This is a genomic window from Aquimarina sp. U1-2 (genome assembly GCF_017897595.1).
Taxonomy (GTDB): domain Bacteria; phylum Bacteroidota; class Bacteroidia; order Flavobacteriales; family Flavobacteriaceae; genus Aquimarina.
This window is the reverse complement of record NZ_JAGKIK010000008.1, coordinates 115343-173013: the sequence shown is the minus strand read 5'-3', so window position 1 is coordinate 173013 and position 57671 is coordinate 115343. Positions and strand designations below refer to the sequence as shown.

The 57671-nt window shown below is 35.1% G+C and carries 45 protein-coding genes (2 of these 45 running past the window's edge); 17 read left to right on the top strand and 28 right to left on the bottom strand.

Going from position 1 to position 57671, the window contains the following annotated elements:
• The 3 genes from J8281_RS12105 to J8281_RS12095 all read left to right on the top strand — a co-directional run.
• On the top strand, positions 1–131 hold the 3' portion of the coding sequence (locus tag J8281_RS12105) for a hypothetical protein (protein WP_210197894.1). Its footprint begins 1213 nt before the window's first position; 131 of the gene's 1344 nt are visible here — the last part of the coding sequence; the start codon falls outside the window, past its left edge; it ends in the stop codon at positions 129–131.
• 207 nt (positions 132–338) lie between these two features.
• Positions 339–2087: an FAD/NAD(P)-binding protein gene (locus J8281_RS12100; protein ID WP_210197893.1), complete on the top strand. Its 1749-nt coding sequence runs from the start codon at positions 339–341 to the stop codon at positions 2085–2087.
• 666 nt (positions 2088–2753) lie between these two features.
• Positions 2754–3776 carry an AraC family transcriptional regulator gene (locus J8281_RS12095; protein ID WP_210197892.1) on the top strand — a complete coding sequence of 341 codons (1023 nt, stop codon included), beginning with the start codon at positions 2754–2756 and terminating at the stop codon, positions 3774–3776.
• Positions 3777–3853: 77 nt separating this feature from the next.
• On the opposite strand, the gene J8281_RS12090 is transcribed toward J8281_RS12095, so the two are convergent.
• Genes J8281_RS12090 through J8281_RS12075 form a run of 4 tightly spaced genes read right to left on the bottom strand, consistent with a single transcriptional unit; the run spans position 3854 to position 8211 of the window.
• Positions 3854–4711 carry a glycosyltransferase family 2 protein gene (locus J8281_RS12090; protein WP_210197891.1) on the bottom strand — a complete coding sequence of 286 codons (858 nt, stop codon included), beginning with the start codon at positions 4709–4711 and terminating at the stop codon, positions 3854–3856.
• Positions 4674–5729: a hypothetical protein gene (locus J8281_RS12085; protein WP_210197890.1), complete on the bottom strand. Its 1056-nt coding sequence runs from the start codon at positions 5727–5729 to the stop codon at positions 4674–4676. The genes J8281_RS12090 and J8281_RS12085 overlap by 38 nt, the downstream gene beginning before the upstream one ends.
• On the bottom strand, positions 5726–6787 hold the full coding sequence (locus tag J8281_RS12080) for a glycosyltransferase (RefSeq protein ID WP_210197889.1): 1062 nt from the start codon (positions 6785–6787) through the stop codon (positions 5726–5728). Before J8281_RS12080 ends, J8281_RS12085 begins: the two co-directional genes overlap by 4 nt.
• The gene (locus J8281_RS12075; RefSeq protein ID WP_210197888.1) at positions 6784–8211 is read right to left on the bottom strand and encodes a glycosyltransferase family 2 protein; all 1428 of its coding nucleotides are present in this window, start codon (positions 8209–8211) and stop codon (positions 6784–6786) included. The genes J8281_RS12080 and J8281_RS12075 overlap by 4 nt, the downstream gene beginning before the upstream one ends.
• Before the next feature lie 338 nt (positions 8212–8549).
• On the opposite strand from J8281_RS12075, the gene J8281_RS12070 reads away from it, so the two are divergent.
• Positions 8550–8786, top strand: coding sequence for a hypothetical protein (locus tag J8281_RS12070; RefSeq protein ID WP_210197887.1), 237 nt, complete (start codon positions 8550–8552; stop codon positions 8784–8786).
• 32 nt (positions 8787–8818) lie between these two features.
• Positions 8819–9217 carry a hypothetical protein gene (locus J8281_RS12065; protein WP_210197886.1) on the top strand — a complete coding sequence of 133 codons (399 nt, stop codon included), beginning with the start codon at positions 8819–8821 and terminating at the stop codon, positions 9215–9217.
• 256 nt (positions 9218–9473) lie between these two features.
• On the opposite strand, the gene J8281_RS12060 is transcribed toward J8281_RS12065, so the two are convergent.
• On the bottom strand, positions 9474–9923 hold the full coding sequence (locus tag J8281_RS12060) for a PA2169 family four-helix-bundle protein (protein ID WP_210197885.1): 450 nt from the start codon (positions 9921–9923) through the stop codon (positions 9474–9476).
• A gap of 828 nt (positions 9924–10751) precedes the next feature.
• Between J8281_RS12060 and J8281_RS19970 the strand changes: the two genes are divergently transcribed.
• Complete coding sequence (locus J8281_RS19970; protein WP_210197884.1) at positions 10752–11777, top strand: AraC family transcriptional regulator; 1026 nt, start codon at positions 10752–10754, stop codon at positions 11775–11777.
• On the opposite strand, the gene J8281_RS12050 is transcribed toward J8281_RS19970, so the two are convergent.
• From J8281_RS12050 to J8281_RS12015, 8 genes are all read right to left on the bottom strand, one after another.
• Positions 11774–12382, bottom strand: coding sequence for a response regulator (locus tag J8281_RS12050; protein WP_210197883.1), 609 nt, complete (start codon positions 12380–12382; stop codon positions 11774–11776). The two genes, J8281_RS19970 and J8281_RS12050, sit on opposite strands and share 4 nt — an antisense overlap.
• An 813-nt stretch (positions 12383–13195) precedes the next feature.
• Positions 13196–13789, bottom strand: coding sequence for an SUMF1/EgtB/PvdO family nonheme iron enzyme (locus J8281_RS12045; protein WP_210197882.1), 594 nt, complete (start codon positions 13787–13789; stop codon positions 13196–13198).
• A 260-nt stretch (positions 13790–14049) separates the two neighbouring features.
• A complete protein-coding gene (locus J8281_RS12040) occupies positions 14050–15129 on the bottom strand; it encodes a hypothetical protein (protein ID WP_210197881.1) in 1080 nt (359 codons plus the stop codon).
• A 7-nt stretch (positions 15130–15136) separates the two neighbouring features.
• Positions 15137–15538 carry a hypothetical protein gene (locus J8281_RS12035; RefSeq protein ID WP_210197880.1) on the bottom strand — a complete coding sequence of 134 codons (402 nt, stop codon included), beginning with the start codon at positions 15536–15538 and terminating at the stop codon, positions 15137–15139.
• Positions 15539–15755: 217 nt separating this feature from the next.
• Positions 15756–16472 carry a hypothetical protein gene (locus tag J8281_RS12030; protein ID WP_210197879.1) on the bottom strand — a complete coding sequence of 239 codons (717 nt, stop codon included), beginning with the start codon at positions 16470–16472 and terminating at the stop codon, positions 15756–15758.
• A gap of 103 nt (positions 16473–16575) precedes the next feature.
• On the bottom strand, positions 16576–17415 hold the full coding sequence (locus tag J8281_RS12025) for an alpha/beta fold hydrolase (RefSeq protein WP_210197878.1): 840 nt from the start codon (positions 17413–17415) through the stop codon (positions 16576–16578).
• A 64-nt stretch (positions 17416–17479) separates the two neighbouring features.
• Positions 17480–18508: a C45 family autoproteolytic acyltransferase/hydolase gene (locus J8281_RS12020; RefSeq protein WP_210197877.1), complete on the bottom strand. Its 1029-nt coding sequence runs from the start codon at positions 18506–18508 to the stop codon at positions 17480–17482.
• Between the two features lie 719 nt (positions 18509–19227).
• Complete coding sequence (locus tag J8281_RS12015; protein WP_210197876.1) at positions 19228–20157, bottom strand: AraC family transcriptional regulator; 930 nt, start codon at positions 20155–20157, stop codon at positions 19228–19230.
• Between the two features lie 260 nt (positions 20158–20417).
• On the opposite strand from J8281_RS12015, the gene J8281_RS12010 reads away from it, so the two are divergent.
• On the top strand, positions 20418–20561 hold the full coding sequence (locus tag J8281_RS12010; protein ID WP_210197875.1) for a hypothetical protein: 144 nt from the start codon (positions 20418–20420) through the stop codon (positions 20559–20561).
• Here J8281_RS12010 and J8281_RS12005 read toward each other — a convergent pair.
• The 11 genes from J8281_RS12005 to J8281_RS11955 all read right to left on the bottom strand — a co-directional run bounded on the left by J8281_RS12005 (position 20556) and on the right by J8281_RS11955 (position 33067).
• Positions 20556–21845: a TRAP transporter large permease gene (locus J8281_RS12005; protein WP_210197874.1), complete on the bottom strand. Its 1290-nt coding sequence runs from the start codon at positions 21843–21845 to the stop codon at positions 20556–20558. The genes J8281_RS12010 and J8281_RS12005 overlap by 6 nt on opposite strands.
• Positions 21842–22315, bottom strand: coding sequence for a TRAP transporter small permease (locus J8281_RS12000; RefSeq protein ID WP_210197873.1), 474 nt, complete (start codon positions 22313–22315; stop codon positions 21842–21844). Before J8281_RS12000 ends, J8281_RS12005 begins: the two co-directional genes overlap by 4 nt.
• A gap of 178 nt (positions 22316–22493) precedes the next feature.
• The gene (uxuA, locus tag J8281_RS11995; protein WP_210197872.1) at positions 22494–23666 is read right to left on the bottom strand and encodes a mannonate dehydratase; all 1173 of its coding nucleotides are present in this window, start codon (positions 23664–23666) and stop codon (positions 22494–22496) included.
• A gap of 53 nt (positions 23667–23719) precedes the next feature.
• On the bottom strand, positions 23720–24553 hold the full coding sequence (locus J8281_RS11990) for an SDR family oxidoreductase (RefSeq protein WP_210197871.1): 834 nt from the start codon (positions 24551–24553) through the stop codon (positions 23720–23722).
• A gap of 194 nt (positions 24554–24747) precedes the next feature.
• Positions 24748–26073 (bottom strand): xylose isomerase, encoded by a 1326-nt coding sequence (gene xylA, locus J8281_RS11985; protein WP_210197870.1) that lies wholly within the window; start codon positions 26071–26073, stop codon positions 24748–24750.
• Positions 26070–27542: a xylulokinase gene (locus J8281_RS11980; protein WP_210197869.1), complete on the bottom strand. Its 1473-nt coding sequence runs from the start codon at positions 27540–27542 to the stop codon at positions 26070–26072. Before J8281_RS11980 ends, xylA begins: the two co-directional genes overlap by 4 nt.
• Positions 27543–27551: 9 nt before the next feature.
• A complete protein-coding gene (locus J8281_RS11975; RefSeq protein ID WP_210197868.1) occupies positions 27552–28574 on the bottom strand; it encodes a carbohydrate kinase family protein in 1023 nt (340 codons plus the stop codon).
• Positions 28571–29143: a D-lyxose/D-mannose family sugar isomerase gene (locus tag J8281_RS11970; protein WP_210197867.1), complete on the bottom strand. Its 573-nt coding sequence runs from the start codon at positions 29141–29143 to the stop codon at positions 28571–28573. The genes J8281_RS11975 and J8281_RS11970 overlap by 4 nt, the downstream gene beginning before the upstream one ends.
• Before the next feature lie 2 nt (positions 29144–29145).
• Positions 29146–30270: a Gfo/Idh/MocA family protein gene (locus J8281_RS11965; protein WP_210197866.1), complete on the bottom strand. Its 1125-nt coding sequence runs from the start codon at positions 30268–30270 to the stop codon at positions 29146–29148.
• 5 nt (positions 30271–30275) lie between these two features.
• Positions 30276–31106: a class I fructose-bisphosphate aldolase gene (locus J8281_RS11960; protein ID WP_210197865.1), complete on the bottom strand. Its 831-nt coding sequence runs from the start codon at positions 31104–31106 to the stop codon at positions 30276–30278.
• A gap of 2 nt (positions 31107–31108) precedes the next feature.
• On the bottom strand, positions 31109–33067 hold the full coding sequence (locus J8281_RS11955; protein WP_210197864.1) for a glycoside hydrolase family 97 protein: 1959 nt from the start codon (positions 33065–33067) through the stop codon (positions 31109–31111).
• Between the two features lie 643 nt (positions 33068–33710).
• Here J8281_RS11955 and J8281_RS11950 point away from each other — a divergent pair.
• The 6 genes from J8281_RS11950 (at position 33711) to J8281_RS11925 (ending at position 43910) form a co-directional block, all read left to right on the top strand.
• Complete coding sequence (locus tag J8281_RS11950) at positions 33711–35345, top strand: ribulokinase (RefSeq protein ID WP_210197863.1); 1635 nt, start codon at positions 33711–33713, stop codon at positions 35343–35345.
• A gap of 32 nt (positions 35346–35377) precedes the next feature.
• Positions 35378–36079 (top strand): L-ribulose-5-phosphate 4-epimerase, encoded by a 702-nt coding sequence (locus tag J8281_RS11945; protein WP_210197862.1) that lies wholly within the window; start codon positions 35378–35380, stop codon positions 36077–36079.
• Positions 36060–37583 carry an L-arabinose isomerase gene (gene araA, locus J8281_RS11940; RefSeq protein ID WP_210197861.1) on the top strand — a complete coding sequence of 508 codons (1524 nt, stop codon included), beginning with the start codon at positions 36060–36062 and terminating at the stop codon, positions 37581–37583. The genes J8281_RS11945 and araA overlap by 20 nt, the downstream gene beginning before the upstream one ends.
• 36 nt (positions 37584–37619) lie before the next feature.
• A complete protein-coding gene (locus tag J8281_RS11935) occupies positions 37620–39239 on the top strand; it encodes a sodium:solute symporter (RefSeq protein ID WP_210197860.1) in 1620 nt (539 codons plus the stop codon).
• A 194-nt stretch (positions 39240–39433) separates the two neighbouring features.
• Positions 39434–43015: a malectin domain-containing carbohydrate-binding protein gene (locus tag J8281_RS11930; protein ID WP_210197859.1), complete on the top strand. Its 3582-nt coding sequence runs from the start codon at positions 39434–39436 to the stop codon at positions 43013–43015.
• A 7-nt stretch (positions 43016–43022) separates the two neighbouring features.
• Positions 43023–43910 (top strand): DUF4380 domain-containing protein, encoded by an 888-nt coding sequence (locus J8281_RS11925; RefSeq protein WP_210197858.1) that lies wholly within the window; start codon positions 43023–43025, stop codon positions 43908–43910.
• Positions 43911–43964: 54 nt separating this feature from the next.
• Here the strand turns inward: J8281_RS11925 and J8281_RS11920 are convergent, their stop codons facing one another.
• Genes J8281_RS11920 through J8281_RS11905 form a run of 4 tightly spaced genes read right to left on the bottom strand, consistent with a single transcriptional unit; the run spans position 43965 to position 49700 of the window.
• Complete coding sequence (locus J8281_RS11920) at positions 43965–45845, bottom strand: glycoside hydrolase family 9 protein (protein ID WP_210197857.1); 1881 nt, start codon at positions 45843–45845, stop codon at positions 43965–43967.
• A 12-nt stretch (positions 45846–45857) separates the two neighbouring features.
• On the bottom strand, positions 45858–48125 hold the full coding sequence (gene bglX, locus J8281_RS11915; RefSeq protein WP_210197856.1) for a beta-glucosidase BglX: 2268 nt from the start codon (positions 48123–48125) through the stop codon (positions 45858–45860).
• Between the two features lies 1 nt (position 48126).
• A complete protein-coding gene (locus J8281_RS11910) occupies positions 48127–48936 on the bottom strand; it encodes a sugar phosphate isomerase/epimerase (protein WP_210197855.1) in 810 nt (269 codons plus the stop codon).
• A gap of 11 nt (positions 48937–48947) precedes the next feature.
• A complete protein-coding gene (locus J8281_RS11905; RefSeq protein ID WP_210197854.1) occupies positions 48948–49700 on the bottom strand; it encodes a phytanoyl-CoA dioxygenase family protein in 753 nt (250 codons plus the stop codon).
• Positions 49701–50017: 317 nt separating this feature from the next.
• On the opposite strand from J8281_RS11905, the gene J8281_RS11900 reads away from it, so the two are divergent.
• The 4 genes from J8281_RS11900 to J8281_RS11885 all read left to right on the top strand — a co-directional run.
• Positions 50018–50842 (top strand): alpha/beta hydrolase, encoded by an 825-nt coding sequence (locus J8281_RS11900; RefSeq protein WP_210197853.1) that lies wholly within the window; start codon positions 50018–50020, stop codon positions 50840–50842.
• Positions 50843–50856: 14 nt separating this feature from the next.
• On the top strand, positions 50857–53307 hold the full coding sequence (locus J8281_RS11895) for a glycoside hydrolase family 2 TIM barrel-domain containing protein (RefSeq protein ID WP_210197852.1): 2451 nt from the start codon (positions 50857–50859) through the stop codon (positions 53305–53307).
• 71 nt (positions 53308–53378) lie between these two features.
• Positions 53379–56027 (top strand): glycoside hydrolase family 2 TIM barrel-domain containing protein, encoded by a 2649-nt coding sequence (locus J8281_RS11890; RefSeq protein WP_210197851.1) that lies wholly within the window; start codon positions 53379–53381, stop codon positions 56025–56027.
• Positions 56024–57671 carry the 5' portion of a glycoside hydrolase family 2 protein gene (locus tag J8281_RS11885; RefSeq protein WP_210197850.1) on the top strand. It continues 626 nt past the right edge of the window, so 1648 of the gene's 2274 nt are visible here — the first part of the coding sequence; it begins with the start codon at positions 56024–56026; its stop codon lies beyond the right edge, outside the window. Before J8281_RS11890 ends, J8281_RS11885 begins: the two co-directional genes overlap by 4 nt.

The following is a 57671-nucleotide window of genomic DNA, read 5'->3' as shown; positions in this document are numbered from 1 at the left end:
CAGATATTAAAGTACTTTCGATAACCGATTTAAAACACGTACATACTATTAAACTTGAAAGTCCAGTGCAAAGTATTGCTAAAAATGGTTTTTCTACAGTAGGTGAACCTAATCCGGATCATAATCATTAATAATTAGTTCATTTCATACCAATTACTAAACTCATCCTAACCCTATTATCTTAGATGTTTAAGAATAAAAGGTTAGGATGAGTGTTTTTAAGAACATAGCGAAATGTATATAAAATTGCTAAGCGACACTCATTTATTGCTAATGAGGAAGTGTGCATCATAGAATATTTAGATATTTACATTTAAACACGTATAGATTAAAGGCATATGCAAAGAAATAAGACCACTATTTTGGGTATCGTAGGCTGCGGACCTCGTGGTCTTGCTGCGCTCGAATTATTTGTTAAGCATGCTATAGAATATTCTTCTTCAGCATCGTTTAAAATTCTAATATTTGAAAAATCTGAATATCTCGGTGCCGGACAAGTATGGCATCTAGAACAGCCCGATGCAAATTGGCTCAATATCGATCATGAATCACTTAAAACTTTACCGGGTAGAGAAGAGTTACAACATGACGAATTTGTAATACCGGCTTTTCCTGGTTTTAATGAGTGGAAAAAACAAAAAGATTCTGGTACAGATCAAGATGAAGATCGATACAAGTTCTACTATCGTTCTGTCATGGGGAGCTATTTGTATCAAAGGTGTATTTCTATAGTTAAGGTTCTTGAAGCCTACGGTTTCGCTTGTATATTTTATACCGAAGTTATTCAACTGATTCAAAAAGATACTCAAATTATCATCATCGATAAATTAGCGCAAAAATACGAGGTAGACGAATGCCTGTTAACTATAGGTCATCAATCCACACAGCCCTCTGCGCAAATTATAAAATGGAAGCAAAAAGCGGAAGAAAATCAACTTCGGCTAGAACTTAATCCTTATGATCTTGAATTGAAATCCAGGTTAGGCAATTGCACCAAATTAGCCATTCGAGGTTTTGGTTTGGCGGCGATAGATCTTATACGACTTTTTATTACCGAAGAAGATGGTGTTTTTAACAAAAACGAAGACTCTATTTTTCTCACTTTTATTCCCAAAACAAAAAGTAAAAAAAGTATAATTCCTTTTTCATTAGATGGGTTACCACCTGTTCCCAAACCTTTAGGTGCCTTGGTCGATGCCAAGTTTGATCCTGGTACCAAAGTTATCAAGAATTTCGAAAATGAGGTAACTTCCTGTATAAAGGATCCCGAAAGGATTAATTCATCTTTGTTTCTTATAGAATTGGTAGCCAAAATTGTTTCTACTAATTTTTTTAAATCTCCTAAAGGTTTCCAAGCTCATGATCTGGATCAACGACAGCTTCAAAAAGTTGTAATAGCCTGGTTGCAGGATATGACTTTTAAGCATCCGCTTATATTAGATACCACTCAACCCATAAACGAGTACATGAAAATAATATCACAAATGGCTTTTGGGCACCTACCGGCATCTCTGGATTACACGATTGGTCAGGTGTGGCGTCATTTACAACCTTCATTATATAAAATCTTATCGCATTCGGCATTAGACAACGAAGTGATAGAAGAGATTATCCAACTTGATGAGCGTACCAAACGCTATTCATACGGTCCCCCAGTAACGTCCATTTTACAAATAATTGCCTTGGCAGATCAGAATATAATAAATCTGCACTTTACCAAAGACCCTACCATAGCGGCACAAAAATCGGGATGGCAGTTACAAAATAAAAAGGAAGAAAATATAACGGCAGATGTGCTTATTGATAGTGTATTAGACGCACCCAAACTCAAAAATATAAATTCTGAACTTATCAAAAATTTGCTTCATGATGATCTATTGCAACCGGTAACTAATGATTTAGGAGTAGAGACCTATGAAGATGGAGTTATCAAGTATGTTAATAATAGTCATAAAAGTACAATTTGTATGTTGGGGAGAAACTGCAAAGGTAGTGTTATTGGGGTCGACGCGATTTTAGAATGCTTTGGTCAAAGAATTGAACAATGGGCGAGAGCGTGCTCGTCTAGAATGTTTGATCATAAGTAACAAGAGTCAAAGGTTACATGTAAAATGTAAAATGTAAAACGAAAAGTACATCTTATCAAACGGAATGTTTTGTTATTAATTGTCCGTAATTAAAATAATGTCATCTCCTGTCACACTGGACTTGTTTCAGCATCTCATAAAGACATAGGTAGTCAATACCTTATGGATTGAGACCCTGAAACAAGTTCAGGGTGACGCATAGATTATGAGTCTTAACGTATATTCATTTTTGTTATCAAGCATTTTGTAATACTGCCTAAGCGTTTTGTAGTACTACCCAAGCATTTTGTAACGTTACTCAAGCATTTTGTAATATTACCCAAGCGTTTTGTAACACTACGCAAGTGTTTTGTAACATTACCCAATCGTTTTGTAACGCTGCGCAAGCGTTTTGTAGCCCTGCAAAAGTATTTGTAATACTGCTTTAGTATTTTGTTGTAAGAACACTATATTTTTGTCCGGGTTAAGGCAATTATTTAAAATTTAAATCAGTTCATTAATAATGTTATCAAGCTAATGATGTATTCGTAAAGGTTATACATTTCTTATACTGTTTTCTCGATGATAGGGCGTTAACCGCTTTATAAGTATCAAATCAAAATCATGATGTTGAGAACAGCATTCTAACTGAAAAAATTGTTTGTGTTATACGCAAAATAGAATTTTATGAATAGATTTTTGGTAAGTTCTTTGCCTATTCCAAAAGTGATAGCTGATTTGGCAAGAAATATGGAGGTATCCTATTTTTTAGACTGTGATTATATTGTATTAGACATACCTGAAAAGTATGGCGAAGGATTTATCAAAGGGATGGATTTTGGTAATGGTCTGGGTATTATCGCATATGACTGTAAGTTTAAAGAAGATACGCAAATCGACTTTGTGCTAGATAGGGTGCATCCACTAAAATTTCTATGTTGTGCCGGGGGTACCTTCATACATCAATTCTCTAATGAAAATATCGACCACCAATTACAAGTTTTTGATAATGCTATTGTAGCAAGTAGTCATCAAAATGGCCATGTGCTCAAATTTTCGGCTAATGAAAGAATTCAACTCAATAGTCTCGAAATTAATCGAATCAAATACATCAAATATATAGAATGCTACTTAAAGGGGTTTAATAAAGATATTATCAAACTTTTTCAGGATATTCGAGGGGTAAGTACTTTTTTTCATCAAGGCTATTATAGCTATAAATCGTATAAAATTTTTTATGAATTAGTTCATCATCAAAAAGAAGACCTTTTGAGAAGGTTATTTTATGAATCTTGTGCTAATGAAGTGTTATTCGAACAAATCATACAATTTGAAGATGATGTGTTACCCGAAGATAAAATGAAGTTATTTCGTTCTAAAGATTTACAGGCTATTGAAAATGCCGCCAAATACATACGAAAAAATATTAGCTCTAAATTTAATATTAAAGATTTAGCGAAAATCGTAGGGATCAACGAGAATAAACTGCAAAAAGGATTTCAAGAATTATACGACCAGTCGGTAAACGCCTATGTTACTCATGTAAGATTAGAGATTATTACGAATCTATTACTCAATACAGATCTCAATATATCAGAAATCAGCTATAAGGTAGGTATTTCAAGTATTTCATATGTATCTAAGATTTTTCGTAATCAATATGGTATTTCTCCTTCAGAATACAGAGATTTGCATTCAGAGAATAGATAAAATCGTTTTACAACAGTATTGCCAGAGCTTTATACATCAAAATGAGTAGCTGCTAATCCTAAGTTTTGGTGCGAGATCTAAGCAAAAGGTTGATCTTCGACAAAGCAATCTGCTATCAACTCACGAGACGGTGTTTTTTTAATCTTTATAGTATCCGTATTGCTTTCTTTCCATTCAATAAAGTTTCGACGGTTAAACTCTTGTAGGTGATTGGTCATGGGCCAACATTTCCATTTAGAATTAAAATGATTGGAATTGGCTACAATAGCGTATAAATGATTAAAAGGAGGTCTAAAAAAGCTATGTTGTTGGTGATATACTATAAAAGGAGTAAGATAAAACGGAATATTCCATTGTCTAGCGGTAAAGGCAAAATCGGTATCTTCGGCACCATATCCTTGGTATGCTTCATCAAATCCACCTAGCTCAAAAAATAATGATGTAGTTATGAAAAAGCACAAACTCCAAAACATCCCATAATCCTTACATTTTTCTATAGTTGAAACTTTTGGACGTAAAGGATGCGATATACTATGTTCTTGTAATGATTTCTCTATTACTTCGCAGTTTTTTTTCAGGTATTTGGGATAGCCCATATACAGAGCGCGTTGTAGGGGAAGTGTTTCTTTTATATGCTGAATAAAATGTTCGCAAGGAATACAGTCAACATCAAGGAAGACGAGGTTTTCGTACGATGCATTTTGTGCTCCCAGGTTTCTGGCTCTGGCGATTGGTAATTGTTGAGTATCGAATGTATCCAGATGTACATATGTAATGACTAGCGAATTGATTTGTATGTATCGTCTACTTTCTGTAATATCAACAATGACGATTTCTTCGGGTATGCAAGTTCCTTGCGTGATACCTTTTAAAAGATTTTCTAAATGTTTTTCTCTATTATAATGGATGATAATGACCGACAGTTTGTTTTTCATTAATATATGATCTAATAATGTGATGTTTAGAAAGACTTTCTGACTTTCCAAATAAATTTTTGAGATTTTTGTTGCTGTTTAGGTTAAGTAGTGCCGCTATAGTGCCGGGGATATCGTTAGGGTTTAATCGAATTGCGAGTTTTTCTCTAACTAGATTACGACATAAAATTTTCTGCTCATCAAATGGTCTATCTTCAGGAACAGCAATAAACTTGTTTTTAATCGCCAGAATTTCTGATGTCAAGTTCATTCCGCAAGAGGCGATAACCACATCGCAAGAGGTTAGATAATGTTCGATATTGCGTTGTACTCCCAGGTATTGAATCGTTTCGGTAGATGCTATGCCTTGTATCGGTCCGATTACTGTAACTTTAATTCTTGCAGAGCTTTCAGCAATTTTTTGTATCATTTCCTGGTGTATTGACGTTCCGCCGTGACCGGTAATTATAAGTACTTTAAGTCGTTTAGGAAGATCCTTCCATGATCGATGTTTAGCATGCCGATACTTATATCTAGAAGTAAAACCAAGATAGATAGTTTTATCTACGATCCATTTTGGGGTATTGCTACATTCTAATTGTTTGGGATAGTAGGCAAATAAAAATTCTGCCGCTTTGTAGGCAATAGTATGCGGTTGATCTGTTCTATTGCCAATCATTCTGCAATACCCATAAGGTATAGCCGATAACCTAAATAAGGCTGCTACTTCGACACTTACATCAATCAAAGCCAGTTTTGTATTCATGGTGATGATACTATCTAGAATTCTTTTGTTTCTGTATGCAATTTTAGGTAAAGATTTGGGCAAGTAATGTGCGTATGCAGGTAGATTATGTTTTGAGGTATAATACTCGTCTGGTAATGTATCTTCATTTTCGATTTTCAAAACATCAATTTCTTTTGAAAAGCTAAAATGAGATGAAGTAATTACGTAAGAATGCGTTTTCAAGCTTTTTACAAATTGATTCGCGAAATTAGAGTGTCCGTTTCCGTGATAATGTGCGTAGTAAGCTATCATGCGACCAATGTTTTATTGAGTACATACATATATAACTTTTCATAATGATCTACCATGGTATAGTGCGAACAAAAATCAACTGCTCGTATTCTGCAATGCTTACGTTTTAAATTTGCACAGCTATCGACAGCACTTTCAAAAGATTTTTGATCATTAAGCTGAAATAAGCTTCCGCATGTGGTGTCCAAAATTTCGGAAGCTGCACCAACTGCATTGGCAATAACGGGTACCCCACAGGCCAGAGCCTCGGCAATTACCAAACCATAAGGCTCGTTCCATGTACTTGAAAATATAGCGGCCTTTGCATTTTTAACCACAACATTTAATTCTGTTTGACATAGATGACCCAGGTATTCAAAGTTTTCGTTGGTTTCGATAAGTGGTAGTACTTTTTTTGTAAAATATGTGGTGTCACCTACCGGACCGGCAATTTTCAGTTTTAAATTTGCTTCTATACAATGTGTAATGGCTTCGGTTACTCCTTTTTCAGGACAAATTCGACCCGACCAGACATAATAGTCCTCGTGAGATTTTAATTGATATTGCCACTTATCTACATCGATTCCGTTATAAATGGTATCCACCTCTGGAAGTAATTCTTTATAGGTATTGGCCAAACTCTTACTCACAGCGGTAAAGCATTGATTCACACTGGGTAGAATACTTTGTAAACCTAACGATAAGTTTTTAAAGATGGGTGTATGAAAAGTTGTGATAAAAGGTACGCGTGATTGATTACCTAGGATGATAGACAAGTAATGCAAAGAATGATTATGGATAATGTCGAAATCTTTTGAAAGAAATTCAGTTAAGGATCGTGTAACGTTACGAATATTATCAAATATTTGGTCTCCGGGAGTGTTATCATCTGTTTCAACTCCTACACATTGATAATTTATACTTTTGGCATCAATGTTAGATTCTTTAAGACATAGAACGGTGACATGGTGATTTCTTGCTGTAAGTTCTTTAACCAATAAATGTGTTATCATTTCTAATCCTCCTTGAAAAGGCTCTGCGATTGGATGAGCGTCGTGTGCAATAATACCGATATTCATAATAATTGTGGTTTCAAAATATAGTTATAAGACTGTTTTAATTCTGTTATTAGTGTAAGTTTGGAGATCATGATAAGGGTAGCAAAAAATATGTACATACAAGCTAATCCTGTATACTCATAATAATACAGTATTGTAGCAATTAAAGACATATAGGTGGGGAGTAAATATATTGTAACATCGAAGGTGGATCGTTTTAAAAATTTATTGGTTCTTTTAAATGGTTTTTGCCTATTGAACACATAGGATAGCCAATAAAATGAACCGATATCTACCGAGCTAAGATGAATAAGAAACCCTTTTATACAAGACCATACATTGTACTTACAGGATTTCAATAAAATAGCAAGCTGAATTGTGATATGAAGTAGAATATTTGAGATAGCCAATGTAGAAATTAGTGTGATATCTACACCTAATATGGCCAGTAACGGATTAACAATAAGTAATACTATAAATGTATAAGCAAGAAGGTTGAGCCAAACGGTTAATAGCGTACCTAGCTTTAGTTTTTCTTTAAAAGGTAATTTCCCTTTACGAAACAAAAGTATATAGGTCTGGAAATTACCAAAAACCCAGCGTTGATACTGTTTAAAATAATCATCTACGGTCGTTGGCATCAATCCGTTCCCTATTTTTACATTAGAATATGAGATTTTCATGCCCTCATTCAGGATGTTTACACCAAAGTGTGCATCTTCAGTGATCGTATCAGTAGGCCATTTTCCCATCACTTCGAATACAGACGCCTTCATAATTGATAACGTACCTGTTAATAAGCACATTTTGTCTACTTTTTTACTCGATAAATAGTATGAGAAATAGTGATCATAACACGTTTTTAGACCACGCGTTTTATCGCCAGAATTTCGATAGGATTGTGGAAATTGTAAGACATCTACTTTTTTACTCTGTATCCCTTTTACTGCAATGTTTAATGCGTCTGGTATTAATTCATAGTCGGCATCTACAACCATTATATATTCAGCTTTTGAAGAGGTAAGCTGTAAAGCGATATTAAGAGCCCCCGCTTTATAACCATACACTTTGCTATAGTGATAAAATTTAACGTGTCGTCCCTGTGATACGCAAAAGTCTTTTAGGGGTTTCCAAACGTTTTTATTAGTGGTATTGTTGGATAAGACTATCAATTCGAAATTTTCATACCTACCTGCCAAGATGCTTTTGATCGTTTTTATAACAAGCTCTGGCGGTTCATTACACGTTGGGAGATGAATGCTAATAAGAGGTTCATTAGTACAATCGATCTTCGGAAATTTCAAATCAATAGCTTTAATAAAAAATAAGCGACTGATACCCATGATAAGAATGGTCAAGGAATTAAGAATTAAAAAAAAACTTACTAGAATGGGGATAAAATCAATAAAAGCAGGGCTTATTTTTTCGATACTTAAAATGAACATAGTGCGTAATTTTCCCCGAATGTAGAGATCCAATACAAAAAACTTGTACTCTAAAAAGTCTCAAATTACACCGATTAAATTCTAGAATCAATACTGTTATATAAAAACGCAATAGTGTTAGAATATCATGATAAAGTCAAAATAGCACATCATATATGAGAACATTTTTTTATAATATTTTTAATGTTTAACCTGTTTTAAGTTAAAAAAATAGTAAATATTTAATTTTTACTAATTAGAACAACATTTTTATCAATAAAACACGTTTTCCGTTCTCAGGCATTTTATTTTTATGTACTAATTTTATACATATTAAATAGTTCTTAAAAGCCTTACATATGAAAAAGATTATAAGTAAAAAAACACCACCTCTTTATATGTCTAGAATTCCAAAAAAATGGAGTTTGATCAAAAATGACTTTATTAATACATATGAAATTTTACAAAATGACGCGTCTTTACTTCAGCTTTCTGATCCTAACTTGATGACAACGTCGATCGCAAAGAAAACGAATCGAAGTCAGAACGATGTATGTATGGAAATTTTGAATTGGGAACTACGCTCTATAAAATAGTGGCGAAACGAATCAAATGATGTTGAAGGCTAATGAATGCTCAAATTTTTGATAGGTTGTACGATCAATCGTGTAAATTATATACTATAGGTAAGGCAATAGATACCCACGGTTTTTCATCTAAATTTAAGTTGCTTAAGTTGAAGCTCATGTATTATGGGGAAACTATAGTACAGAAATTACGAAATTATGTTTATGCGCCAGACAAAGATATTGAAACTGTGTGCTTACCTGTACTAAATTCTTCAAAAACAATCACGAGGCCAGAACGTAATATTTCTGATGCTATTACTGAAATTATACAAGATCTCAACCGTATCATTACGCAGTATGTCGTTCCGTCGTCAATCTGTAAAATAGTAATCAAATTGACCAAAATATGCTGTATACATTTACATATTGATATACCAAAGTCGTTATTGAACAATTAAACCCGAATTATGTATTAGAATTTCGTAACGAGGGTTGAAATACCTTCAAAAACAAGTGTTTTCTCGATTTTAGCATAGCACCGCTATGGTGAAATTGAAAAATACAGCGCAGCGTTTGTTTTTGAAGGTATTTCAAGCCGTAATAGATTTTATAATGCATAATCCGGGTTAAAATTAATCACAAGACGAATTCATAATAAAAGCCATCAACTTGTAAAAATTGATGGCTTTCTTCTAGGGTAATTTAGAGTAAGGATTAATGTAAGTTCTCTAAGCTATTGTTTTCGTTGATATCGTTTTGAATAGTTTCTCTTTGGCGAGAAAGCAAAGCTCTTAAGTTTTCAGGAATTGTATTTTCTTTAAGAACGTCATCATACTCTTCAACAGCAGCTTTGTCTCCTTTAATTGATTCTTCTAACATAGATTCGGCATCATCTGCACTAAACAAGGCTTTTACATCCATCCATGCTCTATGCATAGATCCTGTAAAGCTTCCATCAACATCAAAATCGTCATACGCATTAGCCATTTCGGTTTTTAATTCTGTGTTAAATCGAGATCTCTCAGTAGCTTTTCTATCAAAATAACGCTTTAGGTTATCGTGATCTGTATTTTCTGAAGCTTTTTTGTATCCTTTTTCCGCATCAATATTCTTTTCAAGAATTTCTTTCAATTCATCTAAAATTTCTTCTTTTACATCATTCATGTCGTATAATTTTTTTGTTAATAATATGAGTTAAAGATACTATTGAGATATGGTACAGTTTAGTTCTTTTGAACACAGGATTTGCTCATTTAATAGGTGATGTACCAGTTTAATAATAGATTAACAGAAATAAGGAAAATTTAAGAAATCGCAGGTATAGAAATCGAGTATCCGCTATACATCATAAAATTAACTTTAATGTCGGGTCGATCGCAGTCGAGACCTGGTTTTAAGCTCGTTGGATTTATTAACCTCTCGACTGCGCTCGAGGAGACATTGCGATATGATTGATTACAGATATTTATAGTATAAAGTATTGTAATTCTGGATAAAGCACAGTTACTATTTTTAATTGACCTCTTACACTATTAGCAAGTAATTTATAAAACTGGTTTCAATGTTTTATAAGGATAGTTACCTAATTTGTGCATGCTTATAGTAGTCAAAAACGCCCGCTGGGGGCGTTGAAGCAAATTATCTATACAATTAGAAATTTGGTATATAACTTATTGGGTATAATTTAACGTGATAAATTTAAGCTAATACAGGGGTGAAGTTAAATTAATCTATTTGTGTTCGATAACACTTTTCGTGAAATTTATAACACTATTGCCTCGTAACAAACACATTATATTAAAAGACCCTATTATATATATCGTTAATTATTTTTAATGAACTCATCTTGACCATTCCTATCGGTCGGTCCTGCTTTAATCACAAAAGTCAAGATGAGTTTAATCTATAATTCGTTAAATAGAGCAAAAAAGCTAAACAATTCTTAAGAAATACATCAAATTGTAGTACATTTAAGCGGGTATATATGAAAACGTGAACAAAGAACTTTCCATAAGAGATTTTGAAGTTCGAGATATCGTAATTGACACCGCTAATGGTCTTGAAACGGATTACAGTGAAACCTTTAATGTGATTTCTACTATTATTCCGGAACATATTGGCAGCGGTTATTTAACCGGTACTTCGTTTGCTAATGGTATTGGGGTCATAGAAGCGTCTTACGAATTGAAAAACGATTTAGTATTTCAATTAAAAAAAGGGGTTATCCATCCTCTTAAATTTGTATTTAATCTTGGTGACCCTATTCAGCATTCATTTAGCGAATCAGGAGAAAAGACTACTATTCTACAATATGAAAACTTGATTGTATCCAGTAACAGTGTTGATAGTCACGTATTTCACATTCCGAAGGATAAAAAAATCAGTTTATTTAGTGTAGAAATTAATAGAAGACAATTTGATTCTCGCGTAGAACAATTTGCAGGTACATTGGATCAAAGCCTGATAGAATTATTCAGAGATGTAAATAGTGTACATTTATTTCATTACAAAGCCGGGTATAGCCTTGCTATTGCCGATATTATTCAAGAATATAAGGATAGTAAACTCAACGGTTTTGTAAAATCCCTTTACAAAGAGGCTAAAGTTAATGAGATTTTGTATCATCAGTTATTACAATATCTTGACGATCGTAACAAAGGAGCCAATAAAATTATTAGAACGGCTGATTTAAAAACTATTAGCGAAGCTTCAGAATATATAAAGGAGAATCTTTCAGAACAAATAACAATTGATGATTTATCGAGACGTTTTGCTATCTCTAAACAAAAATTACAATCAGGATTTCGAAGACAATACAAATTATCTGTTCACGAATATGTTCAAAAACTAAGACTTGAGCGATTGGCATATTTACTTGAAAACTCTGATCTCAATATTACCGAAATTGGGTATGAATTGGGTATTTCTAGCAAAAGTTATTTGTCTAAAATCTTTAAAGATCGTTATGGTGTGACTCCCAGAGTTTATAGAGAGCGAAAAAAATCAAATACCTATTAATTTTTATGTGTTGATCTTATATAGAATGAAGCGGCATTTTTGAGAAATTCAAAATCAAGTGTTTTTAATTGTTGACGTTTTTTATCATCGGCTTCCATCATGATTAGTTTTTCGGTTTGAAGTTCAAGTACGTCTAGCGCTTTAAGTACTTCAAGTTCCATATGATCCTGACTTGATCGTTCCAAAAGATGTGTTCGTAATTCTGTTAACACCTTGCCTAATCTTTGTTTTAAAATAGTATAATTATCCTTAATAATTACGTCTTTTGCTCCTTCGTAAAGTAAGTTTGAGATTAATTGTTGCTGCTTTAATGCTCCCGAAATAATAACGCAAGGTATGGTGGAGCATGAATTCTTCAATTCGACAAGTACATCTGAGGCATTAAACTTTCTTAAATTATAATCTGCCAAAATGATGTCTACAGCTTCTTGCTGAATAACAAACGTAATTTCTTTTAAATCTGTGGATATTTCTACTTGCGCTAACGGAAAGTTTTTCAAAACAATCCTACGAATTAATTCAATATCAGTTTTATTGTCTTCTATTATCAATATTCTGATGGGGAGATTGTCTTTTTCGATATTGAAAGTTTGTATCTCTTTCATACGTTTAACTATTTTTAATTGTTTGAAAACGAAATAATTTAAAATTGAGAACGTATGTAAGCGCTACGCTCTCACATTAAAAATTTTAAATCTTGCGCGCCACCTGGCTTGTTCGCTAAAAAAGTTTACTAAACATTTTTTTAACGCTCCACCCGGTAAAGTAATTTTTAAAATTTATTAACGTAAGTTTCATCACTAGATATTTTGATTGGCATTGCCAAAGGGTTTCATACTCCATAAGCTTGCCTTGACATTAGATTTCACTTTTTCACGAATGCCTCGTTGACTTACCCCGAGGTGGTTCACTCAACAACTGTTTCGAATATACAAAAATTCGTTTCTATTGCCAATGGTGATTATATTATTAGAAAACAAAAGCATCAAGTATTTTTGTTACGTATTGAATATCATAGATTCATCTTGTGTGTTTGAGTCCTTTTTTAATCAGAAAAAGTTAAAATGTGCCATTTTTCCTACATAATTTAGATACCACAATAAACACTAATCACACTTGCAAAAACATGAAACATTTAATTAGACTATTCAGGAAAAGAAACAGCAGGCAATCTTTTGTACATATGGAAAGTTGTATTGGCTTAAAGCGCTATGAAGACCAGTATGGTAATCATTTATTTATTTAGGGATACTTTTGTGGTATCGTCATAGTGCAATTAGTATTGTTTTAAAATACCTCTGAACATTTTTATGTATCGTTCTACGATATATTTAAAATAGTATGTAGTACTGACTGAAATTTTTTATACTGAAAATTTGAAATTGTTCTACTAGGTATTTAAAAAAGTAAAATTTCATCTAGAGATCTACAAGTACCGCAAAGCTAACATGAATATTTCCGGTCATGGAGTCCACTATCAATTCACGTTCTCGATTTGTGCCATCACAAGTATTTTTGTTGCACAGATAAGAGCCACCGGCTAAGCGAATTTGATCATTATGTTCGGGCTTGGTGATTTCCCACACATTACCAATAAAATTAGTACCTTTTGACGGTAAGATGCTGTCATAAAATACGTTAATGCGTCTTTGATCTTTTAGCGCCAAATCCCAATATTGCTGATACGTAGGTAGTTTTACTTTGGCCCAATGGCAATAAGCAACAGCATCATTGTAGCTTACCTGGGTTACAGGGTTTTCGGGTCTTGCCTTATGAATACCATCTGGTTTTCTCCATGTAGCATTTGGTACCGTTTTAAAATCAAAAACAGTGGTTTGTACAATAGACCATCCAAATTTTTCGGCATCGGTTACATAGTTTGTTTCATTAATAAATTTTTCAAAATGAGCTACTGTTACCGATCTAAGTTCCTTTTCACGGGTACATGACAAAAAAACAAATACAAAACCGAATAGTACTACTGTTTTGAGTAAATAGCGTATTCTAATCATTAGGGATAACTAAGTTTACAATGTGATCCTGTTCACCAAATTTTATTGAACTACTTTGTCTGGTTTTATTGGCACCGCCAAAGGGTATCATACTCCTGAGGCTTGCCTCGATGTGGTTTACTATAACCGTATGGCAAAATAAGAATAGTTTTTATGAATCCCACAACTTCTTAAAAGATCAGCATTATTTTTTTATTCGATAATTGAGATATATACTGCTTGGCTTGCTTCATCATAAAATTAATTTTTTAAATAGCATCTTAAAAATTAATACCAAAAGACACCTCTAACCCTATGTCACTAGTATAGATTTCAGAGTTCTGAAATTGCTGAAAAAACTCCACTCCCAGTACCAGACCATATGCTTTCCAAGGAATGATCTTTATACCTTGACTAGAGCTCACACCAACTAGAAATTTATAAATATCCCTATCAGTTTCAAGTCTTCTTTTAACTTCCAAGCCTATTGGAATATTTACACCTACAGCACCGTACACACCAGGAAATATTTTTTTATACCCAAAAATACCTGGTCGTATGACTGTTGCATCTACAAATTCGAAACCTTCTTTTCTGGCAAAGTCCTCTTTAACATCATACAACTCAATATTGATTTCAAAAGGGATGATAAATCCTTTATCACGATCCAAAAATCCAGTATACCCTACAGCCCATCCTTCATGATAAGTACTGGTTACTATCTGCCTGTATTCTACAATATTGTACCACTTATTTAGTTCGTTGTCTTTTCCTTCGTCAAAATTAGATGTATCAAAATGTAAAGCATCGTCTTTCTGTTCTGCATTCTGATATTCGACGAATGCTAAAATGGCATACTCAAGGGCTGCTCTCAATCTTTTTTCATGGGTGAGATAGACATCTTTTATGGTTTTTGCGAATCCAAAGATGTTTGCAGCAAATATTTGATCCTCATTTCGCTGTATACGGTACAGTTCCTTCAATCTTCCGTTTTTCATTTCGCAAAAAGAGAGGTCTACTGCAGCTCTAGAGATAACCTCTTCGGTATTTCGACGGGTTTCCTGGACATTTAAATCATGAATCCTGATGTAAATGGACGTAGTGCCTAATTCTTTTTTGAATGATAGATTCATAAATTTTTCAACCGCAGCGACACCATTAGGTTTTAATTGAAGTATAACCTTTTCACCATTTAAATTATTATGAAGGCCTAGATTTTTTTCTTTACGATCATCTATGACCCTTTCTATATGAAATGAACTTGTATGTGTGTTAAATGTTTTTGTCTGCAATTCAATAAAATCTTGTGCACCGAGATACCATGAAAAAAGCAAAGAAAATAATAGAAATACCTGTCTCATCTTTTGGTTACTTTTGGCTAGCATAATAGTGTACTTCAGTATAACGATAAAAATCTGCATCAAAAATGACTACCAGTGTTCTTTTTCCTAACCATTTAATTCTAAGCTTGTCGATCTCGTCGGTAGTATACTTTAATTCTACGTATGCTCCGTTGGTATTCACCATCCAGCTACCAGAGTACAATTCGCCTTCTAGCATGGCATTAAAAGTCATATCCCCCTTCAGTTCAATAAAATCGTTTACCTCATTAGCTTCTGGTTCGTAGTATTCTCCTTCCTCATAATACTTCTCTAATCTCCAAGTTTTTAATAATGCCGTTTTGGAAACATTTTGGGCGACCATTAGGTGAGAGAATGGTACAAGTCCTAGAAAGAATAAGAGTCTAAAAATGATGCTTGATGTTTTCATACGTTTAAATCTTTTTAATTGTTTGGAAACGAAATAATTAAAAAATTGAGAACGTATGTAAGCGCTACGCTCTCACATTAAAAATTTTAAACATTCCCTTTTGTGAAGTAATTTTTAAAATTTATTAATGCTCGTTTCATCAGTTTATAATTTTGTTTTAGTTCGCTTTCCCCAAAGGGAAGTTCATACTGATCAACGTTAAAGTACGAAGGCATAATTATTGTGAAAGTGATTGTTCTAAGTGTATTGATTTGCCTAAAGAATCGAGTACTGTAATCCTTGGAGTATCTAAGCTATCTACGTAAACTTTAATTCGTTGACGTCCTTTTGAGTCGTATAGAAACAAACCGACATTTTTAGACGCTTCGCGACCTAGAAACATACGATATACATTAATGGTAGCATCAACCTTAGCTTTCCAACGGGTATACACTTCTTGTTTTTCTTTACCATCAAGGCCCTTTGAATCTTCCTTGTAATCTTTCCAGGCATCTTCCATTTTAATGCTGTCGTGTCTTTCTCTTAAAAACATACCATACCAGCGTTTCCAGTCATCACCATCTTTATATTCGTCTTTCATTATCGCAAGAATTTGGTCGTTCTTTTGTTGATCAAAAGTGATACCGGCAAAACTTTCATCGTCGGTGCCATCGTAATATATACCGCCTACCTCATCACCAACTCTATTAAAAAAAATAAGACCAGGTAAATCTCGTTTTGAGTTTGGAAAGTGAGGAACGCCGTGAGTGGTAGCTAGAGCTTGTTGTTCAGGATTACTTATAGCAATGTATAGATTTCCATCTGGTCCTACGATACTCAACCGTTCTGCTTTTAATTCCTCGTGAATTTTCTGAGGCTTTACGTGTTGATAACCTAAATAGGCTATTACAGCCAATAAAAGCATAGTATTGATACTTAAAAGTGATTTTTTCATTTCGTTTTTTTACTCATATTGCTATTAATTAAAAAAAATTACGGTCTCGAGCATCCCATTGAGCTTACTACTAAGAGTGGTACATATATGATTTTAAATTTCCTCATCTAGCACTTTCTAATAAGTGGGTATTTAAAGTATCTCGAAAGGAATTGGTATCGCGTCCTATCCATAATAGATGGCCCCATTTATTTTCAAAAAGAAAGAGTTGGCAATCTTTAATATGATATTTAGCATGCATAGCCATTTCTACATCAACAGATGCATCATGAACACTATGAAAAATTAATGTGGGTATTTTTACTTGCGTTAAAATTTTGGCCCGAAGATGCTGATCTATATCGTTTATAAAACCTTGTTTAGATCGTTGTAGGCACAACATATCTCTCAACGCTTTGATCTCAAACTTTGTTAGTTTTTGATGTTTGAGTAAAGAAAACTCCTTAAAAAAGGAGTGTGCTAGTGTTTTGGGAAATAATTTAGCTGTTAGTCGTACAATCCACCAGGTAACTACCTCAATTTTAGGATAGAAAAAAACTCGAGCTATCCTGTATTTGGGGTTATCCTTTTGCATCCAGCGTTTGGTAATTGCAGAGATTAGTAGTAGTCGTTTTACGCTTTCAAATTTAATGGCAGCAAAGGCTATAGCTGTTAAACCACCAGCTGATATTCCTATTACAATAACACTTTTTATCATTAAAAACTCTAGTAAAGAGCTGAGAAGTTCAGCGGCTTGCTCAGGCTTTTTATAAGTAGACAAAGGAGTGTTACCATACCCTGGTCGCGATGGGATAATCAAATTATATTTATTTAAATCAATACCAAAACCCGCTATGGGCATATTGCAGTCTGCATGTCCCCCATGAAGAAAAAGAATTGGTTGTCCTTTTCCCACTTTTTTATACTCAATTTTACCTAAGTTGGTTTCAACTACCTGTATCATTTTTTCTGAAATCCCAATGTTATTACTACAGTGATTATTACTATTATATTTTTGGTTTTGTTGTTTATATTTTACCGCTAGCACTAGGTATTATTTTTTGTTTTTTTAACCACCAATTCAATCGGGTTTCAGGCTTATAATTAGTAATTTTTGGTTTAGTCTCTGCACGTTCAATTTCAAGAGTATTCAGGTTAGCAACTATAGACCAAATAGTTCCAAACTTTTCTTTTTTAAGGTTCAAACACACACAAGGATCAGAAAGAATCCTCTTCGCCTTAAACAAGTCCAAACTAGATGTATTCCTTAGCATTGATGCCACACTCTTGTACCTCTCTGTGCTTTTAGACCAACTTATACCACCGTTGTCATGATTGCACATCTCATTGCTGACGAATTGGTTTGTTATGTGTAGAAAACGATCTTTACCGTTAAGTTCAATAACCTTCGATTTATCTGGTGTCGACTCAACAATGTTAATGTTACCTCTGTTATCGGCAATTAAAAAGTTATTTGAAGAGGAAACTTTGGCTTGCTTTAAAATATAAACAGCCTCACTCGTGGTAGCAGCTTCTTCGAGTAACCTTCTTACAATGAAATGAAAACTAATTCCGGGCTGTATTTTCTTACCATTAACAAAAGACATAGCTACAAACAAACCCTTTTCATTTATGCCATCTGATCTGCCTATAAACACATCTGATTGTGAAACATAGCTGTATTTTTTATCGGGCGCAATCAAACTACTTTCAGTAAATTTTTTAAAAGCAAAAGACATATCGTAGTTTCGACCTACAATTGTTGAATCGTTATTTCTAAATGCAAAAACACTACACTGTGCCGTAGAAGCAAATGGCACAAGGCTTAATAAGAAAGTAGCAACGTTTTCAGGCTTATCTTTAATACCCTCGGCGAATCCAGTAATTTCGTCATAAATTTCTGGATAAAAAGCTCTTAATTCAGGAATACAAGACAAACCAAACGCTTTCATATGCTGGCTTACGCGAGGTAATTTAAAATTTACTTTATCTTTAAGTAGACTGCCGTATTTCAAACCCATTTCGTAAAAACTACCGTAAAGTCTTGGATGGTACATATACTATTTCTTTTTCATTTGGTATATAGCTGGATCTATATAAAACAACACAAATCTTCATAGAAAAACTCTGATTTTTTTCGTTAAAAAGCCTTGGTATAGCTAAGGCTATACCTACGTTTTTTGCCTCAAACTCTAAGTTTTTTCTTTGTAAATCTTAAATGTCATTTTATATCAATTTAGCTATAGTTTTTAGTCAAACATATAGTGTATCTTGATTAGATTTTGACTACCTCCCTAAGCATTATTCGTTAAAGAATATGCTAAAAATTGATAATAGTCTAACTAACAATTAATCGTATACACTTGTAAATTTATCAAATGGGCTATCATTCCATTTGTCAAAAAATCACTTTTTTAAACAGTTATATTATTTAACCCGGATTATGCATTATAAAATCTATTACGGCTTGAAATACCTTTAAAAACAAACGCTGCGCTGTATTTTTCAATGTTACCGTAGCGGTGCCTATGCTAAAATTGAGAAAACACTTGTTTTTATTGGTATTTCAACCCTCATCACGAAATTCTAATACATAATCCGGGTTTAAGTTCTACTGCATTTGTTAGACAGGATAGTTCAAAATGTATCGCTTTAAAAAACTAGTTTTTTAATAAGAGTATGTATTGCGTTAATTGCTGTACTTAGAAAATGTAATTACGCTATTTTCTCGATAGCGTTAAGCTAATATTACCTTAAGGTTTAATAGAATAAGAGGTTATCTAGTAGAAGAAGTCTTTAAAAAATTTGATGGTGCCTTACCATATGCCTTTTTAAAAATTTTACTAAATGAAGAAGAATCACTAAATCCTAGAGTAGTAGAAACTTCAGTAATTGATATTTCTCGGGTTTGTAGTAGTTGCTTTGCTTTCTTTAGTTTCAGTCTGTTTATGTATTGATGCGGGGTCTTGCCAAAAGCATTTTTAAACGAATCGTATAAATGAAACTTGGACAATGAAGAAACGTTCGATAACTGATCCATCTTTATATCGCTGTAGATATTGTCGTGAATGTACTCATAAGCAACAAGAAGTCTTTTTAGCGTTTCTTGTTTAGTACTAAGCTTTTTTGCATCAATAGTCTTAATAATTTTATTACCCAGCGCTTGTTCTTTGCTAATACTCTTTAACACTTCAAAGGTTAGTTCTTCGGGACATAATAAAGGATAGTTGTTGGTATTACTAGTGTTGTAAATCGCTTTTAAAAGTTTTCCGGTGTTGTAATAATCGTTTTTTAATGTTTTTTCTAAAAAAATAACAGACTGTTTACTAGAATTGAAGGGGTTATCCAGCATGGTTTTGTCATGGGATTTTAGGTAATAGAAACAATCATTACTGAGTTGATTTGATATACCAAAGCTTAACACGTCGATATATTTTAATTGTTCATTGATAAATTCCCAACCTTCGTTTGGGTTTAGGATTAGGAAACTATTATCTTTTGCTTTAAGCACTTTTTCTTTATTGTAAAATGCACCGTTTCCATTATTAAAAAAGATAACGGTTAAACAATTTTCTAAAAAGTCATAATTGGTAAAACTTGCTTTATATCGCATCAAAAAATTCTCCCGATGTGAATAATGCGGAGGGATATCAAAAGTTTTCTTCTCGAAATGATTATAAAATGTATCCTTATAAGTTAATGACATAGAATAAATTTTCAGCTTTTAATCACTTTAATTATGTTATTTGATAAGTTATCAGAACAAAACGAAAGCTTTTCATTTTAAAATGAATTAGGATATGAATAGCAATAAATAAATAACTTTACAAAGCGATTATTGAATAGCGTCTGCGATCTACCATATTTTGGGTTAATTTATGAATATTCCCTAATAATACCTACAATACCACTTCCACTTTAAAATAACTCATTAAAAATTGCCTTTTTCCGTTTATACTTCAAAATATGAATAACAGCATTCTCCAAATAGAAAACTATCTAAACGACAGTTCTTCAGGATCTAATCATTTTCAATTAGGCGCGGTAATCAAAGTCGCATATGATGAGGTTGTATGGTTTACTATTTACGCTGATTTAGCTACACTATAATAATTCAAACATTCTTGGAAGCCATAAGGTTATTTCTGGAAACATAGTAAGAATCCATAAAGCTAAAATCATGGTAAAAAATAAGGGGATTAATGGTCTAGACACTTGCTGAATACTTAAATTAGACACACTACACCCGATAAATAAAATAGAACCTACCGGTGGCGTGCACAGGCCTATACAAAGATTTACAATCATAATAATTCCGAAATGAATAGGGTCAATGCCTAAATCTGTAGTAATAGGCAGAAAAATTGGAGTAAAAATTAAAACAGCTGGTGTCATATCCATAAACACTCCTACAAACAATAAAATTAAATTGATTAGAAGTAAAATTATAATAGGGTTGTCAGAAAGATTCAATAGCGTAGTACTAATTTCTTGTGGTATATTCTCAAAAGACATTACCCAAGACATCGCCATAGATGTCATAATAAGAAATAAAACTATAGCCGTAACCTTTACAGTAGATAATAAAACTTCAAAAAGAATAGTAAACGATATTTCTTTGTAAAAGATCGCAAGTACCAAAGCATATAAAACGGCTACAGCTGATGCTTCAGTCGCTGTAAAAATTCCTGTTATAATACCGCCCATAACCACTACTAGTAAAAACAAACTTGGGAGCGCATCTATTAAGCTTTTAAATAACTTTCTAAATCCTATAAAAGGAATGGTCGGATATTTTTTCAAATAACAATACGTTCCTGCTACGATCATAAGCGATAGTCCTACTAAGATCCCTGGAATGTAACCGGCTAGAAAAAGAGCTGATATAGAGATTCCTCCGCTCGCCAAAGAATATAATATTAAAATATTACTAGGGGGGATAATCAAACCCGTAGTAGAACTGGTAATATTAACAGCTGTACTAAACGATTTATCATATCCTTCTTTAACCATCACAGGGGTCATAAACCCTCCAATAGCCGAAGCAGCTGCAGCAGCCGATCCCGAAATTGCGCCAAATAACATGCATGAAACAATATTTACAAATGCAAGCCCCCCTGGAAGAGGTCCTACAATACCTTTGGCTAACTCAACCAACCTCTTAGCTATGCCCCCCTGGTTCATAATTTGACCGGCTAATATAAAGAGTGGTATGGCCAAAAGAGCAAAACTATCCATCGAGGTTGCCATTCTTTGCGCTATTGTTATGACAGATGGTAGGGGAGGTAAAGAAAATAGTAATGTAAAAAAGGTAGATAAACCAATACTGTACCCAACTGGAACTCGTATAAATAAAAGTATAAGAAAACTCAATAATAAAGTAAGTGTTGTCATGATGATTTTGCGGATTTTTTCAAGCTTACTATTGAATCTATAGTATAGTATACAATAATACAACCGCTTAACGGGATGCTGCTATAAATGCTGTATATCGGTATTCTTAATACAGCTGATTCTTGATTTAGCTGATACGTGATCCAACACAGTCTTAGTCCACCCATGGTCATTATCAATAAGGCAAATAGTAAAATAAAGCCATATACAACGAATTGATAGCGTCTTGGATTTTTTAAAATCAACTTTTTAGGAAATACATCTACAGCTAGATGCTGTTTTTTTCCTGTTGCGTAAGCACAACCTAATAAACCTAGCCAGATTAGTAAAAAACTTGCAGCTTCATCGGTAAACGTGCTTGGTGCTTTTAGAAAATACCTAGAAAACACTTGCCATGTAATGATAAGAAGCATACTTACCAAAATGGTTGTGAGTACATATTCTAGAAGGATATCTATAATTTTTCTCATTTTTGTAACATTTAATTTTTTTATTAAGATTTTATGCTGTGAAGTATAATTTTCTCTACTTAATCCATCTCATTTTTGCTATAAGTGTTTGGATGTGATTTTAAACTAGTACAGCTTTACGAACTAGAAAAAATCTTTACAGCGTATAAAACTCAAGGATTTTTGGAGATCTTAGTCACTATGTGTTTTGTAGTCCTAATGCCAACCCCCTTAACTCTGCCAATCCTTTTAATCTTCCTATAGCTGTATAACCTGGATATGTTTGTTTATCAAGGTCGTCTAAGATCTGATGACCGTGATCAGGTCTTATCGGAATAGTTATGTTTTTTCTTTTCTGAAGTATGAGCAACTCTTGCATCATATCCTTCATTGAAACACTGCCACTTAAATGTCCTGATTCGTAGAAATTACCTTCTTTATCCCGTTTTATATTTCTTAAGTGCAGAAAATGAATAAATTGAGCATATTTCTTAATGATTTGAATTAAGTCGTTATCTTTTCTAGCGGCTAATGAACCTGTACAAAAAGTTATACCATTACGTATGCTTTTAGTATTCGAAAGAATTCGTTCGAAATCATTAGATGTACTTACAACTCTAGGCAAACCAAACACAGGAAAAGGAGGGTCATCGGGATGTATGGCAAGAGAAACGTTACTCTTTTCAGCGGCCGGTATAACTTCTCTAAGAAATGTATTAAGGTTATCGGCTAGTACTTTTTTATCAATACATCTGTAATTTTCTATTTTATCTCTTAATTCCTTAAGTGTTTGTTGCTCTTCTGATCCAGGGAAACCTAAAAGAATAGTATTCATTAAGCGCTCTATTTCTTTTGGGTTATTTTGCTTCAGTTGGTGATATCGGCTTGTTGCTTCGTTAGCTACTTTGGGGGAGTAATCGCTTACGGCCCCTTCTCGTTTAAGAATAAAAATATCAAAAATAGCTATATCTACAATTTCAAATTTAAGTGCTTTACTGCCATCCTCTAATTCAAAACTCAAATCTGTCCGCACCCAATCCAATACTGGCATAAAGTTATAGCAAACTATATGTATACCACACTTACCTAGATTTTCTATACTCCTTTTATAGTTTTCGATAAGCTTCTTATAATTCTTCGTTTTAGTCTTTATATTTTCATGAACGGGTAGACTCTCGACTACCGTCCAGGTCAGGCCGGCCGATTCTATCATTTTTTTTCGTTGTAGAATATCTTCAATACTCCATATTTGCCCTGTTTCTATCTGATGAAGCGAGGTGACTACTCCTTGAGCTCCAGCTTGCAGGATATTTGAGAGTGACACAGGATCTTTTGGCCCATACCATCTCATGGTTTGATATAATGAATGCATAATTTATATTGTATTGGCAACACCAAAGGGTATCATACTCCCGAGGTAGTTTATTACACTCCGGCATATGCATCAAAACCTCCATCGACAGGTATGATAGTGCCAGTTACGAATTGTGATGCTGTACTACTGAGCCAATGTATAACTCCACATAATTCATCTGGATTTCCAAAACGTTTCATAGGTGTATGATTAACAATTTGATTTCCCCTTTCTGTTAATTTTTTATCAGAAGTTGTTAATAGTTCACGATTTTGTTCGGTTAAGAAAAAACCGGGAGCTACTGCATTGACCCTGATTTTATCCCCATATTTGCTGCAACACTCTATGGCGAGCCATTTTGTGATATTATCAATGGCTGCTTTTGCCGAAGCGTAGCCCATCACTCTGGTCATTGGTCTTGATGCTGCCATAGATGAGATATTAATAATACTTGCATGATCTGATTTTAATAATAATGGGAAAAGTTTTTTGATACTTACTACAGTTCCAAAATAATTCAGATCGAATATATCTTTTAGTGACTGCGTATTGAAGTTAAAAAAATCTTCATTTGGCTGTATGGTTGCACCTGCCATATTGCCACCAGCCATATTAATGAGAATATCAACGTGACCAAATGTTTTTTCTATAGTTTGAACAGACGCATCTAACGATTCTTCATTGGTGATATCATTAACAACGACTGTAGAACTTCCTCCAGAATTTTGTATAGCAGTTGATAGTTTTTCGGTTTTTTCGGCATTTCTACCCATAAGAATGAGATGAGCCCCTTGAGAGGCTAAATAATAACTTAAAGTCGTACCCAATATACCGGTACTCCCAAAAATTGCTATGATTTTATTTTCGATTGAAAACAAGTTAGAAGAGTAGTTTGTATGATGCATGTGTAAATTCTATTATTTCAATGAACTGATTTAAACTTTTTTGATTTAGGCGAAAAGGTTTAAATCAGTTCAATATATAGTTGAGTAAAATACAGTATACTTGATAAAATTTTTAATACAATTCGATCAGTAATTTATACTTTTTTAATCTCAGTACGCTAACAAAAATAGCGCTGAAGAGATATGTCATATTTTTAAAGATATTGATTGATGATGTTTTCGTATAACTCTTGTTTCCCGCTAAGAGGCTCAATAGTTTTTTGAGACAATGCAATTTGGTAGATATCTTTCAAAGAAAGCTTTCCATCTTCAAAGGCTTTACCACTTCCTTGGTCGAAAGATGCATAGCGATTCGTTTTTAATTGTTGATATAAAGAATTTGATAGTATACGATCTGCTGCTATAAGGGCTCTAGCAAATATATCGGCGCCGCCTATATGAGCTAAAAATAAGTCTTCGATATCAGTAGAGTTTCTTCGAATTTTAGCATCAAAATTAATTCCTCCACCTTGTAATCCTCCTGCTTCAATAAATACAAGCATAGCTTCGGTTACCTCGTAGATGTTGTTGGGAAACTGATCGGTATCCCAACCGTTTTGATAGTCGCCTCGGTTGGCATCTATACTACCTAACATATTAGCATTGGCTGCGACTTGCAATTCGTGTTGAAAAGTATGTTGGGCCAAAGTAGCATGATTGACTTCGATATTTAATTTAAAATCATCTTGTAATCCGTATTCCTTTAGAAAACCAACAACTGTAGCAGCATCATAATCATATTGATGTTTGCTGGGTTCCATGGGTTTGGGTTCAATAAAAAATGTACCTTTAAAGCCTTGACCTCGAGCATAATCTCGTGCTAATGTCAAAAATTGTCCAAGATGATCCAATTCACGTTTCATATGGGTATTAAGCAACGACATATAGCCTTCTCGACCACCCCAGAATACATAATTTTCTCCTTTAAGAGCCATTGTGGTGTCTAATGCTATTTTTACTTGAGCCCCGGCATGGGCCAACACTTTAAAATCGGGATTAGTAGCAGCTCCATTCATATAGCGCGGGTGCGAAAAACAATTGGCTGTTCCCCAAAGTACTTTTACACCAGAAGCTTTTTGTTTCTCGATAAGATAATCGGTTATCTTGTGTAGTCGGGATTCAGATTTTGATAAGGTTGCTGCTTCTTCAACTATATCAAAATCATGAAAACAATAGTAATGAAAACCCATTTTGGTAATAAATTCAAAAGCAGCATCGGCTTTTGCACGCGCCGCATCGATGGGATCCTTTGGGAGGTTCCAATTAAAACCTCTAGTAGCCGCCCCAAAAGGATCTGTACCATTGTTGCCAAATGTATGCCAATAGGCTACTGCAAACTTAAGATGATCTTTGAGTTTTTTACCTGCTACCACCTTTTTTTCATCATAATATTTATATGCCAAAGGGTTGTCTGACTCTTTTCCTTCGAAAGGTATTTTTCCTATACCTTTAAAGAATTCTGTGTTTCCTAAGATGATCATTGTATTAATTTTTCAAGTTCATTTTTCCAGTTTGTGTACAGCGGCAAATAGATATTTTGATGTTTTTTTTCGGGTACAACAGTTTGTACGGGTTTTTCGTTTCGAAATAAACCAATGTCAAAACCGTTTCTCAAATTAGCCGCCTTTGCTGCTCCTACTGCACCAGTAGTTTTCATAATTTCTATAGTACTACATGTTAGCGCCGAAATGATTTCTGAGAAGATTTGAGATTGAAAAAGGTTGTCGTTGCCTGCTTTAATGGTTTTTGCATCAATTCCGTCAGCTATCATTATTTCCATCCCGTAAACAAAAGAAAAAGCAATCCCTTCTAAAACTGCTCTGCAGAGATGCCCTTTGTGGTGTATATTGAAGTTGAGGTTTGAGAACCGAGCTTCTATATTTTGATTATAAAGTATTCGTTCTGCTCCATTTCCAAAAGGTAAAAATAAAAGTCCTGCGCTACCCTCAGGAACTAAAGCTGCCAAGGTGTTCATTTCTTGATAAGAATCTATCTGCAAAGTTTCTTTGAGCCATCGATAGGCTATACCACAACCATTAATACAGAGTAGTTTGCCGATTCTTCGTTTTTTTGAGGTGTGGTTTATGTGCAAAAAAGAGTTTAGTCTCTGGGTTTCTTTGGCAGAAATCTGATTGGTAATCGCATAAAGTACGCCAGAAGTTCCTGCTGTTGCAGCTATTTCCCCAGGTTCAAAAACTGATAGCGAGAGCGCATTATTTGGTTGATCTCCTGCTCGATACGTTATCAAAGTGCCGGTAGCCAGGCCACATTGTGCAGAAGCTTTATTGGTCACGGTGCTTTGTACGGTGAAATTTTGAACAATTTTTGGGATGATTGATGTCGGAATTTCATAGTAGTTCAATAGCTCTTGAGCAATATTTTCTTCTTTGAAATTCCAAAAAATACCTTCAGATAGTCCTGTAGCCGTTGTACTCATATTTCCTGATAATTTGAACGCAATATAATCCCCGGGAAGCATGAACTTGTAAATTTGATCAAAAAGCTCTGGCTCATTTTCTTTAACCCATCTAAGTTTTGACGCTGTAAAGTTTGAAGGTGAATTCAATAGTAAAGAATCACATTTCTTTTTACCGATGTTTTGGTAGGCACTCTCACCAATGGATACAGCTCGACTATCACACCAGATAATTGCATTGCGTAATACGGTTCCTTCTTCGTCTACCAGAACAAGTCCATGCATTTGATATGAAATACCAATTGCAGTAATTTCTTTTGACTCGATCTTGGTGTATTGCAAAATTTTTTGTGTAGCCTGACAAACATAGTTCCACCAATCCTCTGGTTTTTGCTCTGCCCAATTAGATTGCGTAGAAATGATAGGCATTTCAGTATCAGGTACTTTAACAATACAAATCACTTCGCCTGAATCTGAAGCTACTAATGAAGCTTTAATCGATGAACTTCCAATATCATAACCAATGGTATACATTCTTTACTTTTACAAAATATGTTGATGATATGTTTTATAGAGGTTTTGTATTTCTACCAGAGATCCTATTGCCTCAGAACAGCTGGGATGTTCTAATGATTTAGCGGCAGTAGCAACTCCCCATTGCAATGCTACCTTACAATTCTTTCTGGTATAAAGAGCATATAAAACTCCGGCTGCAAATGCATCTCCGGCTCCAGAAGTTCCTTTAATATTTTCTTGAGGGATCATCAATTTAGGTTCTATATAAAATTCATGCTTTTTTGTAAAACAAATGGCTCCATCTTTAAAATGTAAAAATATCGCTTCATTAACACCCATATCCATAAGATTAATGACATTTTTTTTTGCTGCGTCAAGATCTAGTTTCTGATTTTTAAGTATAGAAATACCTACTAGTTTTTCAGCTTCATATTCGTTCAAAAACAGATAATCTACATATGGGAGTGAGGGCTTTACAACGCTTTGAAATCTATCGCTATGTTCACTAACCAGGTCTATAGATGTTTTTATTCCTTTATTTTGTATGTTTTCTAGCAGTAAAGACGCCTCTGTTCTTTTAGGGTAGTTTTTAGAGAACTGATCTAGTTGATCCAATAATAATACATATCCTAGATGGAAAAAGCTGGTTTCGGGAAGATGTTTTTCTATATACGACCGAGACAAAAATGAATTTGCACCCCTATTGTGAAAAAAAGTTCTTCTGCCTGTTCGTATAGAAGTCATAACATCTGTATACGAAGTATCTACCTTTTCTTTACATGTTATCCCGGCGGTATTGATTTGGTGAAGTCGACAATCATCTAGAATTTTTTTTCCTAGAGTGTCTTCTCCAAGTATTCCTATACCATATAAATGATCTTCAAATCCCATTTTGGATAATGCTTTTAGAATATTATAGGGAGAACCTCCATTAGAAACAGATTCTTCTCGTATGTTACATAGTCCATCTTGTGGAGGATAATCATCGATCAGTTTAGTTCTATCGATGATCCAATTGCCTGCAGCAGTAATTCCTTTTTTAGTGTTCATGTGTATTTATCACTTATTAACTTGACAATGGCAGGCTCATCTTCTTCAATATCAGAAAATCTTCCAATTTCAGGATCTACAAAAAAATTATCATTGAGGTCATCATTTGCTGTTGAAACTTCTCCAATAATACACGCGTTGCTAATGGGATAAAATTCGTGATAAACTCCTGGAACCAAAGTTACTCGCTCTCCTGCTTGTAGCGTTATAATTTCACCAGAGGTTATCGTTTGTAAATTTCCAGAAACTTTAATCTGAAATGTGTTTTTAACCTCAAAAGGTCGTTCATGCCATAATTGTACCGCCAATTTGCCTGTACGTACGATGATATCTTCCTTTTTCTTGGCATGGCAATGCGCTGGGGTGCGCTGCCCATTTTTGGCAAACATAAGTTTTTCACAATATTCGGGTTCTTCGGCCAGATTGATCAATACTAATCCCTTCGAATCGAAATCGCCTAGACCAAAATCTGTAACGTCCCATCTAGGATGGGGTGGAAGCGCCCAAAGATGTTTTTTGAAAAACTTTTCGGCCTCGCGTATGGCATGATTAATTTGAGATCTTTTCATCGTTATAATACAATTACTTGATGGTCTTTCTCCGATTTTAATGCAGCTTCAAACAATTGATGAGATCGTAAAGCTTCTTCTGGAGTTGCACAACCAAAACGATCTCCTAAATTTCCTGTTCGCTCTACAAAATAAGCACCTAACATCTGCTGAAAACAATCTGGAAAACCGGGTTCAAAAATTCCGCCTGTGATAGTTTCTAATACAGAAGCGAATCCAAGATCTTCTTTTTGCCATCGTTGTGATTTCCCCTCTACATTAAAAGTCCATAGTGTTTTGGGTTCTTTGGTACTATATTTTACTCCACCTTCGGTTCCTATAATTTCAATGTACCAAGTATTAGTTTCAGAAGGAGCAATGCGTTTCATTTCAAGGGCCATCGGCACTATATGGTCTTCTTTTTGAATCCTGGTGTGCAATATTGCATTATCCCAGGTATCGCATGCTTCTGTATTTCCTCTTCCATCAGGGCGCTCTTTAATGATGTTTTGTAGATCGGCATAAACAGAAATAGGGTAATATCCTAATCGAAAAGGAAGGTGTACAGCGTGCATACCAAGATCACCCATGACACCGATTTCTCCGCAGAATTTTACCATTCGTTTCCAGTTAATGGGTTTATTAGGGTTTAAGTCACTAGAATGGTGAAATCCGGATTTTACTTCAAGCAACTTTCCTAATTTACCGCTTTTTACATATTCTATTACTTTCTGTGGACCTGGAAGGAAAGGAAACTCTGAACTGCACCGAACAAACCTATCAGTTTCTTTAATTTTTTTTATAATGTTTTTACAGGCGTTGAGATTCACGCCAAATGGCTTTTCGGCGATTAAGTCTTTTTTGGATTCTAATACCTCAATATATAATTCTTCGTGTAAATGATGGGGTACGGCTACATAAACAACTTCAATATCTGAATTGTTAAGCAACTCTTTGTAAGATGTTGTAAATTGTTGGACCGTTTCTACGTTTCGGTACCACTCCAAAACCTGTTCATTGAGGTCACAGACGGCTTTCAAAACTGGTTTTACGGGCATATCATTAAATACAAACCATCGAGCAAAGGCACTAGCAGATTCTTTTCCCATGAGGCCACCACCAATAATCCCTACATTAACTTCTTTCATGCTACTTATTTTATATACTCCATTGCGTTTTTTGCTGAAGCATTTTCGTGAACAATAGCCATCAATGCTTTGGTAATTCCCGAAGGATTATCATGCTGAATAACATTTCGCCCGTATACAATACCGGCTGCACCTTGTCGCATCAAATTCTCAGTTCGTTTAAGAATTTCCTGGTCTGGAGCTCTACCGCCTCCGCGAACTAGCACTGGTGTTTCTCCCGCAACTTCAATTACCTTATGATACACAGTTATATCGTTAGTCGGATCTGCTTTGATAATATCGGCGCCAAGTTCAACTGCCTGTCGCACTAGCGGCATTATTTTTTTTTCATCACCATCTACCATGTAACCTCCTGCTTTTTCATTGGGTTGAAATACTAATGGTTCGATCATCATTGGCATACAAAACTCATCGGCAACAGGTTTTAATTTTAATATATTTTTTATGCATTGATCAGTTACTTCGGGCGCTCCGGGAATTTGAAAAAGATTAATACACATACAAGCAGCATCCAGTTGTATTGCTTGTTTTACACAATCATGAAGCATTAAGCTGAATGCAGTAGCGGGTAAAGATTTGCCGTATACATTTGCCACATCAGTTCGTAATACTAATGCTGGTTTTTGTTTTCCTGGGATACGTTGTAAATATTTTGCCTGTCCTGTAGTAAGTTGTACTGCGTCGGGATTTGCGTGCACTACCGTTTTTATAGCAGCTTCAATATTTTCGATACTTTTTAAAAAACCGAACTCATTAAAGAAACCATGATCAATAGCCACATCAAAACACTTGTTTGATTGCGAGTTGAATAATCGATTAAGCCTGTATTGTTTCATTATTATATTGATTTTAAAATAGCTGTCCAACCCCCGCCTTTAGCCAATCGTATAGTAATTTTTGTTTGATTTGTGACCTGCTGAGATGTAATTTGATAATCTTCGGCAAAGGTGTTGGCATTACTTCCGTCGTTAAAAATTGTAGCTTGATAAGTTATTCCGTCAGGTAAAAATGAAAAGTCTAACAAGATTTCTCGCTCTTCCATACCGCCCATTGCGCCGATATACCAATCTTCGTTCTTCATTCTTGCCAAAACTATTTGCTCTTCAATTTGAGCATCAAGTACGATAGTTTTATCCCAAGTAACAGGTATTTGAGATATGAAGTCAACCGTTTTTTGATCTTTTAGATAGGTTGAAGGCGAGTCGCATAACATCTGTAAACCACTTTCATAAATTACATACATGGCAACTTGATGCGCCCGTGTTCCAATACTAGCAGGTCTGTCAAAACTAATATAATGGTTTTTAGGTTGACGGTTTTCCATTGCGCCGGGGGTATAATCCATAGGGCCAACCGCCATCCGTATGAACGGAAGGGTAACATTGTGCGCGGGAGTTAAAAAACTTCCCCATTTATTATTTTCTGCTCCTCGAACTCCCTCATACGTAAGTATGTTAGGATATGCTCTACGTAATCCTGCTGGTTTAAACCCACCATGAAAGTCAAGAACAAGTTCATTAGCAGCAGCTTCTTTGGCAAGTCTTTCATAAAAATTAACCATTTCCTGATCGGCTCGTTGCATAAAATCAACTTTAACACCTTTGGCTCCCCATTCTTTATAGGTTTTAAGGATTTTAGACATATTACGATCTAGAGGTTCCCATAGACACCAAAGAATGACCCCTACGTTTTTTTGTTTTCCGTAGTCGATTACTTCTTTTACGTTTATATCAGGATTAAAATTGATAATGTCTGTGGTACTTTTAGACCAACCTTCATCTAAAATTATATACTCTAACTTGTATTTGGAAGCAAAATCAATGTAATATTTATAGGTAGCCGTGTTAAGCCCTGCTTTAAAATTGACTCCATAAATAGTATTGGCGTTATACCAATCCCAAGCTACCTTACCCGGCTTTATCCATGAGGTATCCCTAATGTTTTGTTCGCGGGATAGTTGATACACCAAATCTTGTGTAAGTAAATCGGCTTCATTTTTGCTAAAAAAGAAAAACCTCCAGGGGAAAGTTCGCTTGCCTTTAGTTTTTGCGATATAATCGGCTTCTTTAGTAATATATGCAACACGATCTTTGGCTTCGGGATGCGGTTCGGTTTCTAAAACGACTTTTGGAAATTTAGCCTTTAATTTGTTTGAAGACGTGCCTTCTAGAAAAAGCATGGGATAATCGTATACATCTGCATCAGAAATTAGTATGTTTGTTCCATTTTTTTGTTTCATCAACACCGGCATCGAACAAAAATCTGAGGAAGACAATGTATCTATTTTTGATTTTACATAAGATCGCTCAAAATGTGAATACAAAGAGTCCTCTTTAGGGAAATAGGATAGGGTTTCTTCAGGAAAAGAAATAGCTAAAATCTCGTTCGTAATTTTAATATTTTCTTTAAATGAAGTTACAAAGCGATATGCAACTGCATGGTCATATACTCGAAATTGAATGGCATAGTCACTAAATTGAAGTTGAGCTTCATTAAAATGATCTACCACTTCTTTATTTTTAAACGGGAAAGGGATGTTTATAGACGTATTTCGTTCTTTACTATCGACCTTCTTAATTTTTGAAACTTTTTCTAACTCTTTATTTTCAATTTGTAAAGCTGCGTGTATTTTTTCAATAATCTTTTTACCATTTCGATCAATCGAGAAGGAAACCCCATCTGTACTATCTATATTTAATAAGGTTTTGTTATCAGGTGAAGTAACCTTGTGATGTTGCCCTTTTAATGTGTGTTGACAAATAAATGCGAACATCAGGTATACAATAATATCTCTCATAAACTATACTTATTTTTACTAATTGAGCAATACTATGCTTAAACCCGCTTTATGCATTAGAAAATCTATTACGGCTTTAAACTGCTGCAAAACCAAGCACTGCGTTGTATTTTTAAGTTTCACCGTAGCGATGCTATGCTGAAACTTAGAAAACACTTGGTTTTATGGCATTTTCAACCCTCATAACGAAATTCTAATGCATAAACCGGGTTAAATAGCTTTTGAAAATTAGTAAAAAATACGAAAATGACAATATCCAGTCTATTGCTGGTTTAAATGTATATATTTATAAATCAGATATTTAATAAGTAAAATACAACTTTGAAGCAGTACTGATGTTAAAATAAGATAAGTAATTGATAAAATACTATCTTTTGAAAGCAGGTGATTCTTTTAGTTTTGGATGAAACGAACAGTAATAAATTTTAAAAATTTCTTCATCAAAGGGAATGTTTAAAATTTTTAATGTGAGAGTGTAGCGGTTACATGCGTTATAAATTTTATAATTAATTAATAATCAAGTAATTAATTAGATTTAGAACGTTTGACGATAATAATTCTAAGGCCTTAAAATTTTGAAGTGGCAATTGTCAAAATCTACTTTAGGGCTAAATTAAAAACACTGGCAATCCAATACAAATAGATGAAACAAACCTATGTTATAGGAGTAGATTTTGGTACAGATTCAGTTCGTGCCATTTTAGTAAATACGAAAGACGGTCACGTAATTTCTTCTGCAATTCATCAATACGCTCGATGGTCAAAAGGTCTGTACTGTGAACCTAAAGAGCAAAAATTTAGACAACATCCTTTAGATCATATTGAAGGCATAGAAAAGTCGATTGTTGCTACAGTAAAAAATTCTGATGTTGATTCATCTTTAATCAAAGGAATTTGTATTGATACCACAGGCTCTTCACCAATACCTTTACATAAAAATAGAAAAGCACTTGCGCTAACTGAAGATTTTAAAGAAAATCCAAACGCAATGATGATCTTATGGAAAGATCATACTGCAGTTTCTGAAGCAAAAGAAATCACAGAACTGGCTAAAACGTGGGATGGTCCCAACGTTACCCAATTTGTAGGAGGTGTTTATTCTTCAGAATGGTATTGGGCAAAAATTCTTCATATTTCTAGAATAGACAGTAAAGTGCGTTCTGCTGCGTATTATTGGATGGAGCATTGCGATTATATGACGTATCTTCTAATAGGCAGTCCGGATATAGAAAATTTTAAGAGAAGTCGATGTGCGGCAGGACATAAGGCGATGTGGCATCCACAATGGGATGGTTTACCACCGAAAACTTTCTTAAAGACATTAGATCCCTATTTAGCACAATTACGATGTCATTCATATAAACAAACATTCACATCTAATCAAGTCGCCGGTAAACTTTGCGAAGAATGGGCTGTAAGGTTAGGGTTATCTCAAGATACAATTGTAGCCGTTGGTACTTTTGATGCTCATGCTGGAGCTGTAGGAGCAGGCATTTCAAAAAACACAATGGTAAAAGTAATGGGTACATCAACTTGCGATATTGTGTTTTCCTCCTCTAGAGCATTAGAAGAGGTTGCATTACCAGGAATTTGTGGACAGGTTGAGGGTGCAGTTATTCCTGGTCAACTAGGTTTAGAAGCTGGCCAATCTGCATTTGGAGATGTATTGGCATGGTTTGTAAACCTTTTATATTGGCCTTTGCAGAATATTCAAACAGATCAGAATATTACTCCAGCCGATATTCATCTTTCACTCTCTAAGGCAGCAGCAGTACTAGAAGACTCTAGCGCTATACCCTTGTCTATAGATTGGATAAATGGTAGAAGAACACCTGATGCTAATCAACATCTTAAAGCAGTGATAAGTCAGTTAGACTTAGGAACACAGGCTCCTCATATTTATAAAAGCCTAGTAGAAGCAATTTGTTTTGGCGCCAAAAAAATTTTAGAACATTTTGAACACTATACTATTGAAATTGAACAGATAATTGGTGTTGGTGGTGTAGCCAAAAAATCTCCTATGGTGATGCAAACGCTAGCCAATGTCTTAAATAGATCCATTAAAATTTCTGCTACAGATCAAGCCTGTGCTTTAGGAGCCTCAATATATGCCGCAGTTGCTGCGGGAATATATAGTACAGTAGAAGAGGCCATTAAATATATGTCGAGTGATTGTGACAAAGAGTATTGTCCCGAGCCCGAGAAGGTTTCGTTTTATATAAAAAAGTATAAACAATATGAGGTACTGGGAACATTTGTAGAAGAAACTTTTGGATAATTTCTAATCAATAAAAATGGAAAAGACAAGCGATGATGTCTAAATATCAAAATATTAAAGAAGAATGTTTTCGAGCTAACATGCAATTACCAGAATTAGGTCTAGTCATATACACTTTTGGAAATGTAAGCATGGTAGATCGTAAACATAATGTTTTTGCTATTAAACCTAGCGGAGTGCCTTATGAAACACTAACACCCCAAGATATTGTCATTGTTGATTTTGAAAATAAAATTATTGAAGGAGACTTGAGACCTTCTTCAGATACAAAAACTCATGCGCATTTGTATAAATCTTGGAGCAACATAGGAGGTATTTGTCATACACACTCAACCTACGCGGTGGCTTGGGCACAAGCACAATTGAATATCCCTATTTTTGGAACAACTCATGCAGATCACCTTACTACAGATATTCCTTGTGTTCCGCCAATGAAAGATGCAGATATACAAGGTGATTACGAGAAGATGACCGGGAAACAAATTACCGATTATTATACTACCATAGGTATGTCTCCAACAGAGATTGAAATGGTGCTTATTGCCAACCACGGACCATTTACCTGGGGGGCTTCTGTAGAAAAAGCTGTGTATAACAGTAAGGTTTTGGAAGAATTGGCAAAAATGGCGTATCTCACACTTCAAATTAATCCAAAGTCAGAAAAATTGAAGTCTACTTTAATTCAAAAGCATTATGAACGAAAACATGGTAAGAATGCATACTACGGACAGTAGCGATCAGATATTTAAGGCAGAGCACACTCCTTTGGAGGTGTGGTGGATAACAGGAAGCCAGTACTTATATGGGGCACAAGTTCTCGATAATGTTCTAGCGCATACCAATACTATGGTTAATTATTTGAACCATAGCTGCTTAAATGCTGTCAAAATAAAGAAGATTAAAGTTGTCGCCACTACAGAAGATATTAATCAAATTTGTAAAGAAGCTAACCATCAAAGTAACTGTATTGGTGTTATATTCTGGATGCATACATTTTCTCCGGCAAAAATGTGGATAGAGGGTCTACAAGTTTTACAAAAACCAATACTACATTTTCATACTCAGTTCAATGAAAAAATCCCTTGGGAAAAGATTGACATGGATTTTATGAATGAAAATCAATCTGCTCATGGGGGTAGAGAATTCGGATTTTTATTAAGCAGAATGAAAAAAAACCGTAAAATCATTGTTGGTCACTGGAAAAATGGGAATACACAAGAAAAACTTAACGATTGGTGTCGTGTAGTCAAAGGCTGGTATACCTTAAAAAATACACGAGTAGCAAGAATAGGGGATAATATGCGCGAAGTGGCAGTTACCGAAGGTAATAAAGTTTCTGCCCAGATTGAATTAGGTTGTAAGGTAGAAAGTTACGGTGTTGGTGACTTGGTAGCGTATGTTAATCAGGTTAACGATAAAGAAATAAAGAGTCTTATCAATGTTTATCACCAAAATTATCATGTGGATAAGAGGATTTTGAGTCACCCTTCTATGATTGAAGCTGCCAAAATTGAAATAGGACTGGAAAATTTTTTGCGAGAGCATAACGCTAACGCATTTACGACAACTTTCGAGAATTTACATGGTTTGAATCAATTGCCAGGCATTGCCGTACAACGTTTAATGCACAAAGGCTACGGATTTGGAGCTGAAGGTGATTGGAAAACAGCAGCCCTACTTCATACAATGAAAGCCATGAGCCATGGTTTAGAAGGAGGTACTTCTTTTATGGAAGATTATACTTATCATTTTAATCAGGATCAGTCACTAGTTTTAGGTTCACATATGTTAGAGGTGTGCCCTTCAATAGCATCATCAATGCCTTCTTGTGAGATACATCCTTTATCCATTGGGGGAAAAGCGGATCCGCTTCGATTGGTTTTTAATGTGGATGAAGGACAAGCAATCAATGTCTCCTTAATCGATTTAGGAAACCGGTTTCGGGTTATCTGTAACGAAGTTGAAGTAGTTGCTCCAACAGAATCCATGCTCAAATTACCAACCGCTAGAGCACTCTGGAAACCAAAGCCTAATTTTGAAACAGGCATAGAGGCTTGGCTAAAATGTGGAGGTGCTCATCATACCGTATTTAGTCAATCTCTCAAATCAAAGCATATTCAAGATCTCTGCGAAATGTTGGATATAGAAGTAATAACTATAGATGATTCGACTAAACTTTCGAATTTGAATTATCAATTGATGACAGGAGAATTATTTTATAATTCTAAAATTTTTTAAAACTGAAATCGAACTATCAATACCAATAAGTAAATTATGAAGAGTTTAGAAACCCTAGATTGGATATGTGTCGGAATTTATTTTCTCGTTTTATTTGGAGTTGCCATTTGGGTCATTCTTCAAAAAAACAATACTACCGAAGATTATTTTTTGGCAGGTAGAAATATTGGATGGTTTGTAGTAGGAGCTTCTATTTTTGCATCTAATATTGGGTCTGAACACGTGGTAGGGCTTGCCGGAGCTGGTGCTAGCGACAAAATCCCTATGCTAATCTATGAAATTCATGCTTGGATTGTATTGTTTTTAGGTTGGGTGTTTTTGCCATTTTATGCGAGAAGCGGAGTTTTTACAATGCCCGAATTTTTAGAAAAACGATTTAGTGCAAAATCTCGGTGGTTTTTATCCATTGTTTCGTTAATCGCCTATATTTTGACTAAAATTTCTGTAACTATTTATGCCGGAGGTGTCGTAGTGGCATCCCTTTTGGGAATAAATTTTTGGGTAGGGGCTTTGTCTACCGTGATTCTTACCGGACTTTATACCGTTTTAGGCGGAATGCGAGCTGTGGTCTATACCGAAACTTTACAAACTGTAGTACTGGTACTCGGGGCGGCAGCTCTAACGTATATTGGCCTTAATGAAGTAGGAGGATGGGAAGGAATGAAAATCACATTAGGCCCCGAATATTTTAATATGTGGCGGCCATCTACCGATCCTGATTTTCCGTGGCCTTCTTTGGTCATAACAAGTACCATTGTAGGGATTTGGTATTGGTGTACCGATCAATACATCGTGCAAAGAGCATTGACTGCCAAGAATCTGAAAGAAGGACGAAGAGGAACTATCTGGGGCGCACTACTTAAATTATTACCAGTATTTCTATTTTTAGTACCAGGAATCGTAGCATTAACCTTAAAAACACGAGGTGAGTTACACTGGGATTCTCCCGATCAGGCTTTTCCTGTTTTAATGAGCAATCTATTACCTTCAGGTTTACGGGGGTTGGTTGCTGCCGGACTCTTGGCTGCATTAATGAGCTCATTAGCTTCTGTATTTAACTCTTGTTCTACATTATTTACCGTTGATATCTATAAAAAAGTACGCCCAAATACTAACGAAGAAAAATTAGTTAAAATCGGGCGAATTGCAACATTTATAGTAGTGATTTTAGGGATTCTTTGGATTCCTATAATGCAAAATATTTCAGGAGTATTGTATGAATATTTACAAAAAGTACAAGCCTATATAGCACCACCTATTACAGCAGTATTTTTATTGGGGATCTTTTACAAAAGAATTAATGCCCAAGGTGCTTTTTACACCTTGATCATAGGTTCAATTATAGGTGGTTTACGAATAACTTTCGAATTAATGAGTGAGCGGTTCACACCTGGAACACTAGTACATACTATTGCAACAATGAACTTTTTAACTTTTGGAGCGTGGTTTTTCTTATTTTGTGTTGCTTTGGCAATAGGTGTAAGTTTTGCAACAACTGCACAGTCAAAAGAAGCATTGGCTGGACTTACTTTTGGAACATTATCCAAAAAAGATAAATCTGAAAATGAAAATAGTTATAATTGGAAAGATATTGTATTGTCTATAATCGTTTTAGTAATAGTGGCCTGGGTGATGCTATTTTTTAATGGAAAATGACGTTATTTAGATATGAGATATGAGAGTAAAAGTTAATGAGTTTGTGAGGGATGAAGGTGTTCGCTTCGCTCTCTGTGAGAAATAGGTAGGTCTGCCTGCCGGCGAGTTAAAAACGCTTTCAAAGATTTCTTTTCAAAGCACTATCCCTCAATTTAACATTTCGAATACTCAAAATAGATTTTACAATATATTTTATGCAAAGAGCAATCATTTCATTTTTATTTGTACTGGCTAGCTTTTTAAAAATACAAAGTCAGGAAACGATTTCTATATCAGATCAGGATTGGTTTTTATGGCCAGACACCAAAGCTGAATGGAAGACTGATGCTATTTTTCTTCCCGGGGAGTTTAAACTTTCTGAACTGACCATAAATCCTCCTACTGGCGGATGGGAAATCCTCAAAAATGTACAAGCCAAAAAAATCTCTTTACCTTCAACGGTTGAGCAACATTATTGGGGAGCTTTTGGTTTCAAAGACTACGAGAATGCCTATGGTTTTGAAACCGAAGATAAGCAGGTTCGCGACGGTAGATATTTGGGAGTGTCTTGGTGGTACAAAGACATTCAAATTCCAGAAAACAGTAAAGGTAAACGGTTGATCTTAAAAATTCCGGCTGCCCGGCTTCGGGCAGAGGTGTATCTCAATCAAAAACTGGTAGGCTACCATATCATAACCGAAACCAGTTTTGAAAGTGATATTACAGAGGCCATTAATTTCGGACAAGAAAACCAGTTAGCCATACGAATTACCAATCCTGGTGGGCAAATGGATTGGATCGATCCATGGATGCTATCTTGGGGTGACAAAGAGTTTCATCGCAGCCACGGCTTTGGTGGGCTGGATCAGGGATTACAAATTGAAGTACATCCCAAAGATGTAACATTTAAAGATCTGTGGGTTCTTAATACAAAAAAAATTACAACAGCAAAGGTGTTTTCAGAACATTTCAATCATACCTCTACGGCGATGCCTGGTAATCTCAACTATGAATTTATTGACAAACAAACCCAAAAAACCATTCATACTGTTTCTAGCGAAATCACCTTAGCTGCGAATGAAAGTACGATTGTTGAAAAATTGGTTACACTACCAAAAGCATCGATTTGGACCCTCGAAAACCCTCATCTCTATACGCTTACAGTTATCTTTGAACCAAAAGAAAATAAAGAAAACAGTTGTGCCAGAAGCCAAAATTTTGGTTTTCGATGGTTCGAAGCTACAAGAATTGGGAAAAATGCGCATTTAGAGCTGAATCATAAAAGAATCCGAATGATTTCTGCCATTTCTTGGGGATTTTGGGGATTAAATGGACTGTTTCCTTCAAAACAACTAGCAATAAAAGAAGTTAAAAGTGCCAAAAAATTAGGATTAAATACGCTTCATTTCCACAGAAACATTGGGAAGACTCAAGTTTTTAAAGCGCAAGATAGCCTTGGCCTATTAAGGGTTATGGAACCTGGTGGAGGCAGGACTGCTCTGCAAAACGAATACAAAACCGATTGGGTGGGAAATATCAAAATTAGTAAACCCATAGATGTTTGGGGTGCTCAAGGAGATCCTAAAACTTTTGCCCAAAAATATATGCAGTATAAGATCGAGCAAATGGTAAAAGATCATCGAAGCCATCCCTCGTTGATCGCGTACAATATTCAGAATGAAATGTCTAACGATTTAGCCAATCCAAGGATATGGAATGTAATGCGGGCGGTACAAAAACTGGATCCAAGCCGGATAATCACCTTAAAATCTGGTACCGATCCTTTTAATCAAGTGCTTTTTCTACCGTATCAAAAACAACCCATTTATGATAAGGGTGATAACTTTAGCGGCTGGTATGATGAACATACTGTTGGAGGTCCCGGAGTATGGAAAGACGATTTATATACATCTCCATCAAATTTTACGCACAAAACTGAAAATAAAAAAGAGATCGTAGTCTGGGGAGAAATGCTAGGCGCAGCTACGCCTGATAATCACAGCGCAATGATTGATTACATTCAAAAAAATGGTGCAACTAGTTATGATCTTCGAGATCACAAAGAACAAGAGGATACTTATAATGAATTTTTAGACAAATGGCATTTTAGGAACGCTTTCCCAACTACAGAAAAGTTATATAAAGATATTGCTCGAAAAAGTTATGATTTCTGGGGACGGGTTTTAGAGACTGCCCGACTTTCTGAGGCTAACGATGGTTTTGTGATTAATGGCTGGGAAAGTACTGCGATTGAAAACCATTCTGGTCTTGTTGATAATCAGCGTAGGCTTAAAGCAGAGTCAATACTTATTTCTGAACGCCTGCAAGCACTACGGCCCGTAATTAAAGCACAATCTTTGGTACTCGAAAAGGGTAAGCGCCCAAAAATTGATCTTTTTGTGATTAATGAAACTCACCAAAAACATCCAGAAGCGATAGATATTTCAATTTACAATCCAAAAGGAGAAGAAGTTTTTACTTCAAAGCTTTTTGTACCTAAATATGCCAAAAATAAATTTGTGTATCCTTTACATAAATATTTAACTTATCCCCAGTTTGAAGAATCAGGCATATATAAAGTTTCATTATGCTTCTCTAACACCAATACTTCGGTAGAAAATACAATAGAAAATATTCTGGTTATTGATGCTGATGTGTCATCACTCTTCAAAAACAAAAAAATGGCTTTGATTGGAGAGAATTCATCACTCAAAAACTATTTTAAAAAGGAATTACAAATAGCTCTAGAAGATTATAACGAAAAGAACGAATATGATTTGATTGTTTTTTCTGAAGATTTTGAAGCTCCCGGCAAGGCGAGAGGAGTGAAGGTTACCAATCCAATTGCTAGAACTGGAGATGATTTTTTATTTCAAACTGAAGTGTATGGTAATCCCAACCAAATGTCGTTTAAAGTAGATGATATTCCTAAAGGAAAAACTACGGTAACCTTAAAATTTGCAGAAGTGTACATTAACAGTCCGCAAGGAAGGTTATTCGATATTGCTATCAATGGAAAAATTGTAGAAAACGATTTTGATATTTTTGCCGAAGCTGGTCAAAACAAAGCATTGAATAAAAATTATGTGATTAATAATGATAAAGGCTATATTCAAATTGATTTCCCTAAAGCAAAAGCTAATAAAGCAAAATTATGTGCCTTTAAAATCCAAACGGAAACCGGAAAAGTATTAGCCTATAATATGGGAGGCGCTTCGTACAATGATGTAAATGGTCTAAGATGGCAAGCCTACGTAGATCAAAAAGATTTTATACCAGAACTTGATTTTTATAATGGAAAGGATTCTGTAAAAGTTGAAATTGCCCAGGTATTTGAAAAAATCAAAAATGGAACTAAAGCCTTATTCCTTCCCAACAATGCGGGTGCTGTAGAATTGTACGGGAAAGTTTTTAATAAAGAAAATGTATTAGCATATCAAGGGCAAATAGGTGATGCTTTACAATCGTGGATGGGGTCTTGGGTTTTTACAAAAGTACATCCGGTTTTTAATGAACTCCCAGTCAATCAATCTTTTAAAAGCTATTACCAAGTCGGTGCTGTAGATGCCAACGGAATGCTTATTGATGGAAATGGTATTGACGTTTTCGCCGGATACGGAAGAGATCATTATCGTGGTATTGGAGCCTCTTCCTTCACCGTGCCGTATGCTAAAGGACAAATTCTTGTACATACGTATTATGGTTTAGGAAAATTAGGAAAAAAACAAGATGATATGATCCAAGATGTAATTGGTAAAAAACTCTTGATTAATTCACTCAGCTATCTATTGAAGTGAAATTGTTATGAAGAATAAATTGTTAATACTAATAATTGTAAGTACAATGACCTCTTGTTCAGATACGAGCCTAAAAACTATTTCAGCTGGTAACTATTTGGTTACCATTAATGCCAATACGGGAGCCAGAATCGTTTCTTTCAAATTCAAAAATCAGGAACTGTTGTTGCAGCAAGAAATACACCCCGAGTTTTATGGGTCTACACTTTGGCCTTCTCCACAAAGCGTTTGGAATTGGCCTCCTCCTAAAACATTAGACATCGAACCTTACCAGGTAGAAAAAATAGCAGATGGATTTAGATTCACTAGTCAAAATGATTCCTTAACAGGGCTTCAATTCAATAAAAGAATCCTATTGGCTGATGGTGTGCTAACAGCATCGTATCAAGCTATTAATGTTTCTAAAAAAACCATTCGAGCAGCGCTTTGGGAAGTAACTCGGGTTAAGGGAGGTCTTACATTTTTTCCTTTAGCTACTTTAAAAGCTCCCGCAGATTCTCTTTCAAACCTAAAATCTGTAGAAACTATAAATAATGTGCTCTGGTACACTTTTGATGAAGATGAAGTAAAAAATGAAGCTCAAAAACTATTTGCAAACGGAGAAGGAGGTTGGCTGGCGCATATAGAGAATGGAATGTGCTTTATTAAAGTTTTTGATAATGTAAATATTTCAGAAATTCCGCCACAACAAGGTGAAATCGAACTCTATGTAAATGATAAAGCTACTTATGTAGAGTTAGAAAATCACTCTGTATACCAAACCTTAGCGCCAGGAGAAAAAATAAACTATACTTTACGATGGTTTTACTTCCCTTTACCTCCAGAAATTATAGTTAGAGCGGGAGAACAAAAATTAATCAATATTGTTCATAAGCATATCAAGAACCTAAAATGAATTTTTCGATTGGTCTTAAATGCAGTTGTTAGTAAATAGAAAGATTAGCCTAATTTAATCCAGATAGCTTATTAATCCTATTGCATACGTATACGGTACATCCCAAGCTTCTTGAGTACTCCACTCCACAAGATTACGAGTTTCAATGTAGGGCTGATCATCAGGGGTGCCTATAAAACCGTTCATTGCAGCAGATGGAATTTTATAATTCATAAACGAAGCCGGGATAGGGTGTTTAAATCCAACTCCTGTAAATAGACATAATCCGTAAGGGTTATATCCCATACTCCAGTTCAAAATTCGTTCTGCTGCTTGTTGCCAGTCCTTTTTTTGTAATTTTTTGCCCGCACGTGCCATTAAATAACCCTGCTGTAAAAAGACCTGATTTATACCATGCGGAATGGGTTTATCACTAAATATATGAATAAATGTTCGAACAAAACGACCGTCGACTGTCTTTCTAAATTGCTGACTTTCTTGATAAGGAGGAGTTAGGTAGACACCATAAGGAGGAAGCTGATACGGATTAGTTTGTGCATCTGCCAGTAAGTAATTGTCCACATAATTGATCACTGCTTGTTTTGCTTTCTGGTTTATTGTTGATAGCTCACTAATATTTGCTTCTACCAATCGCAATAGTGCTAGCGCAGGCTCTACTGAAAAAGCAATACTTCGATATGCATCTGTATTGTTTTTTTCCATAAAATAACCCTGTAAGCTTTTTTTAACCCGGTGTTGTCGTGATAGTAGTTCTTCTGCAATGTTTTCTATTGTACTTGTTGATACAGAAGGGCTTCCAGCTATGAATAGTTCTATTGATGCCAATAATTTTTGTGCTACAAAAATAGTGCGTTGATCATCAGGTTGAGATACTGCAAATTTCCAAGCTCTATCAGCCAATACCAGGGCGTTATTCTTTTGAGCCCCTTTTAATAGGGTTGAAGCCAGAGCTTGGTGCCTTACAAATTGATATTGAACTAATGGATTATAGTTTGTACGTACCTGGCGCTCGATACCATTCATAGGTATATTATCAAAATCTGTATCTCCTGAGGCAGTCACTCCTGGGTGGTTTTCGTTCCACCAGCTGGAATTATAATCTCCGGCTCGATTAATTCCTCCGCCGACATCTTCATATACCTGACCTTTATCCGTAATCATGTGATGATAGTAACGGTTACCCCAATCTATTTCTTCAAGAGCTTTTTCTTTAAAAGCTAGGTGCCCAAATTGAACAATTTGACCCAACGCATCTAAGTTGGGTAAAGTAAGAAAAAGCCATTTGCGCCAATCTCCGGCATTGTTCCATCCTCCCGCTACAGGCATATAATAGGTAGAGTCAATATCCAATCGTGCATCGTCTGCATTCTCTTCTGGCCGGATTCCAGGAATTTCTACTCCAGATCTTTGCGTAAACAGGTATTCCAAATATCCTCTTTGTAATCGATCATATACTTTATCGGCGATTTGAAACGGAGCAGTAAAACCGTATTCATTTTCTATCTGATAATTTCCTGGAGTTTCAAAATCACTAAAATCACCTTTCCAAAACACCCCCCAATTGGTCGTTACTTTTTTTAGTACCCCTACAAATAAGGCGTCTTTATGTTGTGCTGTTTTTACGTCTTTTGTATAAGGTTCCAGATATGTGTTGATTGGATATCTAAAGACGTTTCCAGGTATTTTCCATTCTTTAGGGACTTTTTTTTGCTCTCGAGGTAAACGATACCCAACATAAGTGACAAAAAAAGGAATTTTATCGGGGACAGTATTTACTTCTTTTCCTGCATAGAAGACCACTTCTTTCGGAGAATTCTCTCTAAAACCCAATTGTGATGTTGCTAAAAAAGGTTGAGAATAATCGTATCCGGGCTGTGTATGAGCTAAATAGGTGCTAATTACAGTTATAAAACAAGCTAAAAGTATCCTATTCATAGTATTTTTTAATTATTGAAGTTTGAAAATAGTCTTTTTAAAGTCATCTGAATTTGTTCCGATATGAATGATGAAAGTACCAGGATCTGCTTCATACTTCATTTCAGTATTCCAATATTTTAGATGTTCTTTTGTAATTTTAAAATCTATCGATTTAGTTTCTCCAGGCTCTAAAGATACTTGTTGAAAACCTTTTAATTCTTTAATCGGTCTGGTGACTGTTGCTACGGCGTCGCCAATATATAACTGAACTGTTTCGACTCCTGCAAGCTGTCCCGTATTCTTAATGTTGATTGATGCTGTCAGCGTATCGTTTTCAGATATATTTTCTGTGCTTAATCGTATATCGCTATATTCAAAAGTAGTATAACTTAAACCATAACCAAAAGCATAGGCCGGTTCATTAGGGGCATCTAAATATCGAGTCCAGTTTTTTCCTGTTTTATAAGGGCGTCCGGTCTTTTTTTGTAAATATGAAATAGGTATCTGTCCTGTATTTCTAGGAAATGTGATCGGTAACTTCCCCGAAGGATTATATTTTCCCAACAAGATGTCTGCTAGTGCATCACCACCTTTGGTTCCTGGCATCCAAGCTTCTAAAATAGCCGGGATGTTTTCGGATATCCAAGGGAATATCATAGGTCTTCCGTTAAACAAAACACAAATAGTGGATTGATTTACTTCGTGAATTTTTCGAATCAGGTCTACTTGCGGTTCAGGCATATTAAGATCGGATAAAGAAGTATTTTCACCAGAATTACGCCAACCTTCAGTTAATGTGCAAACTACAACGTCCGCTTTCTTAGCGGCTTTAATAGCTCTATTGAGTAATTCAGGGTTTGCTGAGAGATCCTTGTTGAGTCCTGGTTCGTACAAAATTTCAATAGTTTCTTCTTTCAATGCATTTTTTAACCCATCTACCACACCCACTACATTTTCTTCTTTTCCCCAAGCAGACCAGGTAGCCATAAAATTTCTCTTATCTTCATCAACAGGGCCAATAACTGCTATAGTTTTGGTTTTATTAGTAGAAATCGGTAATAGTTGACTGTCATTTTTTAATAAAACCATACTCTTACGCGCAATATTTCTTGAATGTTCTAAAAACTGAGGTTGTAACCAAATTTTTTCTGGATCTTTGATCTTGAAATATCGATAAGGGCCGTCAAAAAGACCCATATCCATTTTCATTTTTAGAACTCTTTTAACTGCAGTGTTTAGAGAGCTCTCCTTTATTTTTCCATCTTGTATGAGCTTTTCTAGATTTTCGATATAGACCAATCCCATCATATCTACTTCGGTACCGGCTTCAAATGCTTTAAATGCTGCCTTTTCTTCAGAATCAACTGTACCCCAGTTTACAATTTCTTCGAGAGAATTAAAATCAGAAATAACAATTCCTTCAAAATCCCATCGCTCACGAAGTATATCTTTTAATAAATAAGAATTCATGTTTCCTGGAACTCCATCAAAATCGGTAAATGCGCTCATTAAAGATGCAACATCGACATCGATAGAAGCTTGAAAAGGAGGTAAGATATAATCGTGCAAGAATCTTTTGGAAATTGTCGTTTGATTGTAGTCACGCCCGGCCATAACTTGCCCATATCCAGCAAAATGTTTTGCACAGGCAAGCATCGTTTCTGTACTTGATAAATCTCCCTGAAATCCTTTTATTCTTGCTTCTGCGATTCGGGATCCTAAATAGGGATCTTCTCCTGCACCTTCCATCACCCGCTCCCAGCGCGCATCAAATGAAATATCTACCATCGGCGCCATGTTCCACATGAACCCTACAGCTGTACCCTCAGTCGAGGCAATTTTTGCAGATTTCTCGATCAATTCTAAATTCCAACTAGCTGCTTCACCTAGTGGAACAGGAAAGTTTGTGCGAAACCCATGAATGATGTCAATTCCAAAAAGCAATGGAATTCCATTTGGAGATTCTTCTACCGCAATCTTCTGGTACTTGATTTTGTCCTCCATAGGATGCACATTTAGAAAACTACCAACCCTTCCTTTCTTAATCTCTTCTTCTAGATTATATTTAGCATCTTTAAAATTAGTGGGTGTGGTGGGTTTACCCCTAAGCATATTGAGTTGACCTACTTTTTCTATTAATGTCATTTTATTAAGTATTGAATCAATCTTAAGTGTTACAGAAGTAAGTTTTTTTTCTGATTCATACCTCTTTTTTCCATTACAGGATAGCAAGATTAGTATCACTGTCAGCATAGCGGTAACTCGAAAATTAAAATACAGTCTAGAGGTAAGATTCATTTTATTTTAAATTTTGTTTTAAGTACGACTTCATCTTTAAATTAATATTCCAAATATCAGTTACTGGTTGTTGTGTGTACGGCAAGTTTTGCAAATAAGGTTTTGGTCCGAATTCACAGGTAATAACAAGTTCTTCGTGCTTGTGCTGCTTCCTGTAATCACAAATTTGCTGCCACCAGAATAAATGACTTTCTAATGCCTCTTTATGCTCTGGTGCAAATGGATCATTGACCTGTGGTCCTTCATCATATCCAACTCTTGCATGAATGTGGGCAGCGTGTTTTATAGCAAGGGTCATAGCTTCTTTGTGATTTTCTAATAGAGATTCTGTAACTACACACCAATGCGAGAAATCGGCAGTTAATTTAATATTTGGAAAGTTCTCAATATAGTTTTTAATGACCATGGGAGCATAAGAAAACCTTCCCCTATGAATTTCTTGTGTAATAGTTATATTGTATTTATCTGCAAGAATTTCTGCATCATTTATCAATTGAATATTTTCTTTAAAAGAGAAATAATCCTTACCTGTATGGCAGTTTACTAATGTGGGGTTGATCTTTAATATTTCTTCTAATCTACAATTGTAATCCTTTCTAAAGTCAGAAAAATTTTTTCCTTTAGCAAAAGGATGTTGTGCTAGAAGTTCTAGATCATAATAATTAAACATGGATACAATATTTTTGAAATCTTTTGGGTGTTCAAGTGCTATTTCTGCTCCATCATATCCATTTTCTTTAATCTTGTATAGAGCGTCATTTAAAGGTAGTTTTCCTATCGACCATATTGGGTAGTAAAACTTGATATTCATCAGTACGTGAATTATAGATAAATCAACGGATTATTTCCACGGTTATCTCCACGGCAATGGTAAGTTTTGTGAGTTTTATTTCCAGGGTGATCCGGGTTAAGTTTTAAATCTGTATTAAAATAGCGCATAGTGTATCCCGTTCTTCGCTTATCACTGGTATTGGCATTGGCTCCATGAATAATTCGAGAATCGTGCAGTGAATACGTGTTTCGGGGAAGTTCGAACCAAACAATATCTTCTTCATTAATCTTAGTAGAGATTTCCTCTTCAAAAGTGGCTGAATTTTTATCCAGAATTTTATATTCTGAAAATCCATTTTTATGGCTTTCAGGTAGTACTCCCATGCAACCGTTTTCAATGGTAGATTCATCAATGGCTAGCCAAAGCGTAACGACGCCGTCAAATTTATCAAACCGACCTTTCCAATACGCACTGTCTTCATGCCACGGTGTTCTTTTTCCTATTTTTGGTTGCTTACATATAAAATGGCTGCTCCATAATCCAATATTAGGACCTATAATTTCTTCAATTACATCAAGTACTTCATCGGCCAGCAAATAGTCAAACAATCTGGAATCATTGAAATGGGGAGTGTCTAATTGTTCCGCGTTCGCACCATAATTTTCGAGATATTCTTCAAAAATAGTGTATAAAGTACTAAATTTTGGTTGCGCAAAGAGTTTTTTTTCTGTCAGTAAATACCCCTTTTCCCAGTAAAATTCTTTTTCCTCCTGTGATAGTAGAGAAGCGCTATCTAAATTCATGATCGCTTAGTTTTTCTATTAATGTAAGGGTTAAATTAGAAAAATTAAGAGGATATGACAATATTTAGTAGAGTGCTTTTTAATTATAAGATCAGTAAAAACCTATGGTAATCGAGGAATAGAAAGCTTTTGGGATATTAACAATTTTATAAATTGAAATTTTAGACTAGGTAATTGACAAAATAGTATCAATACTTATATATACAATACTTTAGTTTTGAGATTATATTTTGGTGCTAACCAAAGTAATTTTTCGAGCTTATGCGCCAATATCATATATTAACATTTAAGTGAAACTTTTATTTTGTACATATTATATGTTATTTCTAGTCCATGTTATCCATGGTCAGGATAAAGATTTTATAGACATTTGGCCAACTAGTGTACCTGGAGAACAAGAACCTAAGCGTAAAGCTAAAATCGATAAAAAGGCAAAAGATACGACGACGATTCATTTAACTGATGTTACTAATCCCGGTTTTACTGTGTTTAAACCAAAAGCTTCAAAAAGGAATGGTATTGGTATTTTGATCGCTCCCGGGGGAGGATATCACGTTTTAGCTATTGATAAAGAGGGGTATGAAATTGCACAATGGCTTACAACCTTGGGATACACGGCATTTGTTTTGCAATACCGTGTACCAAAAAAGGAAGAGGGTGCCTTACAAGATATGCAGAGGGCAATTCGTGTGGTACGAAATTATGCTGAAGATTACGAGATTAAAAGCGACAGCATTGGTGTTTTAGGGTTCTCTGCGGGAGGAAGTCTATGTGCCCGGCTCGGTTCACAATATAATCAGGATACATACCCATCATTTGATACCATAGACACTATACAGAGCAAACCAAATTTTTCTATATTAATTTATCCGGCCTATTTAGATAAAGGTAAGAACCGTAGTTTAACACCAGGATTAAACCCTAAAAATCATACATTACCTACGTTTATTTTTGCTACTGCCGATGATTATTACGCAAACAGTGCTTTAGTTTGGGCCCAGTCACTAAGGGATCAAGAAATACCGGTCGAGCTACATCTGTTGCCAGAGGGTGGACACGGATATGGCTTGCGAGAAGGAAATAAAGCCGCAGAAACCTGGCCACAATTACTTCAAAATTGGTTAGAGCATCATATTCATTAAAATTTATTTAAAGATTGAAAGCATTTTTTATTCATAGTGTTTGTATGCTGAGTTGCTTATTCTTAATAAACTGCAGTGAGCCTACATCTTATACATTTACCAACCAAAGAGAACTTAATTTCAATGCAAACTGGCGATTTTTTGAAGGGAACATTGCTCTTGCCAAAAATACAGAATTTGATGATTCAAGTTGGGAAGTTGTTCGATTACCTCACGATTATAGTGTTACCGATCAAGTGATTCAAGATTCGGTTCATATAGGACCTTTTGATAAAAACCTGAAAGATGGTAAAGATGTGGGATATTTGCGTGGAGGTACCGCCTGGTATCGAAAAAAACTAAGTCTTTCAAAGCAAAACAAAGACAAGCAAGTAATTCTTCATTTTGATGGGGCTCAAACTGAAACAATACTTTGGGTAAATGGTAAAAAGGTAGGTGAGCATGTATATGGGTACACACCTTTTTATTTTGATATTACCTCCTTTCTATATAAAGATAAGAGCAATAGTATTGCATTAAAAGTTAATTCTAAAGAACAAAGTTCTCGTTGGTTTACCGGTGCCGGATTATACCGGGATGTTCACATTTCCTACGTCAACCCCATACATTTTGAACATTGGGCTACTCAAATCACAACATCATTAGCGTCTAAAAATGAAGCGGTTGTAAATATTGATACTGAAATTCTAAATACTACTGATAAACCATCGAAAGTTGAGGTAGTATGTGAAATTTATCGAAATCAGGAAAAGGTTCTTAACAGATCCAGAGATACACTCATCAATATTTCGGCACAAGATAAAAATGAATTAGCCTTTTCTATAAAGTTATTAGAACCCGAACTATGGAGTCCAGAACATCCTTATGTATATACTGCAAAACTGACATTAATAAAAGGCGAAAGAGTTATCGACGAACAATTGCAAACGTTTGGTATTCGTTCTTTACACTTTTCTGCAGAGACAGGATTTCTTTTAAATGGAAAACAACAATTACTTAAAGGTGCTTGTATTCATCATGATAATGGATTACTTGGTGCTGTTTCCTTTCCAAAAGCCGAAGAAAGACGTGTAAAACTTCTTAAAGAAAATGGATTTAATGCAGTACGAACGGCGCACAATCCGCCTTCTGAAGCTTTTCTAAATGCTTGTGATCGTATCGGAATTATGGTTATAGATGAAGCCTTTGACATGTGGCTAGAGCCTAAAAAACCAAATGGCTATAGCAACAATTTTAAGGCGTATTGGAAAAGAGATATTACCCATATGGTACTACGCGATCGCAATCATCCTAGTGTTATTATGTGGAGTATAGGCAATGAAATTAAAGAACGTGTTGATTCATCAGGTATAGAAATTGCTAAGAATCTAATCCATACTATCAAAGAATTGGATCAAACTAGGCCGGTTACACAAGGGGTTAATACATTTTGGGATCACCCGGGTAGGGAATGGCCAGAAACTGCCCCGGCTTTTGAGTTGTTAGATGTGGCCGGATATAATTACAAATTTGATCGCTACGAAGAAGATCATAAAGATTTTCCAGATCGAATTATGTATGGGTCAGAATCTATGCCCAATCAGTCTTTTGAAAACTGGGAACTGGTTAAAAAATTGCCGTATGTTATTGGTGATTTCGTTTGGACCGGAATGGATTATCTTGGTGAATCAGGGATTGCTCACAGTACGTATCAAACCAAAAAAGAAATAGAAGATACCTTTACAATGCCTTGGCCATGGTATGTGGCTTGGTGCGGAGATATCGATATTATTGGTAATAAGAAACCTCAATCTTTTTATAGAGATGTACTATGGGAAAGAAGTAATCTAGAATTACTCGTGCATGAACCCATACCCAAAGGAACTTATGAAGTTTTACATTACTGGGGATGGCCAAAGGAATCAAAAAGTTGGAACTGGTCTGGAAATGAGAATAAGGCCCTTCAGGTTTCAGTATACACCAATTATCCAGAAGTTCGCCTTGAACTTAATGGAAAAGTAGTAGGATCTAAAAAAATAACCGAGGCAGATAAACTGACTGCAACATTCATGGTTCCTTATCAACCTGGTGAACTAAAAGCCATAGGTCTTAAAGACGGAAAAGAGTATTCTAAATCGCTAAAGACCACCAAAAAAGCAACAGTTTTACAACTTCAAGCTTCTAATGATAGTATCCAAAAGAACGGAGATCTTGTTTTTATTAAGGTGAGTGCTGTTGATGAACATGGCGATGTAGTACCTAATAATCACTCTAAAGTCAAAGTTCGTATAAATGGCGATGTTCAACTCTTGGCTGCTGGTAACGCGTCACCATTTGTTGAAGGCAGCATACAGGATGATACATTCTCACTATATCAAGGGAAGGGGTTAATTGTAATTAGATCCAAAGCCACCGAAGGAGAAGTCACAGTAACTGCTATTTCGCAGTCGATGGATAGAGCGGAAGCAAAAATTAATATTTTTTAGAATTGTTTAGGATATATACATATGGCCCCATTCATCATCACTTCATAATCTATAAAAGACTTTTAGCAACATTGGTATTAGTTTTTCTGGTGTTTGAGCTACAAAGTCATGAAATTCCTAAAAAAGAATCTATAAATACGAATTGGAAGTTTATTAAAAAGCATGTTCCGCAAGCGGTTATCAAAAAGTTTGACGATTCGAAATGGGAAAGCGTTACTATACCTCATACCTATAACGCAAAAGATATTTTAGATGATGAGGATGGATATTACCGAGGTGTTGCGTGGTACAGAAAGAAACTCTTTATCCCCAAATCATACAAACATAAAAAAGTTTCGCTATACTTTGAAGGGGTCTCTGCTCGATGTAATGTATATGTAAATAATAGATATGTAGGTCAGCATTTGGGGGGATACACTGCTTTCGTTTTTGATATTGAAGGAGTTTTAGATTTTGGAGAAGATAATACTATTGTAGTAAAAGTAGATAATTCAGAAAATTTATCTATTACTATGCCTCCGGCAGGGGGTGATTTTTCAATTTTCGGAGGAATTTATCGAGATGTTTACCTCTTGGTAAAACACAAGGTGTTTTTTAACCACAATTATTATGCCTCATCTGGAGTATTCTGGACAACCCCAACGAATAAAAAGAACCTGGGTGGTTTCAAAATTAAAGGACAAATTTCTAATCACGATGCTTACGATAAACAAATAATAATACGCCATCTATTGTACGATCAAAATAAAAAGATCGTACAAAAACTAGAAGATATACAGATGGTGAAAACTGGTATTATAGCTCATTTTGAATTAGAGTCTGCAATAGATAACCCCAAACTTTGGTCTCCCGATACCCCTATTTTGTATACTCTGGTTTCGCAAATTATATCAAAAGAAAATGAAAAAATTCTAGACAACATCACACAACAAGTTGGTTTTAGATATTTTGAAGTGAATCAAAAAGATGGTTTTAGATTAAATGGCAACACCGTAAAATTGAAAGGTGCTGCAACACATCAGGATTATCATAATCTAGGCTATGCAGTACCAGACTCTTTGCGTATCAAAGATGTGATGCTTTTAAAAGAAACAGGAAGTAATTTTATTCGCATTTCTCATTATCCCCACGATCGATCAGTGTATAAAGCTTGTGATCGGTTGGGTTTGTTAGCTTGGTCTGAAATTCCTGGAGTGAATTGGATTCCGTATGGTAATCCTTTTTTAAACTTTTCTGAAAATATGCTGAAAGAAATGCTGTTTCAGAATTATAACAGTCCGTCAATAGCAATTTGGGGATATCACAACGAGATCTGGGAGCCTCATTTAGAAGCTGTAGCTCATGCCCGAACAATGAATCATATTTTGAAACAGGAAGATCCTGAGAGATTAACCGCAATGGCATTTCAGTCTACTTTCTTTAAAAATTATAAAGGAAAATTGGGGAAAGAAATTTTCAGAATTGCTGATATCAATGGTTTTAATATTTATGAGGGTTGGTACCAAGGTGATATGGAAACTATTGGCGTTTTTTTGGACAACCTAAAACATCAATATAGTCCCGATAGGCCTATAATGCTTTCAGAATTTGGTGCGGGAAGTGACCCTCGGATATATACCGATAAACCTACTATTTTCGATTTTAGTAGTTCGTATCAAACCCGTTTTTATGAACCTTATTTACGAGAAGGGAATCAAAGAAATTGGATGATAGGCTATAGTATTTGGATTCTTGCCGATTTTCAGAGGGATGGGCGTAAAGATGTGGTGCCGAACACTAATAATAAGGGACTATTAACCACAGATCGACGAAAAAAGGATGCCTACTATTATATACAAGCCCGATGGAGTGATAACCCCGTTGTTCATATAGCCGGAAGTGGTTTTTCAAAACGTATATATTTAGTTCCTGATAGACAACGTAAAGAAAAGGTTACTGTTTTCAGCAATCTTCCTAAAGTTCGTTTGTTTCAAAACAAAAAAGAAATAGGAACTGCCAAAGTCGTAAAAGGCAAAGCCACTTTTGAGACCATATTTGATGAAGGATTACACATAGTAAGAGCAGAAGCTTTTTCAGCAAATAAAGTAGTATCTGATACACTTCAATTACATTATGATTTTCCTGTCACAGAAAAAGGTATGATTAGAGTACCTACCAACGGACTCCATTTCAACATAGGACAAACCCGTACTTACTTAACTACAAAAACAGGACGTGTCTGGATACCTGTGCCAAAAAACGATACTATTCTAAAATTAGTAAGTGACGATCCCTTTATTAAAGCATATGAAAAGGGGCATGCTTTTGAAAATGTACGATTAGGTATCTCTGACAATATTAAAAAGACTAATCTGGATCCAGTTTACCAAACTTTTGTAGAGAATATTCAGAATTTAACGATCAATGTTGAAAAAGGAGAGTACCAAGTTACTCTATTGATCGCTGAACCATTTTTGCAGAACACTAAAAATTTAACTGATGCAGAAAGATCCTGGGGTATACAACAATCTAATAGAAAGACACCTGAGCGTGTGTTTTCAATTATAATAAATGATAAAAAGGTCGTAGATAAACTCAATGTAGTTCAAAAATTCGGAATTCAAACAGCCGGTTTTATAAATCAAAAAGTGACGATATCGGAAAATAGATTATTAGAAATTGATTTTACGGCTATCAAAGGGAATACACTATTGAACGGATTGATTATAAAGAAAATATGAAGATGATAACTGAAAACTTCAAGAAAATTTCTCAAAGTAGTAATAAAGCTTTAGTAGATCCCACCAAGAAAATACCTTTACGATGGAATGTAGGTTTTACAGAAACCAAAAACCAAGAGCCAAAGGATCTTTTTAAGGCTACGGTTCCGGGAGCTGTACAATTAGATTATGCAACGGCACATAATTGGCCTCCTTTTTATGAGGCTGACAATTTCAAACAATACGACTGGATGGAAGATGTATTTTGGATCTACAAAACATCTTTTAAAAAACCAGTGTTAAAAGCAAAAGACAGGCTCTATTTTTATGCCGAAGGTATTGATTATCAATTTGAAATCTGGTTAAATAACCATTTGATTTTTAAACAAGAAGGTATGTTTACCCCGGTTTTTACTGATCTTACAGAGCATTTGGAAAAAGATAACGAAATTAGTATTATAGTATATCCTGCCCCAAAACTAAAAGGAGTAGATGTGGGTCGCAAGCAGGCTTCTCAATCTGTAAAACCTGCAGTAAGTTACGGCTGGGATTGGCATCCCAGATTAATCCCTTCAGGAATTTGGGGGCATTGTCATCTGGAGGTAAAACATTATTCAATTCTAGAAGATGTTTATATCGATTATGAGCTTACCGATAATTTTGATAGCGCAATATTAACTGTAGAGGTCGTTGGACAAAATCTCGATTGTTGTTCATATACTTGGTGTATGTATAATGAAGATGGATTTTTAATTTCAGAAAAGGAAGATAAATTTGGAGATTCTATCACCACAGAATTGAAAAATCCCCAGTTATGGTGGCCTTTAGATCAAGGTAACCCTTATCTGTATACTTCAATTTTTATGCTCAAGGATATAGAAGGGAATGTTATTGATGTAAAAAATCAGCAGATAGGATTAAGAAAGGTTGAACTTGTAATGAACTCTGGTACTTGGGAACTTGAACGAAGACCCATGTCTAGAAGTTATCCACCAATAACTATAAAAATTAATGGGAGAGAAATATTTTGTAAAGGTACGAATTGGGTAAATCCAGAGATATTTCCTGGAGTTATTACAAGCAAACGATATCAAAAATTAATAGATCGAGCAATAGAAGCTAATTTTAATATGTTAAGGGCTTGGGGAGGTTCGATTATTGGTAAAGAGAGTTTTTATGAATATTGTAATGAAAAAGGAATTTTGGTTTGGACAGAATTTCCACTTTCTTGTAATAATTACGTAGGAACACCTCGATATTTAAAAGTTTTAGAGCAAGAGTCTACTTCGATAATTAAAAGAATACGAAAACACCCATCTCATGTGTTATGGAGTGGTGGTAATGAGTTATTTAATGATTGGTCCCGAATGACCGATCAATCGTTAGCCTTAAGATTATTGAATAAGCAATGCTATGACCTTGACCAAAAAAATCCTTTTATCCCTACAGCCCCTATGGCCGGAATGGCTCATGGTAATTATGTATTTAAAGATAATGAGACTAAAGAAGAGGTATACCAATGGATTTCAAATACCAAAGCAACTGCTTACACAGAGTTTGGTATGCCGGGTCCAGCTAGTGTAGATATATTGAAAAAGATTATTCCCGAAAATGAACTATTTCCTCCTAGAAGAAATACTAGTTGGGAAACGCATCACGCTTTTG

Excerpts from the sequence above, each read along its gene's own strand:
- J8281_RS12075 (WP_210197888.1), bottom strand. The coding sequence starts at position 8,211 with ATGTTCATTTTAAGTATCGAAAAAATAAGCCCTGCTTTTATTGATTTT.
- J8281_RS11960 (WP_210197865.1), bottom strand. The coding sequence starts at position 31,106 with ATGAAACAATACAGGCTTAATCGATTATTCAACTCGCAATCAAACAAG.
- J8281_RS11905 (WP_210197854.1), bottom strand. The coding sequence starts at position 49,700 with ATGAATTTAGATAGCGCTTCTCTACTATCACAGGAGGAAAAAGAATTT.
- J8281_RS12050 (WP_210197883.1), bottom strand. The coding sequence starts at position 12,382 with ATGAAAGAGATACAAACTTTCAATATCGAAAAAGACAATCTCCCCATC.
- J8281_RS11935 (WP_210197860.1), top strand. The coding sequence starts at position 37,620 with ATGAAGAGTTTAGAAACCCTAGATTGGATATGTGTCGGAATTTATTTT.
- J8281_RS11950 (WP_210197863.1), top strand. The coding sequence starts at position 33,711 with ATGAAACAAACCTATGTTATAGGAGTAGATTTTGGTACAGATTCAGTT.
- J8281_RS12085 (WP_210197890.1), bottom strand. The coding sequence starts at position 5,729 with ATGATAGCTTACTACGCACATTATCACGGAAACGGACACTCTAATTTC.
- J8281_RS12030 (WP_210197879.1), bottom strand. The coding sequence starts at position 16,472 with ATGAAAAAATCACTTTTAAGTATCAATACTATGCTTTTATTGGCTGTA.
- J8281_RS11925 (WP_210197858.1), top strand. The coding sequence starts at position 43,023 with ATGAAGAATAAATTGTTAATACTAATAATTGTAAGTACAATGACCTCT.
- J8281_RS11980 (WP_210197869.1), bottom strand. The coding sequence starts at position 27,542 with ATGTATACCATTGGTTATGATATTGGAAGTTCATCGATTAAAGCTTCA.
- J8281_RS11900 (WP_210197853.1), top strand. The coding sequence starts at position 50,018 with ATGTTATTTCTAGTCCATGTTATCCATGGTCAGGATAAAGATTTTATA.
- J8281_RS12010 (WP_210197875.1), top strand. The coding sequence starts at position 20,418 with ATGAATAACAGCATTCTCCAAATAGAAAACTATCTAAACGACAGTTCT.
- J8281_RS11920 (WP_210197857.1), bottom strand. The coding sequence starts at position 45,845 with ATGAATAGGATACTTTTAGCTTGTTTTATAACTGTAATTAGCACCTAT.
- J8281_RS12060 (WP_210197885.1), bottom strand. The coding sequence starts at position 9,923 with ATGAATGATGTAAAAGAAGAAATTTTAGATGAATTGAAAGAAATTCTT.
- xylA (WP_210197870.1), bottom strand. The coding sequence starts at position 26,073 with ATGATCATCTTAGGAAACACAGAATTCTTTAAAGGTATAGGAAAAATA.
- J8281_RS12045 (WP_210197882.1), bottom strand. The coding sequence starts at position 13,789 with ATGATTAGAATACGCTATTTACTCAAAACAGTAGTACTATTCGGTTTT.
- J8281_RS11975 (WP_210197868.1), bottom strand. The coding sequence starts at position 28,574 with ATGAACACTAAAAAAGGAATTACTGCTGCAGGCAATTGGATCATCGAT.
- J8281_RS12040 (WP_210197881.1), bottom strand. The coding sequence starts at position 15,129 with ATGAGACAGGTATTTCTATTATTTTCTTTGCTTTTTTCATGGTATCTC.
- J8281_RS12035 (WP_210197880.1), bottom strand. The coding sequence starts at position 15,538 with ATGAAAACATCAAGCATCATTTTTAGACTCTTATTCTTTCTAGGACTT.
- J8281_RS12080 (WP_210197889.1), bottom strand. The coding sequence starts at position 6,787 with ATGAATATCGGTATTATTGCACACGACGCTCATCCAATCGCAGAGCCT.
- J8281_RS12090 (WP_210197891.1), bottom strand. The coding sequence starts at position 4,711 with ATGAAAAACAAACTGTCGGTCATTATCATCCATTATAATAGAGAAAAA.
- J8281_RS12070 (WP_210197887.1), top strand. The coding sequence starts at position 8,550 with ATGAAAAAGATTATAAGTAAAAAAACACCACCTCTTTATATGTCTAGA.
- J8281_RS12020 (WP_210197877.1), bottom strand. The coding sequence starts at position 18,508 with ATGTACCATCCAAGACTTTACGGTAGTTTTTACGAAATGGGTTTGAAA.
- uxuA (WP_210197872.1), bottom strand. The coding sequence starts at position 23,666 with ATGCATTCATTATATCAAACCATGAGATGGTATGGGCCAAAAGATCCT.
- araA (WP_210197861.1), top strand. The coding sequence starts at position 36,060 with ATGCATACTACGGACAGTAGCGATCAGATATTTAAGGCAGAGCACACT.
- J8281_RS12005 (WP_210197874.1), bottom strand. The coding sequence starts at position 21,845 with ATGACAACACTTACTTTATTATTGAGTTTTCTTATACTTTTATTTATA.
- J8281_RS12095 (WP_210197892.1), top strand. The coding sequence starts at position 2,754 with ATGAATAGATTTTTGGTAAGTTCTTTGCCTATTCCAAAAGTGATAGCT.
- J8281_RS11965 (WP_210197866.1), bottom strand. The coding sequence starts at position 30,270 with ATGAAAGAAGTTAATGTAGGGATTATTGGTGGTGGCCTCATGGGAAAA.
- bglX (WP_210197856.1), bottom strand. The coding sequence starts at position 48,125 with ATGAATCTTACCTCTAGACTGTATTTTAATTTTCGAGTTACCGCTATG.
- J8281_RS11910 (WP_210197855.1), bottom strand. The coding sequence starts at position 48,936 with ATGAATATCAAGTTTTACTACCCAATATGGTCGATAGGAAAACTACCT.
- J8281_RS12025 (WP_210197878.1), bottom strand. The coding sequence starts at position 17,415 with ATGATACAGGTAGTTGAAACCAACTTAGGTAAAATTGAGTATAAAAAA.
- J8281_RS12015 (WP_210197876.1), bottom strand. The coding sequence starts at position 20,157 with ATGTCATTAACTTATAAGGATACATTTTATAATCATTTCGAGAAGAAA.
- J8281_RS12100 (WP_210197893.1), top strand. The coding sequence starts at position 339 with ATGCAAAGAAATAAGACCACTATTTTGGGTATCGTAGGCTGCGGACCT.
- J8281_RS11930 (WP_210197859.1), top strand. The coding sequence starts at position 39,434 with ATGCAAAGAGCAATCATTTCATTTTTATTTGTACTGGCTAGCTTTTTA.
- J8281_RS11970 (WP_210197867.1), bottom strand. The coding sequence starts at position 29,143 with ATGAAAAGATCTCAAATTAATCATGCCATACGCGAGGCCGAAAAGTTT.
- J8281_RS11945 (WP_210197862.1), top strand. The coding sequence starts at position 35,378 with ATGATGTCTAAATATCAAAATATTAAAGAAGAATGTTTTCGAGCTAAC.
- J8281_RS12000 (WP_210197873.1), bottom strand. The coding sequence starts at position 22,315 with ATGAGAAAAATTATAGATATCCTTCTAGAATATGTACTCACAACCATT.
- J8281_RS12065 (WP_210197886.1), top strand. The coding sequence starts at position 8,819 with ATGAATGCTCAAATTTTTGATAGGTTGTACGATCAATCGTGTAAATTA.
- J8281_RS11955 (WP_210197864.1), bottom strand. The coding sequence starts at position 33,067 with ATGAGAGATATTATTGTATACCTGATGTTCGCATTTATTTGTCAACAC.
- J8281_RS11990 (WP_210197871.1), bottom strand. The coding sequence starts at position 24,553 with ATGCATCATACAAACTACTCTTCTAACTTGTTTTCAATCGAAAATAAA.